Raw genomic sequence first — 56773 nt, 5'->3', positions numbered from 1 at the left:
GCCCGTGCGGCCGTGGCGGGGCAGCCGGAGTTCAGCGCGGACGGCGAGGACGCCCGCGGCGACACCGCCCGGACCCGCCGTACGGTACCGGCCACGCAGCGGCGCCGGGCGGTGCTGCCCGCCCAAGTCCCGGCCCGACTACGGACGTTGCCGCAGGCCGCGCGACTGACCGGGCTGCCGGCGGCGACGCTGCGCACCGACTCCGCGGCGAACGTGATGGGCGGCGCCGCGCTGCTGGCCGCGGCGCAGCGCGGGCTGGGGCTGCCGGCCAGCAGCGACCCGGCGAAGTGGTACGCGGCGGTGGCGCGCTACGGCGGCGAGGACAGCGCACGCGGCGGCGCCGCCTTCGCGAACGACGTGTACGCGGTGATGCGCCGGGGGCAGTCGCGGACCACCGACGCCGGGCAGCGGGTCACCCTGGCCGCCGCACCGGCGCTCACCCCCGACCCCTCCCAGGCGAAACGTATCGGCGCGTCCGCCGGCTCCGCGCGGCGGGCCGCCGGCCACGGCTCCGCCGGTGAGCTGGAGTGCCCCTGGTCCGTCGCGTGCGAGTCCTGGCCGGCTCCGTACGAGGTGTACGACAAGACCAACTACGGCAACCACGACCTGGCGAACCGCCCCAAGGACCAGCGGATCGACACCATCGTCATCCATGACACCGAGGGTTCCTGGGAGACCAGCCTTCGGCTGATCAAGGACCCCAAGTACGTCTCCTGGCACTACACCGTCCGCTCCTCGGACGGACTGATCGCGCAGCACGTGCCGACCAAGGACGTCGCCTGGCACGCGGGCAACTGGTTCGTGAACTCGCACTCGATCGGCATCGAGCACGAGGGCTTCCTCGCGGCGCCGGACGCCTGGTACACCGAGGCGATGTACCTGACGTCGGCCCGCCTGGTGACGTACCTGGCCCACAAGTACGGCATCCCGCTGGACCGGCAGCACATCCTGGGCCATGACAACGTCCCCGGCACCACGACGTCCACGATCCCCGGGATGCACACCGACCCGGGGCCGTACTGGGACTGGGCGCACTACTTCACCCTGCTGGGCCGGCCGTTCCTCCCCACCGCGGGCCCGCGCGGCGGCCTGGTGACCATCCGGCCTCTCTACCAGCTGAACCGGCCGGTCTACACGGGCTGCGAGAAGGACGGGCGGCAGTGCCCGGTCCACGGCTCCACGGCCGTCCGGCTGCACACCGCGCCGAGCGACGACGCCCCGCTGATCCGGGACATCGGACTGCATCCGGACGGCTCCGCCACGACGACCGGGGTCAACGACACGGGGGCGCGGGCAACGACGGGCCAGCGGTTCGCGGTGGCCGGCCGATCCGGCGACTGGACGGCGATCTGGTACCTCGGGCAGAAGGCGTGGTTCCGCAATCCGCTCGGCATGCCGACGGCCGTGGACGCCAAGGGCCCGGTCGCCACCCCGAAGGCCGGCCGGGCGGAGATCCCGGTCTACGGACGGGCGTACCCGGAGACCGCCGCCTACCCGTCGAAGGTGCCGGTGCAGGCGGTCTCCCCGCTGCCGTACAAGCTCCTCGCCGGTCAGGCGTACGCGGTCGGCGGGCGGGTGCGGAGCGACTACTTCTACTCGCCGACCTACGACCTCGCCCAGCATGCGGTCGTCCGCGGCCGGGACGTGTACTACGAGATCCAGCTCGGCCACCGGGTGGGGTATGTGCGGGCCGCCGATGTCGACGTCAGGTCCTCGGAGGCACCGGCGTCGGGGCCCTAGACGATCGGGGTGCGCACCTGAAGAGCGCGTCGCGCCCGGTGGTCGGCAGGGGCCGTCCACCGGGCGCGACGCCGCCCGCGGTATGTCCGCTCCGGGTCAGCCCTGCTGGAAGAGCTCCGCGGGCAGCGGCTTGAGCAGCGCGTAGAGGTCGTCGGTGATCGGGCGGTCCCAGCTGGCGATGGTGACCAGCACGCCGTCACTGCGGTCGAACTGCGCGCAGGAGATGCGGCTCTCGGAGCACTTGATGCGCTTGACGATGAGGAGGTTGTCCTCGTGCATCACGGGGGTGTCCTCGCTCTCGACGACCGTCACCGGCTCGTCGTTGCCGAGCGCCGCGAGCAGCTGGGCCACCTCGAAGGGCACCTGGCCCTCCTCCAGCTCGCGGGCCGGTGAGCCCTCCGGCAGATTGCCGATGATCATCGCGGGGCCGCGCCCGCCGAACAGGTCGTAGCGGAGGAAGACGCCCTGGCAGCTCCCGTCGGGCGCGGGCAGCAGCCCGGCCCCGAGATTGCCGGGCCAGTCCCCGGGGTCCATGGCGAGTACGTCGAAGTCTGGACCGGCGGGCGTGGCGCTACGGCGGCGGAGGAAGGACATGCCGCCATCGTACGTGGCCCGGCCCCGGTCGCCGCGCGGACGTCGGCCGTGACGCGTCAACGGGCGCGGCACCGTCAGCCGGTCGGATTCCCGGGCGCGCCGCCGTGTTGCTCGCGGTGCCGTTCGTGGTGCCGGGCGACCCGGGCGCGGTTGCCGCAGGAGGGCGTGCACCACTCCTGGCGGGGGTGGTCCTTGACGAAGTAGCGCACACAGCGCGGGGCCAGGCAGGCGCGCAGCCGTTCGCGGTCCGGGCCGTGGAGGAAGGCGATGGCGGCGCGGGCGAGCGCGGCGGTGAGCCGGTCGGCGGTCGGCGGGGTGCCGGCCGGGAGGTCGCGCAGTGCGGGCGGTGCTCCCGGCTCCCAGCTGAGCCGGGGGGCGGTCGGGACCCGGGCCGCGGCGGCGTTCAGCCGGCGGATCGCCTCGTCCTCGCGGAGCAGCCGGTGGGCGTCGGCGGAGCTGGGCGGTCCGGGGCGGACGGCGCGGGCGAACAGCGACCGGACGGCGGCCCGCAGCTCCCGGACGGCGGCGAGCAGCGACGCGTCCGGGGTGCCCAGGTCCTGGCAGCCGTCCAGGAGGGCGGCACGTTCCGCCACCCATGCCGCGAGTCCCGCGGTGTCGGTCAGATCGTCGGCGACGCCGCCGTGCCCGTCGTGGCGGATGGTGACCGCGAGATCCAGGGCGAGCCGTGTTGCATCCATGGAGCTAATGGTAGCTTCTCGATCAACCATTAATACCTGAGGGGGATACATGGCCGACCTGCGTCAACTGCTCCGCGATCTCCCGGTGTTCGGAGGCGATCCGCCTGCCTTCGACCCGGCGGACACGCCCGACGACCCCGTGGACCTGTTCACCGCCTGGCTCCTCGGCGCCATCCGGGCGCAGATCCCCGAACCCCACGCGATGACGGTCTCCACCGCCGGCGCCGACGGCAACCCGTCCGCCCGCACCCTGATCCTCAAGGACCTCGACACGGACGGCTGGCGGTTCGCCGCGCACGACGACAGCACCAAGGGCCGCGAGCTGACCGCCCGCCCGTATGCCGCGCTGACCTTCTACTGGCAGCCGCTTGCCCGCCAAGTGCGCGTACGGGGGCCGGTGGTGCGGGAGAGCGCGGAGCGGTCCGCCGCCGACTTCCGCGCCCGGGGCGCCGGGGCGCGCGCCGAGGCACTGATCGGCCGGCAGAGCACCCCGCTGACCGGCCCCGCCGAGCGGGACGCCGAGGTGTCCGCCTCCGCCGCCCGCCTCGCCCGGGACCCCGACCTGGTGCCGCCGCAGTGGACGCTGCACACCGTCCGGGCGGAGTCGGTGGAGTTCTGGCAGGGCGACAAGGAGCGCAACCACACCCGGCTCCTGTACCGCCGGACCGGCGCGACGTGGCAGAAGGGACTCCTGTGGCCATGACGACGCCCACCCCGACGACCGCCGAGGCGGTACGCGACGAGGTCGAGGCCGGACACGCGCGGCTCCGCGCCCTGCTCCCGGCCCTCACCGACACCGCCGCCCGCGAGCCCGCCGCACTGCCCGGCTGGTCCCGCGCCCATGTGCTCTCCCACATCGAGGGCATCGGCCGCGCCATGGCCCGCCAGGCCCGCTACGCGCTGCGCGGAGAGCTGATCGTCGCTTACGACGGCGGCTTCCCGGCCCGGACCGCCGCCATCGAGGAGGGCTCCCGGCGCGACGCGGCGGCACTCCGCCAGGCCGTGACCGACACCCTCGCCGAGGCGTCCGCGGCCTGGGCCGCGGTCGGCCCCGCGGACTGGTCACGGCCGGTCGGGTACCGCGACGGCGACCTGCGCGGCGCACTGCTGTGCTGGTGGCGGGAGTTGACGATCCATACGGCCGACGCGCTCCTCGGCGACAGTCCCGCGGACTGGCCCCCGGCCCTGTGCCACCACCTCCTGGACCACCTGGCCCCCCGCGCCCCGAAGGGCATCCGCCTCACCCTCGAAGCGACCGCCGACGCGGCGCCGCGCCCACCGTGCGGACCGGCGGACGCGCCCACGGTGACCGTGCGCGGCACCCTCACCGACCTCGCCGCCTGGCTGGCCGGCCGGGCCCCGCGCGGCCCGCTCCACTGCACCCGCGCGGGAACCGGCTCCCCCCTTCCCGCACTGCGCGACTGGCCCTGAGGCGCCGGTCCGGCGGGGCCTCAACCACCGCCGGAAGGAAGCGAGTTCCCCCCCCACAAGGGGCCCCGCGCGCCCCTCGCCTCCGTCGAACGTCCGGTCCACGTAGCGGTCTTGGGACCGGTCCCGGTGCCGGTCGACGGGGGCGGGGGCGGGGGCGGGGGCGGGGTGGGGCTCGTTCGCGTGCCCCACCCGTTTCCCCCTCGCCGCCCCTCCAGCCCTTCTCCATACACTTGACATAATACAGATGGCCGATAACCCTGGAGGCCCACGGAGGAAGGGAGTTGCATGTCCGAGCAGCCGACAGTACGTACCGCGGAAGGCGCGCTACGCGGGCGTCGCCGGCAGGGGCACGCGGTGTTCCGCGGCATCCCGTACGCCGCACCGCCGGTGGGAGCGCTGCGGTTCGCCGCACCCGTGCCGGTGCCGCGCTGGGACGGGACGCGGGAGGCGGCGGAGTTCGGGCCGGCGGCACCGCAGTCCGGGCCGGTTCGGGCGAGCACGGAAGAGGGCACGGACTGGCTGACGCTCAACGTCTGCACGCCGGACCCGGGAGCGGCGGGGCTGCCGGTGCTGGTGTGGATCCACGGGGGCGCCTATATCGCGGGGACGTCGAGCGACCCGATGTACGACCCCGCGGCGCTGGCCGCGGCGGGGCTCGTCGTGGTGAGCGTCAACTACCGGTTGGGCGCCGAGGGTTTCGCCTTCCTCGACGGCGCCCCGGCCAACCGCGGGTTCCTCGACCAGATCGCGGCGCTGCACTGGGTACGGCGGAACATCGCCGCGTTCGGCGGGGACCCCGACCAGGTCACTGTGGCCGGGCAGTCCGCCGGGGCGGGATCCGTCGCCGCCCTGCTGACGATGAAGCCGGTGCGCGGCCTGTTCCGACGCGCCATCGCCCACTCCGTGCCGGGCGGCCACTGCACGCCGGCACTGGCGGAGCAGGTCACCGCCGCGCTGGCGGGCCGGCTCGGCACGGCGCCCACCGCACGGGCCCTCTCCGGTGTCTCCCCCCGGCGTCTGGCCGCGGAACTGACCTCGCTCGGCACCGAACTCCCCCGGTATCTGGAGAGTTGGGGACCGATCTCCCGCACCGGTGTCGCCGTCCATCCCGTCGTCGACGGCGAGGTCCTCGCCGTATCGCCCTGGCAGCCGCCGGCCGGTGGCCGAGCCGGCGGAATCGAGCTCCTCGTGGGCCATACCCGCGACGAGTTCCGGCTGTTCAGCGTGATGAGCGGACGGGCGAAGGGGTTCACCGAGGAGGAGGCCGCAACCGCCCTGGCTCTCTTCGCCCCGGCGCCGGACGGTCCGGCCGCCTACCGCGCCGCCCACCCGCGGGCCACCCCCGGGGAACTGCTGGAAACGGTCTACGCGGACGCCCTCTTCCGCATGCCGTCACTGCACCTGGCCCAGACGAACGCCGCGGCCGGCGGCACCTCGTTCCTCTTCGAACTGCGGCTGCCGTCCCCGGCCGTCGGAGGCGCCCTGGGCGCCTGCCACGGCCTCGACGTCCCCCTGGCCTTCGGCACGCTGGACAGCCCCACCGGCAGGGATCTCGTCGGCGACCCGCCCACCCCCGGGGCACTCGCGGTATCGCGGGAACTGCACCAGGCGTGGGTGCGTTTCGCCACCACCGGGGACGCCGGGTGGTCCGCCTACACCCCGGACCGGCACCTCACCCGCGTCCTGGACGCCGAACCCACGACCGCGCCCTACCCCGAAGACGCCTCCCGCCGCATCTGGGACGGTTACGCGCTCGCACCCTTCGCTCCGGCGTAGCAGTGAGCGCGGCGGGGGGGGAGACGTGCCCGTCGAGGTGTCCGAAGCGCGACGCGGCGACGCCGCCGTCCCGCGCTCGCCCGCGCCCTAGGTCAGGTCGAACTCGCCCTCGCGGGCGCCGAGGACGAAGCCCCGCCATTCGGCGGGGGTGAAGATGAGGGCCGGTATCTCCGGACTGCGGCCGTTGCGCATGGCGATGTACCCCTCGATGAACGCGACCTGGACATCGCCGCCCACCCCTTGGCTGCTCGACTGCCATTCGGCGTGCGTCAGGTCGAGTTCGGGCCTGGGCCCGCCCGCGAGCCGCTGCTCGGTGATGCTGTCGGCCACGTAACCGCTCCTCCCGGTCGTCGTCCGGGCCAGCGTAACGACTGCGCCCGGGGACCGACAGGGGACGTCGGGCGGCGGTCCGCGGGCGCGGTCGGACGTCAGCGGGCGGGCGGTTCGGCGCCCACCAGCCACATGGCGAAGAACTGGGAACCGCCCCCGTAGGCGTGTCCCAACGCCCGGCGGGCGCCGTCCACTTGGTGCTCACCGGCCTGGCCGCGCACCTGGAGGGCGGCCTCCGCGAAGCGGATCATGCCGGAGGCGCCGATGGGGTTGGTGGACAGGACGCCGCCGGAGGGGTTGACGGGGAGGTCGCCGTCGAGTTCGGTGACGCCGGCCTCGGTGAGCTTCCAGCCCTCGCCCTCCTGGGCGAAGCCGAGGTTCTCCAGCCACATCGGCTCGTACCAGGAGAACGGGACGTACATCTCGACGGCGTCGATCTGGCGGCGCGGGTCGGTGATGCCGGCCTGGCGGTAGACGTCGGCGGCGCAGTCCTTGCCGGCCTGAGGGGAGACGAAGTCCTTGCCGGCGAAGAGGGTGGGTTCGCTGCGCATCGCCCCGCCGTGCACCCAGGCCGGCGGGCGCGGGGAGCCGGCGGCGCCGGTGTGGTCGGTGAGGATCATCGCGCAGGCGCCGTCGGAGGACGGGCAGGTCTCGGAGTAGCGGATCGGGTCCCAGAGCATCGGCGAGGACTGGACCTTCTCCAGCGTGAGGCCGTGCTCGTGGAGGTGGGCGTAGGGGTTCTTGAGGGCGTTGCGGCGGTCCTTGTACGCGACGAGGGAGCCGACGGTGTCGGGGGCGCCGGTGCGCCGCATGTACGCGCGGACGTGCGGGGCGAAGAATCCGCCGGCGCCGGCCAGCAGCGGCTGCTGGAAGGGGACGGGGAGGGACAGGCCCCACATGGCGTTGGACTCGGACTGCTTCTCGAAGGCGAGGGTGAGGACCGTGCGGTGCACCCGGGCGGCGACGAGGTTGGCCGCGACCAGGGCGGTGGAGCCGCCGACGGAGCCGGCGGTGTGCACCCGCAGCATCGGCTTGCCGACGGCGCCGAGCGCGTCGGCGAGGTAGAGCTCCGGCATCATCACCCCCTCGAAGAAGTCGGGGGCCTTGCCGATGACCACGGCGTCGATGTCCGCCCAGTGCAACGCCGCGTCGTCCAGGGCGCGTTGGGCGGCCTCGCGCACCAGGCCGGCGAGGGAGACGTCGCGGCGGGCGGCGACGTGCTTGGTCTGGCCGATGCCGACGACGGCCACGGGCTCCTTGCTCACTGCCCCTCCTCGGGTTGTCCGCCGGTGCCCGGCCGCGGGTCCCCTTCGAGGACGGCGACCAGGTTCTGCTGGAGGCACGGGCCCGAGGTGGCGTGTGCCAGGGCGCGGTCCGACTCGCCGCGCCGGATACGGGCGGCGGCCTCGCCGATCCGGATCAGGCCGGCGGCCATGACGGGGTTGGCGGCGAGCGCGCCGCCGGACGGGTTGATGCGGACGTGCGCGCCCCGCGGCCCGTCGAGCTTCAGTGCGCGGCGCAGGACGACCTCCTGAGAGGCGAACGGGGCGTGCAACTCGGCCGTGTCCACGGGGCGTTCGAAGGCGCCGGCGCGCTCCGCGGCGAGCCGGGTGGACGGGGAGTCGGTGAGGTCGCGGACGCCCAGGCTGTGGGCCTCGATGCGGTGGTCCAGGCCGCGGATCCAGGCGGGGCGGTCGGTGAGCCGGCGGGCGGTGTCCCCGGCGGCGAGGACGACGGCCGCGGCGCCGTCGACGACGGGCGGGCAGTCGCCGGTGCGCAGCGGCGCGACCACGTACTCGCCCGGTGGCCGCACCGGCCCGCCGCGGCGCCGGGCGGCCGTGCCGGCCGGCCGGCGCTCGTCGGTCAGTCCGGCGTCGATCAGCGCCCGGGCCTGGAGCGCGGCGAGCGCGACGGAGTCCGGCCACAGCGGGGCGACATAGTACGGGTCGAGCTGTCGGGTGAGGACCTCGCGGACGTCGCCGGACGAGGACTTGCCGTACGCGTAGACCAGTGCGGTGTCGGCCTCGCCGGTGAGGATCTTCACCCACGCCTCGTAGAGCGCCCAGGCGCCGTCCATCTCGACATGGGATTCGGAGATCGGCGGCCAGGCGCCGACGCCGTCCAGGGCCATGGTGAAGGAGAAGGCCCGGCCGGCGAGGTAGTCGGAGGATCCGGAGCAGGTGAAGTCGATGTCCCGGGCGCGGAGTCCGGTCTGCGCCAGGACGTCGTGGAGTACCGGCAGCAGCATCTCGACCTCGGAGGTCGCCGCGCTGTCGCGGACGTGCCCGCTCTGCGCGAAGGCGACGACGGCGACGTCCCGCGCCGCGCCCCGGACCGGTTCCCGCGCCGCTGCGCGCGCTGGCTCGGGCATCAGATCAGCTCCTTGTAGCTGTCGTAGTCGGCGTCGGGCTCACCGGTGGGCCGGTAGTGGTCGGGGTAGCGGGAGCCGTCGGTCCAGACCGGTTCGACGCGCAGCCCCATGCGGACCTGGTCGTACGGGATCCCGCCGATCCGGGCGTGCAGCGCCAGGTCGGCACCGTCCAGGGCGATATGGGCGTAGACGTAGGGGACCTCGATGTCGAGGTTGCGGGCCTTGATGTTGACGATGCAGTAGGTGGTGACGGTGCCGCGGGGGCCGACCTCGACCTGGGTGGTGGTCGCGACGCCGCAGGTGGGGCAGGCGCCGCGGGGCGGGACGTAGACCTTGCGGCAGGAGGGGCAGCGTTCGCCGATGGTCCGGTGGTCGGCGAGGGCCTGGAGGTAGCGGGACTGGGCGCGGCCGGGCGAGTAGGTGTAGTCGAGCCGGGCCGGGGTGGTGATCCCGGTCAGCGGGTCGTCGAACTCCCCGCTGTGCGCTTGGGGTTGATGGACCGTCCGGTCGCCCTCCGCCGGTTCGAAGCAGGCGATGTCGGTGATCGCGCCGGTGCGCTCCGCGGCCCAGCGGATGCGGACCCGCATACCGGTGCGTACCGCCTCGGGGCCGGGGGCGTCCAGGGCGTGCAGCAGGGCGGTGTCGGCGCCGTCGAGCCGGACCAGGACCCAGGCGAAGGGGGCGGCGAGGGGCTGGCCGCGGCGGGGGGACGGGTTCCACGCCCAGGTGGTGACCGTGCCGCCGGTGCCGACCTCGACCAGGTCGCGGATCTCGTCGGCGGTGACCGGGTCGTATTCGACCGGCGGTACGACCACCCGCCCGTCGGTCGCCCGGACCCCGAGCACGCAGCGCTCACGCAGCCCGGTCAGGAAGGCGCTCTGGACGGGGCCCAGCGAGCGGGTGAACGGGAACTCCACGACGAGCGGCGCCGTGAGGACCTCTGACATGCGGACTCCTCGGTCTCTGGGGGGTCAGGCGCGCCGGAAGACGGGTGGGCGCTTCTCCGCGAAGGCGCGGGAGCCCTCCTTGGCGTCGGCGGTGTCGAACACGGGCCAGCCGCGGGCGAGTTCGGCGGCGAGCCCGTCGGCCTCGGCCATCCCGGCGGTCTCGTACACGGACGCCTTGACCGCCTCGACGGCGAGCGGGCCGCAGGCGTTGATCCGCTCGGCGATCTCCAGCGCCTTCGGCAACGCGCCGCCATCGGGCACGACATGGCCGATCAGGCCGATGCGGGCGGCCTCGGGCGCCGGGTACGGTCGCCCGGTGAGCAGCATCTCCAGGGCGTGGGTGCGCGGGATCTGGCGGGCGAGGCGGACGGTGGAGCCGCCGATCGGGAACAGTCCGCGCCGGACCTCGAAGAGCCCGAACGTGGCGCTCTCGCCGGCGACGCGGATGTCGGTGCCCTGGAGGATCTCGGTACCGCCGGCGACGCAGTGGCCCTCGACGGCCGCGATGACCGGCTTGCGCGGGCGGTGGTGCCGGAGCATCGCCTTCCAGTGCAGATCGGGGTCGGCGCGCAGCCGTTCGCGGAACCGCTCACCGGACATTCCGCCGCCGGCCAGCGCCTTGAGGTCCATACCGGCGCAGAAGGCGCCGCCGGCGCCGGTCAGCACGATCGACCGGATCCCGTCGTCCTCGTCGGCGGCCAGCCAGCCGTCGTACAGGCCCACCAGCATCGGCAGCGAGAGCGCGTTCTTGGCCTCCGGCCGGTTGAGGGTGAGCACCAGTGTCGCGCCGACGCGCTCCACGGTGAGGTGTTCGGTGCCCTCGGCCCGCTGCGGTCGCGGTGTGGTCGAGGGTCGTTCGGTCCCGCCCATTGCGTCCTCCCGTCTCACGACGAGAACAGGTTGCAGTAGCGGCACGGCGAGTTCAAGGCTTTTCTGACGCACAGTCAGTTTTCTTCGCCGCGGCCCTTCCCTGCTCTTCCCCGCGGCGCTCTAATGACCGCCGGGCCGCCGTCCGCCGCCGTCCGCGCGATCTGGAGGAGACGTGGAGTACAACCTTGCCGACCTCTTCGAGTCGATCGTCGACACGGTCCCGGACCGCGAGGCGCTGGTGTACCTCGACCATCCCGGCACCGGCGCGGAGCGGCGGCTGACCTACGCGCAGCTCGACCGCGCCGCCAACCGCCTCGCCCACCACCTCGCCGACCGCGGCATCGGCCCCGGCGACCACGTCGGGCTGCACCTCTACAACGGCGTCGAGTACGTCCAGGCCGCCTACGCCTGCCTGAAGATCCGTGCCGTGCCGGTGAACGTCAACTACCGCTACGTCGAAGAGGAGTTGGTCTACCTCTACCGCGACGCCGACCTGGTGGCGCTGGTCTTCGACGCGGAGTTCACCGAACGGGTCGCCGCCGCCCTGCCGCAGACGACGAAGCTGCGGCACCTGGTCCGGGTCGGCACCCCGCCCCCCGGCGCCCCCGAGCCGCGGCCCGCCCCCGTCCCGCTCGCGGACGCCGAGGCGGCCGGTTCGCCGGAGCGCGGCTTCGGCCCCCGCTCCGCCGACGACCGGATCGTCATCTACACCGGCGGCACCACCGGCATGCCCAAGGGTGTGGTGTGGCGCCACGAGGACATCTTCTTCTCCGGGATGGGCGGCGGCGCACCGACCGGAGAGCCGGTCGGGCGCCCCGCGGAACTGGCCGAACGGGTCGCGGCCGGCGGTGACGGCCTCGTCTTCTTCCCGACGCCGCCGCTGATGCACGGCACCTCCACCCTCACCGCGTTCATCGCCTTCCACTTCGGCCAGAAGGTCGTCCTCCACCGCAAGTACGTGCCCGAAGAGGTTCTGCGCACCGTCGAGCGGGAGCGGGTCACCAGCGTCTCGCTGGTCGGTGACGCGATGCTGCGCCCCCTCGTCGACGCGCTCGGCGGCCCCCTCAAGGGGGCGGACTGCTCCTCCCTCCTCAGCGTCAGCAGCTCCGGCGCGATCCTCTCCGAGACGGTGCGCGCGCAGTTCGGCGCTCTGGTCCCGGACGCGATGCTGCTGAACAACTTCGGCTCCTCCGAGTCCGGCTTCAACGGCACCGCGACAAACGACTCGGGGCCGCGGAACGGTTTCCGGCTGAACGTCAACTCCCGTACGGCGGTGGTGGATCCGGTCAGCCACGAGCCGGTGGCGGTCGGCGAGCCGGGCCGCATCGCCCTGCGCGGCCACGTACCGCTCGGCTACCACAACGACCCCGCCAAGACCGCCGAGACGTTCTTCGAGGCGCACGGCGACCGATGGGTGCTGCTCGGCGACATGGCGACCGTCGACGCGCAGGGCGTCGTCACCGTCCTGGGCCGCGGCTCGCAGTGCATCAACTCCGGTGGCGAGAAGGTCTATCCGGAGGAGGTCGAGCAGGCCCTGAAGTCCCATCCGGATGTGTATGACGCACTGGTGGCGGGTGTTCCCGACGAGCGCTGGGGCCATCGCGTCGCCGCCGTCGTCCAGCTCCGCGACGGGGCGGACGTGCTGGACGCCGCGGGGATCCAGGCCCACTGCCGGGCCCGGCTCGCCGGCTACAAGATCCCGCGCGACGTCGTCTTCACCGACCGCATCCAGCGCTCGCCCAGCGGCAAGGCGGACTACCGCTGGGCGAAGGCCGTGGTGTCGGGCGAGCGGGGGGCGTGAGAGCCGGGGCCGCGACTCAGTCTCCGCAGACCGACCGCAGCGACCGGGCCAGCCCCACCGCGTGCAGGACGTCCAGGTGGCGCCGATGGCCGACCCGCACCGCGGCCACCGCGAGCCACGGCACACACCCGGGGGCCGAACGCGCCTGCGGGGACGCGGCGATGGCCCGCACCAGCTCGCCGTTGATGCGGTTGATCTCCTGGCGGACCCGGGCGAGATCCGGCCGGCCGGTCGGCGCCTGCGACGGATCCGCGGCCCACCGGCGATACAGCCCCCGCTGCACGACCTTGTTCGCCTCGATCTGGTCCCGGAAGATCCGCACCGTCGTCTCCGGGTCGGCGCCCAGCCGCCGGGCCTGCTGCGACACGGCGTCCAGCACCTGCCGCTCGCGCGCCGGGTCGTCGATCGGGCTGTCGGTGCCCCACTTCGCCGCGGCCACCGCATCGGCGGTGGCCAGCCGCTCCTCGGAGAGCGCGGCCAGGGGCCGCAGCCGGTCGTACGGGGCGGGTGCGGTGCGGGCGGCCGGGGCGCCGGCGGTCGCGGCCGGGGCACCGCCGCCGGGCGCGGCACAGGGCGCCGCGACGGCACCGCCGGCCCCGGCGAACAGCGCCGCCGCGGTGACACCGGCGAGCAACGTACGGCGCAGGGAGGAAGTCGGCTGCACGGTCGGCCTTTCTCGTCACTACGGGAGGCGTGCGGGCAGATGGAGCCTACGGCCCGTCGGGGGTGCGGACACCACCGGGCCGGCCGGCCAGCCCTCCTGACCCACCGTCAGCCCTCGCCGCGCACCCCGCCGGGAACGGCGCCACCGCCGCCGGGAACTCCCCGGCCGCTCCTCGTGGACGGGTCGGCCCGCGCCCTCGACGGCGGATCGCACGGGCGCCGCCGCCCCCGCGCCCGGTATGCCGGCCGGACGTCACCGACCTGCGCCTTCCGTACGCCGCCCAGCGCCGGGACACTGGCCTGGGGCTGCTTGCGGCAGGCCCCTTGACGTGGTCGCCGCGCGCTGATTACTTGGATCCGCATGCGGCTACCGAATGATCGGTAGGTACACGAGGCGGTGAGACTCCATGCCACAAGCGGCTGCGGGCAGCGGGACGTCCGGACAGGCCGGGGGGTTCGACGATGCCGAGCGGCTCTCTCCGGACGCCCTGCGCGCACGGCAACTCGCCCGGCTGCAGGCCACGTTGCGGCACGCGTACGAGCGCGTCCCCTTCTACCGGGAGTCCTTCGACCGGGCGGGCGTGCGGCCCGAGGACTGCCGCTCGCTGGATGATCTCGCGCGCTTCCCGTTCACGGTCAAGGACGATCTGCGGGCGCAGTATCCGTTCGGGATGTTCGCCGTCCCCAGGAGCGAGGTACGGCGCATCCACGCGTCGAGCGGCACCACCGGGCGCCCGACGGTCGTCGGCTACACCGAGCGCGATCTGTCGCACTGGGCGGACGTGGTGGCCCGGTCCATCCACGCGGCCGGCGGGCGCCCCGGCCACACCGTCCATATCGCCTACGGATACGGGCTGTTCACCGGCGGGCTGGGCGCACACTACGGCGCGGAGCGGCTCGGCTGCACGGTCGTGCCGGCGTCCGGCGGGATGACCAGCCGCCAGGTGCAGATCATCCAGGACTTCCGCCCGGAGATCATCATGGTGACGCCCACCTACATGCTGACCCTGCTGGACGAGTTCGAGCGGCAGGGCGTCGACCCCCGCAAGACCTCGCTCCAGGTGGGCATCTTCGGCGCCGAGCCGTGGACGGAGGAGATGCGCCGGGAGATCGAGGAGCGGTTCGCGATCGACGCCGTGGACATCTACGGCCTGTCGGAGGTCATGGGGCCCGGCGTCGCCCAGGAGTGCGTGGAGACCAAGGACGGCCTCCACATCTGGGAGGACCACTTCTACCCGGAGGTCGTCGACCCGATCACCGGCGAGGTGCTGCCGGACGGCGAGCACGGCGAGCTGGTCTTCACCTCCCTCACCAAAGAGGCCATGCCGGTCGTCCGCTACCGCACCCGGGACCTGACCCGGCTGCTGCCCGGCACCGCTCGCCCGGCCTTCCGCCGCATGGCGAGGATCACCGGGCGCAGCGACGACATGATCATCCTGCGCGGGGTCAACCTCTTCCCCGCGCAGGTCGAGGAGATCGTGCTGCGCACCCCCGGCGTCGCCCCGCACTTCCAGCTCCGGCTGACCCGCGAGGGCCGGATGGACCGGCTGACCGTACGGGCCGAGGCCCGGCCGGACGCGACTCCCGAGGACCGTACGGCGGCCGCCGACCGGATCGCCCGGGGCGTGAAGGACGGTATCGGGGTCTCGGTCGCGGTCGAGATCCTCGACCCGGAGACGCTGGAACGGTCGGTGGGGAAGTTCAAGCGCATCGTGGACGCCCGCCGGGACGGGTGACGTCAGGTCGTCGACGGATCCCCCTTGATCAGCGCGAAGGGGGCGCCCGCCGGATCCATCAGCATCGCCAGGCGGCCGACACCGGGGGTGTTCATCGGGGGGATGAGCGGCGTGGCGCCGTGCTGGACGGCGGTGTTGAAGGTGGCGTCGCAGTCGGCCACGCCGAAATAGGGGTGCCACTCGGACGTCGAACCGGCGTCCAGGTGGACCTGCTGGAGCTGCAGGATGCCACCGTGCGCGGTGTCGTCGCCCTGGCCGGCGCCGGGTGCGGAGGCGAGGGTGTAGACCATGTCGCCGCCCATCGGCGCGTCCGTGTAACTCCAGGAGAAGACGGCACCGTAGAAGTCCTTGGCCGCGGCGGCGTCGGTGGTGTACAGCTCCGTCCAGCAGAGGGCGTTCGGCTCCATGACCACGTCCAGGCCCTTGACGTCGCCCGGCTGCCAGACGGCGAAGTCGGCGCCCGTCGGGTCGGTGAGCATGGCCAGCCGGCCGGCGGTGAAGACGTCCGTCGGCGCGACCCGGACCCGGCCGCCGGCCTGCTCCACCGCCTTGCAGGTGGCGTCCGCGTCCGCGGTGTGGAAGTACGGCGTCCAGGCCGGGCTCGCGCCCTCCTCCGTCAGCGGGCCGACCGCGCCGACCGTCCTGCCGTCGAGCTGGAAGAAGCCGTAGCCGCCGCCTTCCGGGCCGGCCGACTGGAAGGTCCAGCCGAACACCGCGGAGTAGAAGGCCGCGGCGGCGTCGACGTCGGGTGCGCCGAGGTCGAGCCAGTTCGGCGAGCCCGGGACGAAGTGGGTCGTCAACATCAGAGGTGCTCCCATCGCGCGGTGGTCAGTGCCGGTTCCCAGCATGGCAGGGGGCACTGACAGCCGCCCTCCGCGCGCCGCTCAGGGAGTGCCGAACCGCTCCCGCAGCTCGCGCTTGAGCACCTTGCCGCTGGCGTTCCGCGGCAGCGCGTCCACGAACACCACCCGCTTGGGGATCTTGAACGGAGCCAGCCGGGCGCGGGCCGCGGCGATCAGCTCCGCCTCCCCCACCCCGGCGTCGCCGCCGTCCGCTCCGCCGCCGTCCGCGCCGCCGGTGCGCCGGACGACGACCGCGGTCACCGCCTCGATCCAGCGCTCGTCCGGCAGCCCGATGACCGCGACCTCGGCGACCTGCGGATGCTCGTAGAGCACGTCCTCCACCTGGCGCGAGGCGACCAGGACACCGCCGGAGTTGATCACGTCCTTGACCCTGTCGACCACGGTGAAGTAGCCCTCCGCGTCGCGGACGGCCAGGTCCCCGGAGTGGAACCAGCCGCCCCGGAACGCCTCGGCGGTCTCCGCCGGCTTGTCCCAGTACCCGCTGCACAGCTGCGGCGAGCGGTAGACGACCTCGCCCCGGGTGCCGTCCGGCACCTCCCGGCCGTGCTCGTCGACCACCCGTGCCTCCACGAACAGCACCGGGCGCCCGCAGGAGTCCATCCGGCCCTCGTGCTCGTCGGGGCCGAGGACGGTGGCCAGCGGCCCGATCTCGCTCTGCCCGAAGCAGTTGTAGAACGCCAGTCCGGGAAGCCGGGCGCGCAACCGCTCCAGGACGGGCACCGGCATGATCGACGCACCGTAGTACGCCTTGCGGAGCCCGCTCAGCTCCCGGACGGCGAAGCCGGGGTGGCCGGCGAGCGCGATCCAGACCGTCGGCGGGGCGAACAGGCTGTCCGCCAGGCCGGATTCCACCAGTTCGAAGATCCGGTCCGGGTCGGGCCCGTCGAGGATGGTGTTCTCCGCGCCGACCGCCAGATAGGGCAGCAGGAACACATGCATCTGCGCGGAGTGGTAGAGGGGCAGCGAGTGCACCGGCCGGTCGCTCTCCTTGAGGTCGAGGGCGACGATCGCGCTGGTGTACTCGTGCACCAGCGCGCTGTGGGTCATCATCGCCCCTTTGGGGAGGGCGGTGGTTCCCGAGGTGTAGAGCAACTGGACGAGGGCGTCGCCGGACCCGGCGGCGGTCGGGTCGCCGGGGTCCTCGTCGGGCTCCCCGTCCGGTGCGCCGCACGCCCCGGCGATCTGCTCCAGCAGCCCGTCGGGCGCGCCGTACAGCGGCAACGTGCGTACCGATGCGGGAAGTTGGTGCGCCAGCGCCGGGTCGGTGAGCACCAGCGTGCTGCCCGACTGGGTCAGGAGGTAGTCCAGGTCCTCGCCGGTGAGGCCGTGGTTGACCGGTACGTGTACCAGTCCGGCGCGGGAGCAGGCCAGGAAACCGATCAGATACGCGTCGGAGTTGCGCCCGTAGGAGGCCACCCGGTCGCCCGCCCGCGGCCCCGCCGCCAGCAGCACCCGGGCCGCGGCGCTGACCGCGGCGTCCAGTTCGCGATAGGTCCAGCTCCGCGGTCCGTAGCGCACCGCCGTGCGCTCCGGCACCCGCCGGGCGCTGCGCCGCAGGACTCCGTCGACCGTGTTGCTCCGCGCTTGCGTCATGCGGCGATCCTGGGGCGCGGCCGAGGGCGGGTCAAGGCGCCGGGCGGCGGCGGCGCGCGGTCCGTGCAGCCCGGTTCGGCATGAGGGGTACCGGATGACCGACCGCTTGGTACGCTCAACCTCCTTTGCTCTCACGTCCGTTGGGAGAAATCATGCGCAACCGCCTGAGAACCCTCGCACTCGCCGGGGTGGCCCTGCTGGCGACGGCGGCCCCACCGCCCCCGGGTGCGGCGGCGGCCGGCGGGTCCCGGTATCCGTCGGCCGGCGGACTCTCGGCCGTCATCCGCTTCACCGAGTACGGCATTCCGCACATCGTCGCCAAGGACTACCCGGACCTCGGGTTCGGGGAGGGCTGGGCGCAGGCCGCGGACCAGGTGTGCACCCTGGCCGACGGCTTCGTGACCGTACGCGGCGAGCGCTCGCGCTACTTCGGTGCGGCGGCTGCCCCCGACCAGTCGCTGTCGTCGGCGGGCAGCAACCTCTCCAGCGATCTGTACTTCGCGGGCGTCCGCGACGCCGGGACGGTGGAGAAGCTGCTGCGCAGACCGGCACCGGCCGGGCCGAGTGACCAGGTCAGGGAGCTGATGCGGGGCTGGGCCGCCGGTTACGACGCCTGGCTGCGGCAGCACCGGGTCCGCGACCCGGCGTGCGCGGGCCGCCCGTGGGTGCGGCCGGTGACCACCCTCGACGTGGCCCGGCGCAGTTACGCGCTGGCCGTGCTCGGCGGCCAGGGCAAGGCGGTGGACGGCATCACCGCCGCCCGGCCGCCCGCCGACTCCCCCGCCGCGCGCCCCGCACCCGCCGCGCACGGCACGACCGACGCGCCGGACACCACCGGACTTCGGGCCTTCTTCTCCCAGGACGGCTCCGACATGGGCTCCAACGCCGTGGCGTTCCGGGGCTCGACGACCGCGAACGGGCGCGGGCTGCTGCTCGGCAACCCGCACTACCCGTGGGCAGGTGGCCGGCGCTTCTGGGAGTCGCAGGTCACCATCCCCGGCGAACTCGACGCGTCCGGTGCCTCGCTGCTCGGCTCGGTGACCCTCTCCATCGGGCACAACTCCCGCATCGCCTGGAGCCATACGGTCGCCACCGGCGTGCCGATGAATCTGCATCAGCTCACCCTGGACCCGTCCGACCCGACCGTCTATCTCGTGGGCGGCGTCCCCGAACGGATGACCCGGCGCAGGGTCACCGTCCCGGTGCAGGGCGGCTCGGACGTCACCCGCACCCAGTGGTGGACCCGCTACGGGCCGGTGCTGACCTCGCTCGGGCCGCTGCGGCTCCCCTGGACCGCCGCGACGGCGTACGCGCTCAACGACCCCAACGCGGCCAACCTGCGGGCCCAGGACACCGCCCTCGGCTTCAGCAGGGCCACCGGGGTGGACGGCGTCGCCCGGTCGCTGCGCCGTACCCAGGGGCTCCCCTGGACGAACACCGTCGCCGCCGACGCCGCCGGGCACACCCTCTACAGCCAGTCGCAGGTCCTCCCGCGGATCACCGACGCCCTCGCGCGGCGCTGCTCCACGGCGCTCGGGCGCACCACCTACCCCGCCACCGGCCTTGCCGTGCTGGACGGTTCGCGGGCCGGCTGCGCCCTCGGCCGCGACCCCGACGCGGTGCAGCCGGGCGTCTTCGGGCCGTCCGCGATGCCCACGCTCAAGGACGCGCCCTGCGTGGAGAATTCGAACGACAGCGCCTGGCTGACCAACGCCGACCATCCGCTGACCGGCTATCCGCGGATCTTCGGTCCGACGGCGACCCCGCGCACCCTGCGCACCCGCGGCGCCATCGAGGACGTCTCTGCCATGGCGGCGCACGGCGGGCTGACCGTGGGCGACCTCCAGCGCCGGCAGTTCGCCGACCGCGCACCGGCCGGCGCGCTGGCCGCGGCCGACACCGCGCGGGCCTGTGCGGCACTGCCCCATGGCACGGCAACAAGCAGTACGGGCAAGGCCGTTGACGTCACCGCGGCCTGCCGGGTGATCCGCAGCTGGGACCGGACGATGCGGGCCGGCAGCAGGGGCGCCCTGCTCTTCGACCGCTTCTGGCGGCAGCTGACCGACGGCGTGCCGCCGCAGCGGCTGTGGCGGGTGCCGTTCTCGGCCGCCGACCCGGTGGCCACCCCGAACACCCTCGACACCTCGGAGCCCGGATTCGGCCGGGCGCTGGCCGACGCGGTGGGCGAACTGCGCGCGGCCGGCATCCCGTTGGACGCGCCGCTGGGCGACCACCAGTTCGTGGTCCGCGACGGCCGGCGCATCCCGCTCGGCGGGGGTACCGAGCGGCTCGGGGTGTGGAACAAGGTCGAGGGCGTCTGGGATGCCGCGCGGGGCGGCTACACCGAGGTGAGCACCGGTTCCAGTTTCCTCCAGGCGGTCGGCTTCGACGGCAGCGGCTGCCCGGTGGCCCGTACGCTCCTGACGTACGCGCAGTCGTCCGACCCGAACTCCCCGCACCACAGCGATCAGACGCGGCTGTTCTCGGCCGGGCGGATGGTGCGGGAGCGGTTCTGCGAGCGGGACATCCTGGCCTCGCCGCAGCTGCGCGTCGTACGGGTCGCCGAGCGCTGAGGAATCCGGGGAGGCGCCCCCGGAACGGCTACACGGCGCGCTCCCGGCCCGCCCAGTACGGGTCGCGGAGCCGCCGCTTGTAGAGCTTGCCGTTGGGGTCGCGGGGCATGGCCTCGGTGAAGTCGACCGAGCGCGGGCGCTTGTAGCCGGCGAGTCGGCGCGCGCAGTGGGCGAGGATCTCGGCGGCGAGCGCCGGCCCGGCCGGGTACCCCTCGGCGGGCTCGACGACCGCCTTGACCTCCTCGCCCCAGTCGTCGTGCGGGATACCGAAGGCGGCGGCGTCGGCGACGGCGGGGTGGGCGAGCAGGGCCGCTTCGATCTCGGCGGGGTAGATGTTGACCCCGCCGGAGATGATCATGTCGATCTTGCGGTCGCGGAGGAAGAGGTAGCCGTCCTCGTCGAGGAGGCCCAGGTCGCCGACGGTGAAGAAGTCGCCGATGCGGTTCTTCCGGGTCTTGCCCTCGTCCTTGTGGTACGAGAATCCGCCGGTGCTCATCTTCATGTAGACGGTGCCGAGTCGACCGGCCGGCAGCCGGTTGCCGGCGTCGTCGAAGACGGCGAGTTCGCTGATGGGCCAGGCGCGGCCTACCGTACCGGGCTTCTTCAGCCATTCCTCGGCGGTGGCGAAGGCGCCGCCGCCCTCACTGGCCGCGTAGTACTCCTCGACGCAGCCGCCCCACCACTCGATCATGGCGCGTTTGACGTGGTCGGGGCAGGGCGCGGCGCCGTGGACGGCATGCCGCATCGAGGACACGTCGTACGCCGACCGCACCTCCTCCGGCAGGGCGAGGAGCCGGTGGAACTGGGTCGGGACCATATGGGTGTGGGTGCAGCGGTGCCGGTCGACGGCGCGCAGCATCTCCTCGGGCGTCCACCTGTCCATCAGGACGACGCGGTGGCCGATGTGCAGGGAGGCGCCGGCGAATTGGAGTACCGCCGTGTGGTAGAGCGGCGAGCAGACCAGATGGACGTTGTCGTCGAACGGCAGGATGCCGAAGATGGCGAGGAAGCCGCCCAGGTAGGTCTCCTCGGGAGGCTTGCCGGGCAGCGGGCGGCGGATGCCGCGGGGGCGTCCTGTGGTGCCCGAGGTGTAGTTCATCACCCAGCCGAGGGTCCGTCCGGCGGGAGCGGACTCCGCCTGCCCGCCGAGGAGTTCGGAGTACGGGCGGAAGCCGTCGACGGTTCCGACGGCGTACCGCCGCCCGGCCGGCAGCCCGGCCTCGTCGGCGGCCTGCCGGGCGGCCTCCCCGAACCGCTCGTGGGCGATCAGCACCTTGGCGCCGGAGTCGGCGACGATCCAGGCGATCTCGGGGCCGACCAGGTGGTGGTTGACCGGCACGAGGTAGAAGCCGGCCTGGGAGGCGGCGAGATAGGCGGTGAAGAACTCGACGCCGTTGGGGAGGACGGCGGCGAACGCGTCGCCGCGTTCCAGCCCGGCCGCGCGCAGCCCGTGGACGAGCTGGTTGGCGGCGGCGTGCAGCCGGCCGGCGGTCCATTCCTCGCCGTCCGGGGCGACCAGGACGGTCCGGCCGGGGTCGGCGATGGCCTGGGCCCAGAAGCCGTTGGGGGTGTCGGGCATGGGCGGGTCCTCCTCGGGCAGGGGCGGATCGGCGGGACAACGGGTCAGGCGCGGCCGGCGATGCGGTTGATGCGGTCGATGGCCCGTTCGAAGCCGCGGGTGAGGTCGTCGAAGACGGCCTGGACGCTGCGTTCGCTGGTCATCCGGCCGACGATCTGGCCGACCGGTGTGCCGAGCAGCGGCTCGACCTCGTGCCGCTGGATACGGGAGTTGGCCTCGGCGACCAGCAGTCCTTGGAGCGGCATCGGGAGGGTGCCGGGGCCGTCCGGGCCGTCCCAGGCGTCGGTCCACGCGGTGCGCAGCTGGCGGGCGGGCTTGCCCGTCAGGGCGCGGGAGCGGACGGTGTCGCCGGGTCCGGCGGCGAGCAGTTTCGCGGTCAGCCGCCGGGAGTGCAGATCCGCCTCCTCGGTGGTGAGCCAGATCGAGCCGAGCCACACGCCCTGGGCGCCGAGGGCGAGTCCGGCGGCGATCTGCTCGCCGGTACCGATGCCGCCGGCGGCCAGCACCGGCAACGGGGCGACGGCGGCCACGACTTCGGGGGTGAGCACCATGGTGGCGATCTCGCCGGTGTGACCGCCGGCTTCGTAACCCTGGGCGACGACGACGTCGATGCCCGCGGCCTTGTGGTGCAGCGCGTGCCGGGGGCTGCCGGCCAGCGCGGCGACCCGTACGCCGTGGTCGTGGGCGCGCCGGATGACGTCCGCGGGAGGTGAGCCGAGGGCGTTGGCCAGCAGCTTGATCGGGTAGTCGAAGGCGACGTCGAGCTGGGTGCGGGCGACCTGTTCCATCCAGCCGGTGATCCGCCAGCCCGACGCCTCCCCCGGCGCGAGCGGCGGCACGTCGTACTTCGCCAGGATCCCGTCGACGAACCGCCGGTGCCCGGGGGGAATCATCGCCTCCACCTCCGCCTCGGTGACGCCCGCCACCTTCGTGGCGGGCATCACGACATCGAGGCCGTAGGGCAGTCCGTCGCTGTGCTCCTGCAACCAGTCCAGGTCGCGGGCCAGTTCACCGGGCGCGGTGTAGCGGACCGCGCCGAGCACCCCGAACCCGCCGGCCCTGGTGATCGCCGCGGCGACCGCGGGAAAGGGCGTGAACCCGAAGACGGCGTGCTCGACTCCCAGCGCGTTGCTCAGCTCCGTCTGCATGGGCGAAGGATGCCGCAGCGGGCCGTACGAGGGAAGAGATTTTCTGATGCTGCGTCAGAAACCGTCGACGAACACGGTGCCGGAGAGCGGAGCCGCTCTCACCCCTCCTCCAGCACCGCCATCGCCGCGTTGTGCCCCGGGATCCCACTCACTCCCCCGCCGCGGATCGCGCCCGCGCCGCAGAGCAGGACGTTGGCGTGCCCGGTCGCCACCCCCCAGCGGGCCGGGGCACCGGCCGCGCCGTCCGCCTCGTCGGTGTACGGGAAGGCCAGCTCGCGGTGGAAGATGTTGCCGCCGGGCAGGCCCAGTTCACGGTCCAGGTCGAGCGGGCTGCGAGCCTCGATGCAGGGCCGGCCCTCGGCGTCCAGGGCCAGGCAGTCGGCGAGCGGTTCGGCGAGGTGCGCGTCCAACTGGGCGAGGGTGGCGGCGAGGAGGCGGTCGCGGGTCGCCGGCTTGGCGGCGGTGTCGGCCGTGAAGAGCCGGGCGGGGGTGTGCAGGCCGAACAGGGTGAGGGTGTGGTAGCCCTGGCGGACCAGGTCCGCGCCCAGGATGGAGGGGTCGGTCAGGGAGTGGCAGTAGATCTCCGAGGGCGGCGCGGCGGGCAGCTCGCCGGCTGCGGCCTGCCGGTGGGCGGTCTCCAACTGGCCGTATCCCTCGGCGATGTGGAAGGTGCCGGAGAAGGCTTCGCGCGGGTCGACGCCGGCGTCCCGGAGCCGGGGCAGCCGGGTGAGCAGCATGTTCACCTTGAGCTGGGCGCCTTCGGCGGGCGGCGGCTCCGACTCGCCCAGCAGCCGGGCCAGTTCCCGGGGGGCCGCGTTGACCAGGACGCGGCGGGCCCCGATGGTGCCCTGGTCGCAGGTGACCTCCGCGGTGCGGCCGTCGGTGGCGATGGCGGTCACCGGGCAGCTGGTGACGATCTCGGCGCCGGCTCGGCGGGCGGCGTCGGCCAGCGCGTCGGTGAGGGCGCCCATCCCGCCGATCGGGACGTCCCAGTCGCCGGTGCCGCCGCCGATGACGTGGTAGAGGAAGCAGCGGTTCTGGCGGAGTGACGGGTCGTGGGCGGTGGTGAAAGTGCCGATGAGGGCGTCGGTGAGGACCACCCCGCGGATCAGGTCGTCGTCGAACGTCTCCTCGATCAACTCGCCCAGGGGGCGTTCGAAGAGGGCGTGCCAGGTGGCGTCGTCGTCGATGCGGGCCCGCAGCGCGGAACGGGTGGGCAGCGGTTCGGTGAGGGTGGGGAAGACCCGGCCGGCGAGCCGGTGGGTGGTGTCGTAGAAGCGCTGCCAGGCGTCGAACTCCCGGTCCGATCCGGTGAGTTCGGCGAACGACGCGCGGGTGCGGTCCGGCCCGCCGCCGACCAGCAGACCGGTGGGCCGGCCGCCGCGCACGGTGGGGGTGTACGACGAGACGGTGCGCTTGCGGACCGCGAAGCGCAGCCCGAGGTCCCGCACGATCTTCGGCGGCAGCAGGCTGACGAGGTAGGAGTAGCGGGACAGCCGGGCGTCGACCCCGGCGAAGGCCCGCGTCGACACGGCGGCCCCACCGGTGTGGTCCAGCCGTTCCAGCACCAGCACGCTGCGCCCGGCGCGCGCGAGATAGGCGGCGGCCACCAGTCCGTTGTGGCCGCCGCCGACGATGACCGCGTCATACGAAGTCCGTTCCGGCATGCCCCTTGGTAGCACGCGGTGATCTCGCTCGCCAGGCCCGCGCGGCTGAATGCCTCACTTCGGCCGGTGCGTCTTCTTGACCGGATCCGTACGGGCTCCTAGCGTCCGGCGGTGCGCCGCCCCGGAACCGCCCCGACGGCCGATCGACCAGGCCGTCCCACCCACCACGTGAGGTGACCCGTGTCCCATCCGTCGGTATCCCGCATCGGCCGCACCCTCGCCGGACTCACCGCCGTCGCCGCCTGCTCGGCGGGACTGATCTCGGCCACCGCCCCCGCCTCCGCCCGCGCACCCGGGCCCCAGCGCGACGGCCAGTACCCGAACCTGGCCCCGACGCCCCCTATGGGCTGGAACAACTGGTCGTACTACATGTGCAACGTCAACGAGCAGGTGGTCCTGGACAACGCGCGGGCCCTCGTGCGCAGCGGGCTGGCGCACAACGGCTACCGCACCGTCACCGTCGACGACTGCTGGATGGCCAAGCAGCGCGGCCCCAAGGGCGAACTGGTTCCGGACAAGGCGAAGTTCCCGCATGGTATGGCCTACCTCGGCCAGCAACTCCACAAGCTGGGCCTGAAGTTCGGGATCTACGAGGACGTCGGCACGCTGACCTGCGGTAAGTATCCGGGCAGCCTGGGGCACTTCCCCCAGGACGCCAAGCTGTTCGCGAGCTGGGGGGTCGACTACCTCAAGGCCGACGGCTGCAACGTGCCGGTCGCCAAGGGGCAGAGCAAGGAGCAGGTGTACCACGACCTGTACCGCCAGCAGAGCCGGGCGCTGCGGGCCACCGGACGGCCCATCACCTTCTCCATCTCCGCGCCCGCCTACTTCCAGTACAACGGGGACAAGGTCTGGCACCAGGTCATCGGCTGGTCGGCGCAGTTGGGGAACCTGTGGCGGGGCGGGGCGGACATCGCGGTGCAGCAGAGCACCCCGGCCAAGAAGTGGGCCTCCATCGCCTTCAACTTCCGCTACAACGCCAACCTGGCCGAACTCCAGCGGCCCGGACGCTGGAACGACCCCGACTTCCTGCTGGTCGGTGACGTGGGGCTGTCGCGTGCCGAGATGCAGAGCCAGATGTCGCTGTGGGCGATCATGGCCGCGCCGCTGATCTCCAGTACGGACCTCGGCAGGCTCTCCCCCCAGGCGCGGGCGATCCTGGGCAACCGCGGGATCATCGCCGTCGACCAGGACCCGCTGGGCATCCAGGGGCACATCGTGCAGCAGGACGGCGACGGCGTGGTGCTGTCCAAGCCGCTGAAGAACGGTGACCAGGCGGTCGCGCTGTTCAACTCGGGCAAGACGGCCCGCACGCTGTCCATCGCGGCCGGCGCCACGGGGCTGCCGGAGGCCGGCGCGTACCGGGTGCGGGATCTGGTGACCGGCCGCACCACGCTCACCCGCCGGGACCTGATCGCCCGGAACGTCCCGCCGCACGGCACGGTGCTCTACCGGGTCACCCCGCACTGACGACCCGTCAACCGCACGCTACCGCCGGTGTCGCGCGCGCTCCTGGCGCAGCGCCGCGACCCGGCGGTAGAGGGCCGCGGCCTCGTCCGTGCGCCCCAGTTGCTCCAGGCACTGCGCCTGGTCGCCGCGGCTGGCGAGCGCGTCGAGGTGGGCCGGACCGAGGATCCGTTCGCGGTCGTCGGCGACCTGGCGGTAGACCTCCAGCGCATCGCCCCAGCGCCCGAGCCGGCCGAGCGCCACGGCGGTCTCCCGGCGGCTGGTGAGGGTGTCGGGGTGGTCGGCGCCGAGCACCCGGGCGCGCGCCGCGGTCACCTGGCGGGCCTCGGCCAGCGCCTCCTCCCAGCGGTTCTGGCGGCCGTAGTTGACACCGAGTCCGTGCCGGGCGCGCAGCGTCTCCGGGTCGTCGGCGCCCTGGGCGCGGGTGCGGGCCGCCACCAGCTCCCGGTAGTGCGTCAGGGCCTCCGCGCTGCGCCCCAGCCGGCCCAGGCAGATGCCGACCTCGTAGCGGGCGGCGAGGGTGTCCGGGTGGTCCGGGCCCAGCGACTCGGCGCGCGCCGCGGCGACCTCCCGGTACGTCCGCAGCGCCTCCGGCCAGGCACCCAACTGCCCCGTGACGGATGCGAGTTGAAATCGGCTCGCCAGGGTGTCCGGGTGGTGGGCGCCGAGCACCCGGGCGCGGGCGGCCGCCACCTCGTGGGCGGTGCGCCGGCCGTCCTCCAGCCGGCCCAGCCGGCCGAGCCCGACCGCGAGGTGGTGGCGGCAGCCGAGCGTGTCGGGGTGGTCGGGGCCCAGGGTGCGCTCCCGGCCTGCCAGCACCTCGGTGAAGAGCTGGTGCGCCTCGAAGTGCCGGCCGATCCCGGCCAGTTGCCGGGCACTCTCCAGACGGTCGGTGAGCGCCGCGAGGGTGGCGTGGTGGCCTTCGGCCGGTGCCGGCTGGAAGAGCCCGACAGCCGGGGACGACTCCCCGCGCTGCGGGTCGCCGCCGACGGTCCAGGCGTCGGTGAGGACCGCGGCGGCCCGGTCGGACACCGGGCGGCGGCGCGGCCGGGCGCCGGCGGCCGGGGAGCCGACGGTGATCCCCTGCGTCCAGGAGGGCAGACACGGGGTGGGCACCGTGACGTCCCCAGACCCGCTGCCCGGGCCCCGGACGGTGCGCCGATGGCGGGCGTCGGCGAGCCGCTTGCCCAGCTCGTCGGCGTCCCCGGGACGGTCGTCCGGCGCCTTGGCGAGCAGGTCCAGGACGATCCGCTCATACGCCTCGGGCAGGTCGGGGCGCGCCCGGCGCGGCGGTTCGGGGGCGGTGTCGCGATGTCCGACGAGCACCGCCCAGGCGTCGCCCTCGGCGAACGGCGGGGCGCCGGTGGCGATCTCGTAGAGCACGCAGCCGAGGGAGTACAGGTCGCTGCGGTGGTCGACGGTGCCGGCGCCGATCTGCTCGGGTGACATGTAGTGCGGGCTGCCCATGGCGACGCCGGTGCCGGTGAGCCGGGCGGTGAAGCCGATGTCGTGGCCGAGGCGGGCGATGCCGAAGTCGCAGATCTTGACCGTGCCGTCGGTGGTGCGGACGATGTTCGCCGGCTTCAGATCGCGGTGGACAATGGCTTGTTCGTGGGTGTAGGCGAGCGCCGCGGTGACCTGTTCGGCGATCTCGATGACGTCCGCGACGGGCAGCGGCTGGCGCCGGTTGTCGTCCAGCAGCTGGCTGAGATTGCGGCCGTTCAGCAGCTCCATGACGATGAAGAGGATGCCGCCGTCCTCGCCGAAGTCGTGGACCACGGTGATGCCGCGGTGCTGGAGCGCGGCGGCGACCCGGGCTTCCCGGCGGAAGCGCTCGCGCAGCACCCGCAGGAACCCCGGCTCCTGCCGCTGGCCCATGGGCTTGAGGCACTTGACCGCGACCTGGCGGCCCAGCGACTCGTCACGGGCCCGCCACACCTCCCCCATGCCGCCGCGCCCGATGATGTCGAGCAACCGGTAACGCCCCTGGATCAGTCTGTTCTCCGCCATCCTGAATCGCCGCCCCCGCCCCCCGCGTTCAGCCGCGTGGATCCCCCTGTGTGCCCTGCCCGTCCAGTATGGCGGCGGAATCGCGGAGCTTGTAGGGCCTGTCCGATGGGTCAGGGTCGGATAGGCCGCGGCGTCTGGTGCGGTGCAGCTCGGCTTCCGGCGACCGTCCAAAGAGCCGAGGCGGAGCGAAGCGGAGCGCAAGGCGCCGGAGCGTCCTGATAGCGGAGCTATCGGGACGGTTCGGCAACGCGGCGTGGGGGCACCCCCAGCGTCAGCTGGGGGAGTGCCGTGCCAGGCGCCGCGGACCCGGCCATGACCCATCGGACAGCTCCCTACGGCCCTGGCCGGGTACCGGGGCCGAGCCGCGCCACCGCGCGCAGGATGTGCTTCGGCGGCAGCTGCCAGCGGAGGGCGGGCGGAACGGCGCGCAGCAGCCGGCCGGTGGCGCGCAGCCTGCGGGTGACGGCGGCGGGCGGCGGTGCCGGCCGGCCGTACAGCCGGTGGGCGTGGGCGGGCAGCGCCCCGTACGCCAGGTCCGCCACCGGGCGCCAGAGCAGCGCGCGGAGGGGGACGAGCGGGGCCGGGGTGGGCGGGCGGCGCAGGAAGCCGTCGATCAGCCGGGCTTCCGGGGTGAGCGCGAGCTCGGGCCGTACGCGTGCGAAGTAGGCGGCCAGCGCGGCCCGGTCGGCGGGGACCTGTGCCGGGTCGAGGCCGACGAGCCGGGCGCCGGCGCGCTGTTCGCGCAGATAGCGGTCGGCCTGGGTGTCGCCGACGGGGTAGCCGGAGCGGCGGAGCACCTGGAGGTAGGAGTCCACCTCCGCGCAGTGCACCCAGAGCAGCAGCGCGGGGTCGTCGACGCGGTAGCGCTCGCCGGTGGCCGGGTCGGTGGCGGTCAGCCTGCGGTGGATCCCGCGGACCGCGGCGCCGGCCCGCTCGGCGTCGCCGGTCGTCCCGTACGTGACCGTCCCGACGAAGTTCGCGGTCCGCATCAGCCGGCCCCAGGCGTCGCGCCGGCCCCGCCCGGTCATACGGAAGGCTGCCGAGTTCTGGGTGACGCCGCGCACCGCGCGCGGGTGGAGCGCCTGGAGGTACAGCGCGCGGACGCCCGCGATCCACATCATCGGGTCGCCGTGCAACTGCCAGGTCACCGAGCGCGGACCGAAGAGCCCTTCGTCACCCGCCATCACCGCACCTCCCGTTGCCGGCTCAGCGCCGTACGCGGGGCATCCCGAGGCCGATCCACGAGATGATCTCGCGCTGGATCTCGTTGTTGCCGCCACCGAAGGTGAAGATGACGGCGGAGCGGTAGCCGCGCTCCAGTTCGCCGTGCAGCACCGCGCCGGCCGAGCCCTCCTTGAGCGGACCGGCCGCACCCGCCACCTCCATCAGCCAGGCGTACGCGTCCCGCCGGGCCTCGGAGCCGTAGACCTTGACCGCCGAGGCGTCCTGCGGGGTCAGCGTGCCCTGCTGGAGCGCGTCGACCATCCGCCAGTTCAGCAGCTTCATGGCGTCCAGCCGGGTGTGCGTACGGGCCAGCCGGCCGCGGACCCAGGCCAGGTCGATGACCCGTCGGCCGTCGGCGAGCTTGGTCCCGGCCGCCCAGCGCTGGACGTCGTGCAGCGCGCGGATGGCCATGGTGCCGTGGGCGGCGAGGGTGACCCGCTCGTGGTTGAGCTGGTTGGTGATGATCCGCCAGCCCTGGTTCTCCCTGCCGACCCGGCGGGTGGCGGGGACGGTGATGTTCTCGTAGTAGCTCGCGGTGGTGTCGTGCGAGGCGAGGGTGTCGATCACGGTGCAGGAGTAGCCGGGCTCGCTGGTGGGGACCAGGAGCATGGTGATGCCCTTGTGCGGCGGGACGCCGTCCGCCACGGGCGCGGTGCGGACGGCCAGCCAGACCCAGTCGGCGGTGTCGCCGTTGGTCGTCCAGATCTTCTGGCCGTTGACGACGTAGCGGCCGGTCTCCTCGTCGCCTTCGCGCACCGCGCGGGTCTTGAGGGAGGCCAGGTCGGTGCCGGCGTCCGGTTCGCTGTAGCCGATCGCGAAGTCGATCTCGCCGGAGAGGATCCTGGGCAGGAAGTACGCCTTCTGCTCGTCGGTGCCGAACTGCATGATCGTCGGGCCGACGGTGTTCAGCGCCATCAGGGGCAGCGGCACCCCCGCCTGCGCCGCCTCGTCGAAGAAGACGAACTGCTCCATGGGCGTCATCCCGCGCCCGCCGAACTCCTTGGGCCAGCCGACCCCGAGCCAGCCGTCCGCGCCCAGCCGGCGCACCGTCTCGCGGTAGAAGCGCTTCCGGGCGGCCGGCTCGGCGTACCGGGCGTAGGCGTTGTCCGGCACCAGCTCGCCGAAGTAGGTCCGCAGCTCGGCGCGCAACTGCTGCTGCTCCGGGGTGTATTCGAGGTGCACGGCCCCTCCCGTTTGTCCTGACGGTCCGTCGGATTCCAGGTCGAGGGGCACAGTAGAACTTGTTCCAGCGATACGGAAGGGCGGCGGCCGGACGACCGGGGCGCACAACGGCCCGGCGCGGCACCTCCGCGGTGCCGCGCCGGGCCTCCTCGGTGTCGCGGCTCAGCCGGCGCGGCGCGCCCCGTCGCTGTCCCGGCCCGTGGTGCGCTGGACGTCCTTGCAGTACCGGACGTAGCCGTTGTTGGTCACGTACTTGCCCGACACCCAGCCGTGCCCGTGGACCCGGAACCAGACGTCGTTGCCGCGGATGCCCTGGGCGCGGACCTTGCACTCCAGGACGAGCCCCTCACGGTTGCGGAGGAAGCCCTTCGTGGGGGCGTCGGTGCTCGGAGCCATGCGCTCGGAGATGCCACGCGCGGCGGTGACGGTGCCGTACGGCCCACCGAGATCGCTCGGCGACTGCGGCTGCGGCTGGGACTGCGACTGCGGCTTGGGCTGCGGGGTCGCCTGCGCCGGAGCCGCCGCGAGCAGCGTCGCCCCCAGGGCGACAACCATGGTCAGTGCGCCCGCACCGGCTGCGAGCTTCTGGCCTCGGACCACAAAGACGTCGGTCGTGGACATAGGGGGTCTCCTGTTCTTGACGCGCGATCCTTTGACGCGCAATGCCACCGATTGGCGCGTTGGGGACATTACGCGCAAATCAGTTGTGCAGTGTGGTGAAACGACGACCGGGGAGCCAATCGTGTGACGCCGCCGACGCCCGGTGGACGAGGAAAATCACCCGTCCGTCGGCGCGCCGCCACGGGAGCGGTCAGCCCTCCGTGCCCACCTGGTGGATGCCGAAGACGGCACCCTGCGGATCGCGGACCATCGCGATCCGGGGCCCGTCCGGGACGTCCGTCGGAGCCAGCAGCAGCATGCCCCCGGACTCGGCGGCGCGCGCCGCCGTCGCGTCCACGCTCGCCACCGCGAAGTACGGGAGCCAGTGCGGCCGGACGTCCTCCCGGTCGCGCGCCTCCAAGGTGCTCATCCCGCCGAAGTCGGCACCGCCGACGCCCCACTGCGGATAGCTGCCATGGGCGCTGACGGTCCATCCGAAGACCCGCGGGTAGAACGACGTGGCGGACTCGGCGTCGCCGGTGGCGAGTTCGACCCAGCCGAGCGAGCCGGGCGCGTTGAGCAGCCCGGCGCCGGCGAACTCCCGGGCCTGCCAGAGCGAGAAGACCGCCCCCGCCGGATCGGCCAGTACGGCGAACCGGCCCAGGTCGAAGACGTCCATCGGGCCCATCAGCACCCTGCCGCCGGCCTCGGTGACGGCCGCGGCCAGCGCATCGGCGTCCCGGGTCGCGAACGAGACGGTCCAGGCGGTCGGCTGCCCCGGCGCGTACAGCGGGGTGACCGCGGCGACCGGGGCGTCGCCCACCGAGAAGGTCGTGTAGCCGCCGGCCTCGGGGCGCGGATCGGTCTCGGCGCGCCAGCCGAAGACCTGGCGGTAGTACACCTTGGCGGCGTCCACGTCCGAGGTGCCCAGTTCCACCCAGCAGGGCGCTCCGGGCGTGGGCTCAGTGATCTTCACGGTCGGTTCCGTCCCTCCGCGCACCGCGGGCCGGGCCGCGGTCCTTGCGGGTACACCGCCCGCCGCCTCCGTACGCTGCCGATCGTCCGACGGGCGGGACGGAGCCGCAACCCGGGTGCCGGGCCCGGTCAGCGGCGGTGCAGCGGGCGGATGAAGCGGTGGCGGGGAGCGCGGTGGGCGGGCTCCGGGGGTAGGGCGTCGTCCAGGGCGCGGGCGGCGCTCGCGGCGGCCGCGGCCGAGCGGGCGAACAGGGCCGCCTCGTACGCGCGCACCCCCTGGTCCGGGTCGGACTGCCAGGTGTGCGCCTCGGCGAGGTGCCGGGCCAGTTCGCAGCCGTCGAGCAGCGCGAGGTCGGCGCCCGGCGCGGCGAGCGGCGTCATCAGGTGCGCGGCGTCGCCCAGCAGGGTCAGGCCCGGGGTGTGCGGCCAGGTGTGCGGCACCGGCAGGGCGAGCAGGGGCCGGTGGGTGAAGCCGCTGTCGCTGTCGCGGAGCAGCGCCAGCAGCCGCGCGTCCCATCCGGCGAACCGGCCGAGCAGCGCGGCGCGGACGGCCGCGGTGTCCGCCAGGTCCAGCCCGGCCGCGCGCGCCCAGTCCTCGGAGCCGCGGAAGGCGGCCTGGACCCGGACGCGGTCGCGGCCGTCGCGCCGGGCGATCAGGCCCACGGTCCCGGAGAACGCCATCACCCGGCCGTGGCCGACCAGCCGGGCGATCTCCGGATGGCGGGCGTCGACGTCCTCGAAGCCCGTCTCGACGAAGGTCACGCCGGAGTAGTGCGGGGTGGCGTCGGAGAGCATCGGCCGCACCCGGGACCAGGCCCCGTCGGCCCCGACGACCAGGTCGAAGGTCTCCCCGCGGCCGTCGTCGAACTCGGCCTCGTGGCGGCCGGCGCCGCGCGGGTGCAGCGTACGGAGGTACCGCCCCCAGTGGACCGTTCCCGGGGCGAGGGAGTCCAGCAGCAGCCGGCGCAGCTCCGGCCGGCCGATCCCGGGCAGCGCCGGGGCCCCGGCGGTCCCGGCCGCGCCGGGCTCCGCCGGAGGCCGGGCGAGCACCGCGCCGGTGCGGTCCAGCAGCCGGGTCTCCTGCCCTTCGGGCCGGGCGAGCGCCCGGAACTCCCGCTCCAGCCCGGCCGCGCGCAGGGCCGCCTGCCCGGACTCCGGCCGCAGCGCCAGGGTGCCGTGCCACGGGCGGGCGGCCGCGCCGGCCTCCTGCTCGAAGACCTCCGCCGGTACGCCGTGGCGCTGGAGCACCCGGGCACAGACCAGCCCGCCGGGACCGGCGCCGATGATCGCGATGCGGAGTGTGGTGGCGGGCATGGCGCGGTGCTCCTCGGTGCGGATCGTCCTCCGTACCAGAGGAGCACAGCCGCCCGGAAAGTGCGATCGCGGCCGCCGGCCGGCCGCCGCCCGGTCGGTCCGGTCAGTCCGGGACGGCGCGCAGGTGACCAACGAGCCCTCCAGGAAGGGCTGTTGGCGCAGCGCGCCGTAGCGGGCGTCCCAGCCGCCGTCCTCCAGCTCGCGGCGCAGTTCGGCGGCGAACCGGGCCCGGGTCACCTCGTCGGTGAAGCTCCAGGCGGAGCACGCCTGCCGGGTCGCTCCACTGGTGGACGCTGAACGTCGTCATCGCCGCGTCGAAGGAGTCGTCGGGGAACGGGAGTTGCTCGGCGACCGCGTCAACCGCCGGGGAGAGGTGGGCGGGCCGCCGGGCGCGCATCGACGCGGAGGGTTCGACGGCCGTGACGTCGAGCGAGGTGGCCTCGTAGGAACCGGCCCCCGCGGCGACGTTCACGACTGTGCGGGCGGTCCCGAGGGCCGCGCGGATCCGGGCGGCGATCCGCGGATCGGGCTGCCGGTAGGCGGCGTAACCGCCCCCGACACTGCCGTGGTCGACGTCTCCGGCGCTGCCGTCGAAGGTGCGTGCGTCCATGCGGCGAACCTGGCAGTGCCGGACGCCGCCGTACGGGGATTGCGGCCCGCAGGGGCGGCGGGAGGGCGGGCGGCGCACCATGGATGGGCGAGCGGAGACGGGCGGGCAGGGGCCGGTCATGAGCAGGGGAACGACGGGTGACGGGCCGGGGCCGGTGCCCCGGGATCCGCATCCGGTACCGCACGATCCGGAGCCGCGCGGCCCCGGGCCGGAACGGGTGACCGCACCCGGGAGCGCGCGGGACGAGCCGGCGGCCGCCCCGGAGGAGCCGCCCGGAGCCGCACCGGGTGAGCCCCCGGCTCCCGAGCCGCCCGACTGAGCGGCCGGTGGCCGCGGGCCGCGTCCCCCGATGCCCCGCTCCGGGTTGCAGGTGCCGTGGCGCCGACGCAAGGTGGGAGGCGCTCCGGTTCGGGCGCCGCATCCGCGCGCCCGTCAGCCGCCCCGGGCACGCCGGGCCGATGTCGGGAGAAGAGACGGCATGCTGCTGCCGGACAAGTCTGTGCTCACCTCGCTGCTGCGGCGGTATCGCCTGTGGGAGCGGATGGTGCTCGCGGATCCGCACGATCCGGTGGCCCGGCGGCGGCTGGAGGACATCGCCTACACCCTGTGCGTGCTGATGGGCCGGCGCACCGTCCAGGAGGCGATCATCGAAGCGGAGCGGTACCTCGCGGCCGGCCGGACGGTCCCCCGGACGGTGAAGCGCGGGAAGGGGTAGCCGATCGCCGCCGACCGGCTCGGGCGGGCGCCGCGGGGCAAGGACGTCGAAGAGGGCGAAGAGGCCGAGGAGGTCGAGGAGATGCCAGGGGACGATGCGGGACCGGCGAGCGCCACGGTGTCCGCGGCGCCGGCGGTCGCGGACCCTCTCGGTGCGGCGGAGCTCGCGGCGCTGGACGCGCACTGGCGGGCCGCCAACTACCTCTCCGCCGGGCAGATCTACCTGATGGCCAACCCGCTGCTGGAGGAGCCGCTGCGCCCCGAGCACATCAAGCCGCGGCTGCTGGGGCACTGGGGCACCTCACCGGGGCTGAACCTGGTCCACACGCACCTCAACCGGGTGATCGCGGCCCGGGACCTGGACGCGCTCTGCGTGTGGGGGCCGGGGCACGGCGGGCCGGCCGTCCTGGCCAACTCCTGGCTGGACGGCACGTACTCCGAGACGTATCCGGACGTGAGCCGGGACCGGGCGGGGATGGAGCTGCTGTTCCGGCAGTTCTCGTTCCCGGGCGGGGTGCCCAGCCATGTCGCGCCGGAGACTCCCGGCTCCATCCATGAGGGCGGTGAGCTGGGCTACTCCCTCACCCATGCCTACGGCGCGGCGTTCGACCACCCGCGGCTGCTGGTCGCCTGCGTGATCGGCGACGGGGAGGCGGAGACCGGGCCGCTCGCCGCGTCCTGGCACTCCACGAAGTTCCTCGACCCGGTGCACGACGGCGCCGTGCTGCCGATCCTGCATCTCAACGGCTACAAGATCGCCAATCCCACGGTGCTCGCCCGCATCCCGGAGGCCGAACTGGACGCGCTGCTGCGCGGCTACGGCCACGATCCGGTCCATGTCACGGGCGACGACCCGGCCGCGGTACACCAGGCGATGGCCGCCGCCATGGACCGCTCGCTGGACCGGATCGCGGCGATCCAGCGCAGGGCGCGCGAGGAGGGCGCGACCGACCGTCCCCGCTGGCCCGTGATCGTGCTGCGGACGCCCAAGGGCTGGACCGGGCCGCACGAGGTCGACGGGCAGCCGGTGGAGGGCACCTGGCGCGCCCATCAGGTGCCGCTCGGCGGCGTACGGGACCACGCGGACCACCGGCACCAACTGGAGCGGTGGCTGCGCTCGTACCGGCCCGAGGAGCTGTTCGACGAGGCGGGCCGGCCGCGTCCTGCGGTGCTGGCCTGCGTGCCCGAGGGGCGGCACCGGCTGGGCGCCTCGCCGTACGCCAACGGCGGGCTGCTGCTGCGCGCGCTGCCGCTGCCGCCGCTGGAGCGGCACGCGGTGGACGTCGCCAAACCCGGGACCGCGCTGCACGAGCCGACCCGGGTGCTGGGCGGGCTGCTCGCCGATGTCATGGCGGCGACCGCCGAGCGCCGCGACTTCCGGCTCGTCGGCCCGGACGAGACCGCGTCCAACCGGCTCGACGCGGTCTACGCCGCCACCGGCAAGGCGTGGCAGGCGGCGACGCTGGACACCGACGAGCATCTGGCGCGCGACGGCCGGGTGATGGAGGTGCTGTCCGAGCACCTGTGCCAGGGCTGGCTGGAGGGCTATCTGCTCACCGGGCGGCACGGCCTCTTCTCCAGCTACGAGGCGTTCGCCCATATCGTCGACTCGATGGTCAACCAGCACATCAAGTGGCTGCGGACCGCGCGCCGGTTGCCCTGGCGGCGCCCCGTCGCCTCCCTCAACTACCTGCTGACCTCGCACGTCTGGCGGCAGGACCACAACGGCTTCTCGCACCAGGACCCCGGTTTCGTCGACCACGTCCTCGACAAGAGCCCCGAGGTCGTCCGGGTCTACCTCCCGCCGGACGCCAACACCCTGCTCTCGGTGGCCGATCACGTGCTGCGCAGCCGCGACTACGTCAATGTCATCGTCGCCGGCAAGCAGCCGAGCTTCGACTGGCTCACCCTCGACGAGGCCCGCGCCCACTGCGCCCGCGGCGCCGGGGCCTGGCACTGGGCGGGCACGGAGGACGGCAGCCGCGGCCCGGACGTGGTGCTGGCCTGCGCCGGCGACGTCCCCACCCAGGAGACGCTGGCCGCCGCCGATCTGCTGCGCCGCCATCTGCCCGAGCTGGCGGTGCGGGTGGTCAACGTCGTCGACATGGCCCGGCTGCTGCCGGCGGACGCCCACCCGCACGGGATGCCGGACGCCGAGTACGACGCGCTCTTCACCCGCGACAAGCCGGTCATCTTCGCGTACCACGGCTATCCCTGGCTGATCCACCGGCTCGGCTACCGCCGCGCCGGGCACCCGAATCTGCACGTCCGCGGCTACAAGGAGGAGGGCACCACGACCACGCCCTTCGACATGGTCGTCCGCAACGACCTCGACCGCTTCCGGCTGGTGATGGACGTGGTGGACCGGGTGCCGGGCCTGGGGGTCCGCGCGGTGGCGCTGCGGCAGGCGATGGCGGACATCCGGGCCCGCCACCACGACTGGATCCGCGAGCACGGGACCGATCTGCCCGAGGTCGCGGAGTGGACCTGGGCGGGCGGCGCACCAGGGTAGGGGTGTCGTGCGGTCAGGTGGGCGAGGCGGCCGTCAGACGGAGGTGTGCGCCCGTAGGTCGTCGGCCACCGCGGGGTCGAGCGCCGCCCGCACCAGCCCGGAGGCGAAGGCGGCGAGCCGGTCCGGGCCGACCAGCCGGGCCAGCCGCCCGGGGTCGCCCGGCAGCCCCAGTTCCGCCGCGCCCTGGAGGGCCTTGGCGTCGAGATACGGGGCGAACTCGGGCCATACGCACTGCACTTCGCGCACGAAGATGCCGGACCCCGCAGGCCCGATGCCCGGCAGCTCCTGGAGTGCGCCGCGCAGCGCCGCGGTGTCGCCGCCGGCCGCGTCCCGCATCCGCCGCAGATCGCCGCCGTATCTGCCGAGCAGCAGCACCGCGCCCTCCCCGAGGCGGGTGGCGGTGCTCTCGTCGTAGCGGCGGTAGCCGCCCTCGCCGAGTGCGTCGACCCGCTGCCGCCACGGCGCGTCGGCCATCCGGCGCGGGGTGCGCAGCCCGGCGGCGAACAGGGCGCGGGCGGCGGCCACCGCCACGGAGGCGCGGATCCGCGCGCTGAGCAGATCGGCGACGACGAGCGCCTGGTAGAGCGGCTGCGGGGCGTTGCGCAGCGGGACGCCGGCCTCGGCGGCGTAGGTCCGGCCGTGGCGGTCGAGCAGTGCGCGGACGATGTCCTGCTGGGACGGGCGCCGGCTCATGGCGTCACTCCTGGGGATGCGGGGCGGGCGGGTGGTGTGCGGACGTCCGGCGGCGCGCGGGGTGGCCGTGCGGGGCCGGGGGGGCGTCCCTGCGAGCGGGGTACCCGGTCGGTGCGGCGGTACGCTCCCGCGTCCGGGTGGCGGCGGGCCGCGGGGCACCCGCAGGCGGGCGCGGGCAGAGATGCGGGTGTCCGGGGGCTGTGGAACCGTTGAAGGGACGGCCTGGTTCCTCGGGGGTCGCCGGGCTCCGCACGTGAGGGAGCGACCCATGGCTACTCGGAACGCCATGATCACGGGCTGGACGGCGTTCGCCGCGGTCCTGATGATCTTCGGAGGCGCGATGGCCCTCCTTCAGGGCATCGCCGCCCTGCACAAGGACAAGGTCTTCGTCGCCACCCGGAACTACGTCTTCTCCTTCGACCTCACCGGCTGGGGCGTGGTCCACCTCGTCCTCGGCATCGTCATCCTCCTCGCGGGCTGTGCGCTGCTCGCGACGGGCGCGATGTGGGCGCGGGTGGTCGGCGTGGTGCTGGCCGGTCTCGGAGCGGTGGCCAACTTCCTGTGGATTCCGCACTACCCGTTCTGGGCGATGGTGCTGGTCGCCGTCGACGTCTTCATCATCTGGGCGCTGTGCGCGGGCGATCGCCACGCGCCGGCCTGAGGCCCTCGGGCCCGGCCCGAGGGCGCGGGCCGGGAGGTGGCGGCCGTCCGGCCCGCCTAGCATGGAACGGCAGCGATCCGCACCGCACCGGTATCGATGAAGGCGGCTCCCATGCGCCCCACGGCGAAGTTCTCCATCAGCTTCGGCCTGGTCACGATCCCGGTGGCCGCGTACAACGCCACCGACACCTCCGCCTCGGTCAGCTTCGTACGGATCCACACGGCGGACGGCGGACGGGTGCGCAACCAGGCGGTCTGCTCACGCGAAGGCGTCGAGATCTCCCCCGACGAGATCGGCCGGGGCTACCGGACGGACGACGACACCGTCGTGCCGCTCACCGACGACGATCTCGGCGCCCTTCCGCTGCCGACCGCGAAGACCCTGACCATCCTGGCCTTCGTCGCCGGCGGCGACATCGACCCGCTCCAGCTGGGCAAGGGCTACTACCTGGGCGTCGACAGCCCGGCCGCGGCCAAGCCCTACGTCCTGCTGCGGGACGCCATGGAGCGGCACCAGCGCGTCGGGCTCGGCAAGATCGCGCTGCACGGCCGCGAGACGCTGGCCGTGATCCGGCCGGTGGAGGACGTGCTGGTGATGCAGGTGCTGCTGTGGCCGCATCAGATCCGCCCGATGGACGGGGTGCTGCCCGAGCGGGAGGTGACGGTCGCCGCCAACGAGGTGCGGGCCGCCGAGACCCTGATGGACTCCTTCGGCGAACTGTCCGAGGAAGATGTGCACGATCACTACCGCGAGGCGCTGGAGGAGATCGTGGCGGCCAAGCTCGCCCATCGCGCACCGGAGTTCGCGGCCGGCGCGGAGCAGCCCGCGGGCCGGGTGACGGACCTGATGGCGGCCCTCCAGGACAGCGTCCGGGCGGCGAAGGAGGCCCGCGGGGAGGTGGCGGCCGGAGAGCGGGCGGCGACTCGGCGTGCGGGGAGCGGGCGCACGGGGACCGGGGGCGCCGCGAAGAAGTCCGCGGCGAAGACGGCCGCGACCGCGGTGCAGAAGTCCGCGGCGAAGAAGACCGCGACGGCGAAGAAGGGCACGGCGCAGCAGACCACCGCCGCGAAGAAGACCGCGGGGAAGACGGCGGCGAAGACCGCGGCGGGCCGGAAGGCCGCGGAGACGCCGGCCGCGGCGAAGCGGACCGCGGGCGCCGGGCGCGGACGACGGGCGGGCTAGGGGCTGTCCGGGCCTGTCCGACGGGTCGTGGCTCCGACGGGTCGTGGCCGGGGCCCTCGCCGTACGGGCGCTCCGGAGCACTCCGCACCCCGGCCCCGTGCCAGGTGTCAGCGGCAGCCCGCGCCGCCCACCGGCAGCGCGCCGCCCAGGAGGAAGCCGTCGACTTCCCGCAGTACGCAGGGGTTTCCGGAGGTGTACGCGGCGTGCCCCTCGCCGTGGTACGTCAGCACCGGGCTGGCGTTCCCCAGCGCGCGGGCCATGTTCGCGGCACCCTCGTAGGGCGTGGCCGGGTCGTCGGTGGTGGCGACGAGGAGCAGCGGCGGTGCGTGGGGCGCCGCGACCTGGCGGGAGGCGTCGTCGCCCGCGACGGGCCAGCCGTAGCAGTCCAGCAGGGTCGGCGCGATGTCCGGGCCGAACAGCGGGGACGCCTGGGTGAGTTCGCGCTGGGCGCGCGGGAAGTCGGCGGGGCCGTAGCGCTCGGAGGTGTCCCGGCAGCTGATCGCCCGCAGGGCCAGCTGCTCCTGGGAGGGCAGCCGGCCGCTCGCGTCGCGCCGGGCCCGCCCCGCGGCGCTGCCGCTGCCACTGCCACTGCCACTGCCGCTCAGGTTCAGGATCCCCGATCCGTCGCCGTTGCGCAGCTGCGCCAGTGCCTGGTGCAGCGCGGGCCAGGTCTCCCTGCTGTAGAGGGCCCCCCGGAGGGCGTAGACATAGGTCGTCTGGTCGACCGTGGTGCCCTGCGCCTGGAGCGGATGGTCGGTCAGGTTCCGGTACCACTTGGTGAGTTGGTCCTGCGCGGCCTTGGTGTCGGTGCCCAGCGGACAGGCGGAGCCGTGTACGCAGTCGGTGGCGAAGGCGTCGACCGCCCGCTGGAATCCGCGGGCCTGGGCCACCGCGGTCTGCCAGGTGTTCTTGGTCGGGTCCTCGACGCTGTCCAGGGCCATCCGCCCGACGTTGCGGGGGAATTCGTGGGCGTAGACCGCGCCGAGCCGGGTGCCGTACGAGAAGCCCAGGTAGTTGAGCCTGGCATCGCGGAGGGCGGACCGCAGCACGTCCATGTCGCGGGCGACGTCGGGGGTGCCGACCCAGGGCAGGAGCGGGCCGGAGTACCGGCCGCACGCCTCGTTGAGGCGCTGCTCGCTCGCCCCGAGGCTCTGCGCGCCCGCGCCGGTCACCGGCGTGAAGGTGGTGCCGCAGGAGATGGGTTCGGTGCGGCCGGTGCCGCGGGGGTCGAAGCTGACCAGGTCGTAGCGCTGCCCGAGGTGGGCGAAGGCGTCGGCGTTGTCGACGAGGTAGTTGACGCCTGAATCACCGGGGCCGCCGGGGTTGATGACCAGCGACCCCAGCCGCTTGCCGGGGCCGGTCGCGGCGAGCCGGATCAGCTGGACACGGAGCGTGGCCTGCCCGGGGTGGGCGTAGTCGCGGGGGACCTCCAGCCGGGCGCACTGGAGGCGGTCCGCGTAGCCGGGCCGCGGCGTGCCCTGTCCGGACGAGCCGGACCGCAGCACGTCGGGCGGGCACCGCTCCCAGGCCGGCCGCTGCTGGTAGAAGCGCGCCAGGCCGGGGTTCGGGACCGGGACCGGCGTCCCGGCACCGTCCGCCGCCGGGGCCACGGCCCCCGTCAGGGCGCCGGCCAGCGCGAACGCCGCCAGCGCGGCGACGGCTCCGCGTACACACCGCCCTGCCCCGGCTGCCCTGCGCGGCGCCGCGGTACGCCACGGTGCGCGGCCTCCCGGCATACACCGAGCGTAGGACCGCGGCACCGTACGGGCATCCGGACGGGCCGCGGCCCCGCGACTGCCCACCGGAAGGGACCGGTTGAGCCAGGGAGCGCGCCGTCCCTCCCCCGACCCACCCGGGCCCGCCGGCGGCGGCTCAGACCGTGAGGATCAGCTTGCCGCGTGCGTGCCCCGCCTCGCTGACCTGCTGCGCGGCGGCGGCCTCGGCGAGCGGGAAGGTGCCGGCGACCGCCACCGCCAGCTTGCCCTCGACGGCGAGCCGGGCGTGCCGGGCCAGCCCCGCGACCATCTCCGCCGACGGGGTACCGCCCGCGGAGAAAGGGATGCCGTGCTCGGCGGCGTTCGTGTCGGCGATGGTGACGATGCGGTCGGTGGTGCCGCCGCGCAGCGCGACCGAGAGCGGGAGCACGTCCTTGCCGGCCGCGTCGAAGACCGCGTCGACGCCCTGCGGGGCGGCCGCCCGGACCCGCTCCGCCAGGCCGTCCCCGTACGCCACGGGGACCGCGCCCAGGGTGCGCAGGAAATCGTGGTTGGCCGGGGAGGCGGTGCCGATCACCGTGGCACCGGCGGCCACCGCGAGCTGGACGGCGACCTGGCCGACCGCGCCCGCCGCGCCGTGCAGCAGCAGCGTCTCGCCGCCCTTCAGGCCGAGTTCGTCCAGGACGCGCTGGGCGGTCTCGCCGGCGACCGGCAGGGTGGCGGCGGCCTCGAAGCTCAGCCCGGCGGGCTTGGGCGCGATCTCCGCGGCGATGGCGTACTCGGCGTAGGCGCCCGTCCGGGTCCAGCCGAACACCTCGTCGCCCACGGCCCATCCGGTGGCACCCGGGCCCAGCGCGTCCACGACGCCGGCGAACTCCAGGCCCGGGACGGCGGGGAAGGTCGTCGGGAAGTACTGCTCGACCCAGCCGTAACGCCGTTTGTGGTCGACCGGGTTGACGCCCGCGGCCACCACCCTGACCCGGACCTCGCCCGCCGCCGGCTCCGGCGTGCCGGCGTCTTCGTGGGACAGCACCTCCGCACCGCCGAACTCGCGGTACACAATCGCTCGCATATCGATCTCCCCGTCGCCCCTCATGAGGCGTGGCGTTGTTGGTCGGACGGAATCAGCCTGACGTGCGGCGGGCGGTGCGGCGGCCGGTCATCGGAACAGTCGCACCTGGCCGAAAGACCAGGTGGGACGGCACGGTCCGGGACTACGCTGAGCCGCATGGAGTTGACCGGCCCGCTGCCCGCCCTGACCGCCGCCCACGAGGTGATCCGCGCACCCCTGGGCGAGATCCTGCCCCGGCTGTCCGGACTGCTGGCCGGGCCGATCCCGCACCACGCGGCGGCCGAACTCTCCACGCACTGCGCCCATTCACCGTTCAAGACGTACGGCGATCCGGAGATCACCCGCCGGCTCTCCACCGCCGACATGACCCCGCTGCTCGCCTCGGGCGTCCCCGGCCGGCCCTGGCTCGGCACCCTCCCGCTCGCCGGCGCCGAGCGCCCCGTCCTCGCCGTCACCAGCCACGCCACCCCGAGGGGCGCCGTACTGCTCCTCGTGCGGACGGTGCCGGACGGCGCCCCGGTGCCGCCTCTCGACGACACCGTCACCGCCGTCGTGCAGGCTCTCTGGGACCTCGTGACCAGCCACTTCGACCGGCTGGCGACGGCGGCGATGCCGGGTGCGCTGGCTCGTTCGCGGACCGCCGCCGGGACCCGTGCGCGGGTCATCGCCGAGCTGGGCGAGGCGCATTCGGCCGTCCTCACCGGGCTGCTGGGGGTGCTGCGCAGCCGCAGTCTGGACGACGCGGCGGCCCGTGCCACCGCGACGGACCTGGCCGCCTCGGCGCTGGTGGAGTTGCGCGCGGAGGCCGAACGCGACCGGGAGATCGCCGAGGAACCGGCCGGCCAGGCGTTCGCCCGGCTCGCCGACTCGCTGCGGCCACTGGTGCGTTACAGCCCGGTGCGGCTGGAGTTCGGCGCGCCCGACTCCGCCGGCAGCCTGGCCGCCGACGTCGCCCACGCCGCCCGCGCCGTCGTCCGCACCGTGCTGCTGGAGGCCCTGGCGCAGGACGCGGTGAGCCGGGTCCATGTCGGCTGGCAGCTCACCGACGGCGAACTGCGCGCGACCGTACGGGACGACGGCCCCGGCACCCTCACCGCGCACGCCCTCACCCCCGGCCGGGTCAGGGAACGGCTCGACGTCCTGGACGGCCGGCTGGACGTCGACGCGGTCCCCGGATGGGGATCCACGGTCACCGCGACCATCCCGCTGACCGCCTTCCAGGCCCCGGCGCCCGACCCGCTGACCAGCCTGGGCGAGCGGGAGTTGGAGGTGCTGGCGCATCTCGCACTGGGCCACCGCAACCGCGTGATCGCCGAAGAACTGCACATCAGCCAGTCCACCGTGAAGTTCCATGTCGCCAACATCCTGACCAAGCTGGGCGTCGGCTCGCGCGGGGAGGCGGCGGCGCTCTTCCACTCCGCGGCGTAGGGAATCCGCGGCGCAGGGAACGTCCGCCGGGTCGGGGCCACCTGGGCGGAAGGCCGCCGCAACCGTCCGGGTGTCGACCCGGTCGTCGAGCGCCGCCACGTCTCCGGCCTCGGACCGGACGGCAGGGCCCCGTCCGCATGGTGAGCACCTTCACCGCCCGCCCCGCGAACCCCCGCCGAACGACAACTGGGGTGTACTGCCCGCCAGTTGAAGCACCCGCGCCGACGCGCAGACACACCGCCGAGGGACGGTGTGACAAAAGGCGTGTCGTGTCACGATCATGCAGCGGTACCGTGACGTCCGCCGAGTCGACCTCCGGCACCAGCGGGCTACAACGACGTGGTTCGACGATGAAGAGAACCGTCCGCACAGCGCCGCTCGCCCCCACCACGGCCCGACCCGTGGGGCCCGCCGCCACCGTCACCGTTGGGAACCTCCATGCCCCCTGCCCGCTCGTCGCACCGCGGCCGGCTGACCGACGCACCCGTGCTGGCCGTCGCCGTCATCTGGGGCTCCAGCTATCTGGCGACCAAGAGCATCACCGGTCCGTCGACCGTCATCGCCACGCTGCTGCTGCGTTTCCTGACGGCCGCCGCCGTACTCGGGCCGCTCCGCCTCCGCGCCATCCGGCGCCTCACCGCGGCCGAGGTGCGCGGCGGAGTCCTCATCGGGCTCATCCTCGCCTGCGTCTTCCTGCTGGAGACCTACGGTGTCGTGCACACCTCGGCGACCAACGCCGGCCTCATCATCAGCCTGACCATGGTCATGACCCCGTTGGCCGAGGCGGCGCTGCGCCGTACCCCGCCCACCGCGTCGTTCGTCATGGCCGCCGCCGGCTCGGTCCTGGGGGTGCTGCTCCTCACCCAGGGCGGCGGATTCACCGCGCCCTCGGTCGGGGACCTGCTCATGCTGCTCGCGGCCCTCGCCCGCACCGCCAACGTGCTCACCACGCACCGGCTCCCCTCCCTCAAGAACGCCGATGACGGCGCTCTCACCTTCGTCCAGCTGTCCACCGCCGTCATCTGCTTCGCGGCGCTCTCCACCGGTGTGGGCACCTCGCCCCTGCGGGTGGCCGCCACTCTGGACGCGGGCCAGTGGCTGGCCCTCCTCTATCTGGCGCTGCTGTGCACCCTGTTCGCCTTCTTCGTCCAGCTGTGGGCCGTGCGCCGCGCCGGCCCGTCCCGGGTCAGCCTGCTGCTGGGGACGGAACCGCTCTGGGCCGCCGTGATCGGTGTCGTCCTCGGCGGTGACCAGCCGGGGGCGCCCGGCTACGCCGGCGCGGCGCTGATCCTCATCGGAACCGCCTGGGGAAGGCGGGCCGCCGAGGCTCCCCGGCAGCCGGCCGAGGCGGCCGACGCGGCAACACCCGTACGAGAAGGCGCCGTTGCTCAGTGACCGGCGTCCCTGCGGGGGCGTTCCAGGGTGAAGGCGTCCACGGGGGTGAGGTCTCCGTAGGGGCCGTCGAAGGTGTAGTACGTGACGTGGATGCGGGTGCGGCCGGTGCGCCGGTCGCCCGGGTCGACGTCGAACGCGGCGAAGCCGTGGGTGTGGACGCGGTCCTGGACGGCGCGCCAGGGGGCGTCCTCGGTGACGAAGACGGCCTTGCGGTGGCGGCCCTCCGTCTCCTTGGCCAGGTCGACCACGACGCGCCCCTTGGGCTCCTGGAACAGGTCGTCCTGGGTGGTGGCGAAGTTGCCGCCGCCTCCGATGATCATGTGGACTGTGCCCTCGGCGGTGTCGGCGACATCGGTCCTGGTGGACACCGGTACCGGAGTGCGGGCCTCGTTCGGCAGCGCGCCGCGGACCGGCAGCGAACGCTCGTAGTAGTGCTCGTGGCCGCACAGCACCAGATCGACCCCGTACGCGTCGAAGAGCGGGCCCCACGCCGTGCGTATCCCGAGGTCGCTGCCGCTGCCGCCACGGCTGCTGGAGATCATCGGGTGGTGCATGAAGACGACGATCCAGTCGATGCCCGCGTTGCCGCGTGCGGCCTTCAACTCCCGCTCCAGCCATCGGCGTTGCGCCCCGTCGGAGTAGCCACGCACATAGCTGTCGCCGGTGTCCTGGATCGCCACGTCGTCGTTGGCCAGGCTGATGAAGCGGACCGCGCCGACCGTGAAGGCGTACCACAGGCCCCGCGTCTCGGGGTCGGCACCCGTCGGACCGGGCAGGGTGAAGTAGGTCTGGTAGCCGGTCAGCCCCAGGGGGCCGTTGCCCTTCTCGTTCTCGCCGTTGCCGACGCACGGCATCCACGGGCGCAGCCGCGTCGACCGGCTGTTGCCGATGAACCAGTCCGCCCAGGTCGCGACGCGGTTCTGGCCGAAGACGCCGGCCGCGGAGGCGTAGCACAGGTCGCCGTTGACCAGGTTGAACAGCGGTCCGACCCGTTCCACCGCGGCCACGATGTCGGCGGAGGCGGGGCTGCCGGCCTGGCTGCTGGTGTAGAGCGGGAAGCGCCCCGAGGGGGACGGGGCGCCGCCCGCCGGCCAGGTGACGACCCGGCGCAGATTGGGCGCGCCCTGGTCGCCGAAGCTGGTGAAGGTGAACGCGGTGCGCCCGCGCGGCGCCGTGGTGAACGCACCGGTCTCCGGCGCGGCGCCGTCGTGCCCGGCCGAGTAGAGGTAGGTGGTGTCCGGCCGCAGTCCGGTGAGGCGGGCGTGGTGGACGTACACCTCCTCGCGGCTCAGTCCGTCGCGGTAGGTGCGGGTCTCGGCGTCGACCACGCTGCCGACGCCTCCGGCATGGGTGCCGAGGCGCACCTGCGGGCGGCGTACGGAGCGGGGGCTGATCCAGGAGACCGTCATCTCGCTGGCGGGGTCGGCCCCGAACTGGAGGTGCAGGCCGGTGACGCCGGGTACGCCGAGACGGCCCGGTGTGCGCGGCAGCAGGGGCAGCGGCGCGGACCGCGCCGGAGCGGCGGCCTCGGCGCTCCCCGCGGCGCCGAGTGCGGTGGCAGCGACGGCCGCCGTCGAACCGGTCAGGAGGGATCTGCGTGCGATCGGCATGTAACGCCCTTCTCGTGGAAGGCAGTTGGTCAACGGAAGTCAGGTGGTCAACTGCACCTTAGGCGTCACCGACCGGGCCGCCGCCAGCGGATATCTCCCCGGCCCGGCGGACGGCCCGCCGGAGCGATCGCGTCGCGGGCCCGCCCGATCGGCTGATCGCCGGTCGGGGAACTCGGCATCACGTCGGTGCGGTCCCGCCGCAGCCCGCGCCGGAGCGCCTCCTCGGCCGGCCGCGCGTTGTCAGCCCACTCGCTCCCCCGCCAGTTGCTCCTCGATCAGATCCACGGCCCGGCGGGTGCCTCCCTCGGTGCGTACCTCGGCCCACAGCCATGCCGAGCGCGCGGCGACCTGTGGATCGCCGATGAGTTCCATCAGGGCCGTACGCAGTGCCGCCGCCGTGACGTCCGCGGCGTCGATCCGGCGGGCGACACCCAGTTCGACGAGCCGGTCGGCGTTGAGGCACTGCTCGGCCCCGTGCGGTACCGCGATCATCGGCACACCGGCGTACAGGCCCTCACCGCTGCTGCCCATGCCGGTGTGCGTCAGCCATGCGTCCACCTGTCCGAGGATCGTCAACGGCGGGACCCACGGCCGCACTTCGAAGTTGGGAGGAATCCGTTCCCCCAGCTGGACCGGATCGCCGCCGCTGTCGATCTGCAGCACCACATGCCAGCCCGGAAGATCCGCGAAGGCCGCCATACACTGCCGGTAGACCTCCCACTGCCGGGGGTACGCCGAGCCGCCCAGCGACACCAGCAGCACCTTCTCCGCACCGGCCGGCCGCATCCAGCCGCCGTGCTCCTCGCCGGCGCCGAAGCACGGGCCGACGAACGTCACCGCCTCGGTGTCGACCCGGTCCGCATGTGGCTGCATGGCGCGCGGGATCAAGGCCAGCACCCGCCGGGGCCGAGCGGTGAACTCTTCGACGTTCGTGGTCACCGCACCGCACCGGGCCAGCCAGGCGGCGAACCGCGCCCGGTGGGCGGGACCTCCGGGCAGCCCGGAGAACGCCGCACCGATCTCTTCCTCGGCGCCCTCCCAGGCCACGTGCATCGGCGACAGCTGGACGAGGCCGCGGCGCTGCGTCTCGGCCAGCGCGCGGCCCGCGTACGCGCCGATGTCGTGGAGGTAGAGGTCGGCGGGGGCGTCGTCGTACGCGGCGTGCAACTGTGGCAGTACGGCCATCGCCTCATCGAGGAAGAGGGAGGCTGCGGCGATCGGATCCTGCGGCCAGTTGCTGTCGGCGACCGGCAGTGTGGAGGTCAGGCGGACCAGCTCGGCACCGGTGTGGGTGACGAGCTCGGCGACGTTGCCGGCGTTGGCGTACGTCACGCGATGGCCGCGGGCCACCAGCTCACGGATGATCTCCAGGCTGGGCAGCACATGGCCGACCACAGGGGTGCCGATCATGGCGATATGAGCAGGGCGGGGCATATCGGACTTCCTTGAATAGAGGTCTACGGCAGGGAAACGCCGAGGGACCCGACTTGGCAACGCGGTGGTGCGCAACAGAGCAACGCGGCGCGCAGTGCCCGGGACACTCCTGCGCGAGGGGGCGCGAAAGCACGCCACACCGGCGGCCGTCCCGCAACCGTCCTGGGCCTCCGTCCGCCGTACCGAGCGGTGTGCCGGCACTCCCGCCGTACGACGCGGCGGCCGGTGGTGGCTCGTCTCCCCCGACGGAACCATGCTCGCCTCGGACCACGCCCTCACCGGAGAACCGGATCGATCAGGGCGTCAGCGCGCGGGCCGGCAATGGCGCCGATCTGGACAGCCAACTCGCGAGCGTGCTGCAGGGTGAAGACGTCGATGTCGTGACCGACCAGAAGCCCGGCACCGAATACTCCGGCCTGATCTGCCTGACAGCGGCCGGAGGACTCTGTCTGCTCCGCAGTCGACGCGCAGAGCCCCGCTCCTCGGCCGCATCTTGAAATGATCTCGCGTGGTGGATCACCGTCGGGTGGCATATCGCCATGAACTGTCCGAAGCCGAAGGGGAATTCGCCTCTCCTCTCGCCTCGGGGAGGGGCGCCAGGCTTCCCATGGGGGTTGATGACTGCCCGTGGTCGGGGGCCCGGCGTGACCCCGGAGAGGCCGTCACCACCGTCGTTGCACGGTTGCCTTCCTACTCGTCACCAGGCTTGCCGGCGGAACGTCATCGGCCACGACCGCGCCGGCGGCGACCACGGCATCGCGACCGATGCTGACGCCGGGCAGGATGGTGGCACCGGCACCGATCCACACGTTCTCCGCGACGTCGATGGGTGCGCCGGTGAGGTACAGCCGCCGCTCTTCGGGATCGACCGGGTGGCCACTGGTGATGAACGTGACCTTCGGGCCGATCATCACGCGCTCGCCGAGCCGGATGCCGGCGTAGTCCAGGAACGTGCAGTTCTGGTTGATGAACACGCGCTCGGCGAGGTCGAGGTGGAGGCCGTGGTCCGTGTAGAAGGGCGGATAGATCGTGACCTTCGGTGGCAGTGGCTTGCCGAGGATCTGTTCGAACAGTTCCTCCTTGCCCGCTTCGTCATCGAAAGGCAGGACGTTCAGGCGGGAGGTGAGCTCGGTGACCCGCAGGACCCTCTCGGCCATGGCCTGGAACTCGGGGCTGTGGACGCGCATGAGACGGTCGCCGGACATGCCACGATCCTTTCTGGTGTACCGGTGACTGGCAGGACGCACCAGGTGATCAATTTCAAGGGCGCCCGCGGAGACGAGAACGAGGGCCTCCAAGATCGTTTTGTGACGAACAGCCTGGCCACCCTCGCGACGGCACTCTATGGGACGACCCACGACCGACGACCCGCTGGGCCTGGGAGCGCCGATCACTGAACGCCGTCGCCAACTGCCCGGCCTGTGCGCCCGGCTGAATCCGGCAGTGATTGACCGTGCGCCACAGCTGCCCGTTGTAGAGCGTGGACGGCTCACCCTTCCGGAAGCCGTCCGGTACGACACGGTGCTGCCCGATCCACTCCGATACGACCCGCGGCGCCGGGGGGTCGACGACGCACCCGTCCCTCGCCCTCCGCGACGACCTTCAACCGGGACCGTGCCGGGGCACGTGCCGCCGGCCGCGGCGAAGCGGACGCCTCGCCGGCGGCCGGTTCGATCCGCCAGCAGTTGGCCCGCATCCCGGGAACGGTCAGGCCGAGGGAGTCCGCCAACTGCCGCACCAGCGCGGACAGGTTCACCCGGGATTCGGGCTGCTCGGCCTCGGCGAACCGGCGCGGCTCCGGGGCGGTGAGCTGCCTGCGAATCCGACGATTCTCCGTGGTCAGCTGGTTGATCACACGGACGAGGGCTTCGGCGTCGGCCCGCCGCCGTGGTCGCCGAGTGCACTTCCGCGCATGATCCGTGACCTCGAACGCCATGGGGTCGATACTGAGGCCGAACGGCTCAGGGAGAGGGCGGCGCAGGACTCCGCGTGCCATGGACGACTCGTCAGAGAAGTCGGCGTCGAGTCGGCGTCAACCCCGCCGAGAGCCGCTCGACACCGCCATGGACCGCCAAGATCAAGAGCCCGGCATGAGTGCCGTGAACTGCGGAAACACTGCTCAGAGGCCAGGCTGCCAGTTCACCAGGAGGTACCCGTGAAGATGCTGATCAATGTCGCCGAGACCGTGGTGGCGGACGCCCTGCGCGGGATGGCCGTGGCCCACCCCGAGCTGGTGGTGGACGTGGAGCAGCGGGTGATCGTCCGTCGGGACGCGCCGGTGGCGGGGAAGGTGGCGCTGGTGTCCGGCGGCGGCAGTGGGCACGAGCCGCTGCACGGCGGGTTCGTCGGGCCGGGGATGCTGGACGGCGCCTGCCCCGGGGAGGTGTTCACCTCGCCGGTGCCGGAACAGATGGTGCGGGCCGCGGCGGCGGTGGACAGCGGGCACGGGGTGCTGTTCGTGGTGAAGAACTACACCGGGGACCTGCTGAATTTCCAGATGGCGGCCGAGCTGGCGGAGGACGAGGGGGTCCAGGTCGCCAGTGTGCTGGTCAACGACGACGTCGCGGTCACCGACTCGACCTTCACGGCGGGGCGGCGCGGCACCGGGGCGACCTTGTTCGTGGAGAAGATCGCGGGGGCGGCGGCGGAGGACGGGATGCCGCTGGAGCGGGTGGAGGCGGTGGCCCGCCGGGTGGTGGAGTCGTCACGGAGCTTCGGTGTGGCGCTGAGTGCCTGTACGACGCCGGCGAAGGGCAGCCCGACGTTCGACCTGCCGCCCGGTGAGCTGGAGTTGGGGGTGGGCATCCACGGCGAGCCGGGGCGGGAGCGGCGGCCGATGATGACCTCGGGCGAGATCGCGGACTATGCGCTGGACGTGATTCTGGAGGACCTGCAACCGCGGCTCCCGGTACTGGTGCTGGTGAACGGGATGGGGGGCACCCCGCTGCTGGAGCTCTACGGCTTCTCGGCGGAGGTGCGGCGGGTGCTCGACGAACGGGAGGTGCCGGTGGCCCGTACGTTGGTGGGGAACTATGTGACGTCCCTGGACATGGCCGGCTGCTCGGTGACGCTGTGCCAGGTGGACGGGGAGTTGCTGCGGTGGTGGGATGCCCCGGTGGCCACGGCGGGGCTGCGCTGGGGGCGCTGAGCGGCGGCGCGGCCGTGTGCGCGGGCGGGTTGCGGTGCGTCGCCGGCCTGGTGCCGACTGACGGGACGGGTGAGACCGGTGGGAAAAGGAGCAGTGGGTGTCCGAGGCAATCCTTGACGCGGCTTTTTTCGTGCGGTGGATGACGGCGGCGGCCGGTCTGGTCGACCGGGAGGCGAAGCGGCTCACCGAGCTGGACTCGGCGATCGGGGACGCCGATCACGGGAGCAACATGCAGCGGGGTTTCGCCGCCGTGGTGACCACGCTGACGGCACGGCCGCCGGAGACGCCGGGTGCCGTACTGACCGCCGCGGGGCGGCAGTTGATCTCGGCGGTGGGCGGGGCGTCCGGGCCGCTGTACGGGACGCTGCTGCGGCGGGCCGGGAAGAGTCTGGGCGAGGCGCCGCAGGTGACGGCGGCGGAGTTGCGGGCGGGGCTGGACGCCGGTGTGGCGGCCGTGGGTCAGCTCGGGGGCGCGCGGACCGGGGACAAGACGATGCTGGACGCGCTGGTGCCCGGCGTCCAGGCGCTGGAGACGTCCTTCGACGCGGCGGCCACCGCGTCCGAGGAGGGGGCGCTGGCCACCGTGCCGATACTGGCCAGGAAGGGGCGCGCCAGCTATCTCGGGGAACGCAGTATCGGCCATCAGGATCCGGGGGCGACGTCGTCGGCGCTGCTGTTCGCGGCCCTGGCGGAGGTGGCGCGATGAGCGGCGGTCCGTTGGTCGGGGTGGTGCTGGTGTCGCACAGCAAGGAGGTCGCCGAATCCGTGGCGGCCCTCGCGGTGGGACTGGCCGGCGGGGGCCCGACGGCGCCGGTGGCCGCGGCCGGCGGGACGCCGGACGGCGGGCTCGGGACGAGCACGGAACTGATCGCCGCGGCGGCGCGGGAGGTGGACCGGGGCGTGGGGGTGGCGCTGCTGGTGGACCTCGGCAGTGCGGTGCTGACCGTGAAGGCGCTGATCGCGGAGGGGGACGAACTGCCGGACGGTGCACGGCTGGTGGACGCCCCGTTCGTGGAGGGGGCGGTGGCGGCGGTGGTCGGCGCGTCGGCCGGGGCGGACCTGGCGGCGGTCGCCGCGGCGGCCGGCGAGGCATACGGCTACCGCAAGGAGTGAGCCGGGACCCCGCCGAGGGCGGGGGCTGTCCGGTGGGTCAGGGTCGGACCCGGCCCTGACCCACCGGACAGCCCCTAGGGTTTGCGGGCCACGGCGGCGTAGCAGGCGGCCTCGGCGTCGGTGACGTGGGTGGCGTCCTCGGGGTGGTCGGAGCGCCATTGGTGGGAGAGGGCGACGCCGGGGTCCAGCAGCTCCCAGCCGTCGAAGAAGCGGAGGAACTCGGCGCGGGTGCGGAACTGGAGGGTGGTGCCGGCGTCGCGGTAGATCCTGATGATCTTGTCCATCGTCCCGGGGCTGAAGTCCGGGGTGGCATGGGTCATCGCCAGGGTGCTGCCGCTGGGGAGGGCGGACTTGAGGGCCTCGACGACGGTGTGTGCGCGGTCGCGTCCGTCGTCGGTGACGAAGTGCATCAGGGCGTTGAGACTGAGTGCGACCGGTTGGGTCAGGTCGAGGGTTTCGCGAAGTTGTGGTGCGGTCAGGATGCTGTCGGGTTCCGTGACATCGGCCTGTACGTAGGCGGTCCGGCCCTCGGGGGTGCTCAGGAGCAGGGCGGCGGCGTGCGCGAGGACGATGGGGTCGTTGTCGGTGTAGACGATCCGGGCGTCGGCGGCGATGCCCTGGGCGATGTCGTGCAGGTTCGGCGGGGTGGGGATGCCGGTGCCGATGTCCAGGAACTGGCGCAGGCCCGCGCGCGCGAGGTGGCGGGTGGTGCGGTGCATGAACTCGCGGTTGATCCGGGCGGCCACCAGAGCCGCGGGGAAGACGCCCAGGACGCTGCTGGCGGCGAGCCGGTCGGCGAGGAAGTTGGTCTTGCCGCCGAGCATGTAGTCGTAGATCCGGGACGAGTGCGCCCGGTCCAGTTGCAGGTCCACGACCGGCTCGTGTTCGCTCATGGTGTGCCGCCTCCCCGGCGCCGGGAGCCTCGCGTGCCCGGCTGGCAGAGCCCTGCCCCGGGCCGGGCCGGATCATGCGACGGGGAGCGATCATGCGACGACCCGATCCGGTCGGGCCGGGATCACGGTCAATGACAGTCAGTCACCTGGGGTGCGTGCCTGACCAAACTTCGTCATGGGTAGTCATACGAATACGGAGCGCAGGATTATTTGCGTCCGGGTGCCACAAAACGGCTCGGTTTCCTGTTCATTGGAAGGTGAGGGCAAACCACCTTCCTGCTGCGGTCGCCGTTCCCGGCGCCACCGCGGCGGTGCACGGCGAACGGAACGAGGACAGCGCGTGAGCAGAGACCGGGACCCACATCCGCCGGCGTGGAGCCCGGCCCGCGCTGCCACAGTGGAGATAGCCATCGGCCCGCAGGAATCCGACGGATCGTTATCGATCACCTTCGAGGCGTTCCTGGCGACCCACGCCCGGAAATGGTTCACCTACGCCTATCTGCACACCGGCAGCGAAGCCGCGGCCCGCGAGGTGACCCGCGCCGCGTACGGGCGGCTCGGCCGGGTGTGGCCGCACGCGCTGCGGCAGGCGTCGGTGGAGGCGTACGCCTGGGCGGTGCTCAAGGAGCGGGTGGTGGAGTGGCTCTACGACCACCAGCAGCCCACCGCACTGACCGAGACCGCCGCCTTCGCGGTCGTCACCCATGCGCTGCTGCGCGAGTGCCAGCAGCAGTTCGCCATGCTGGAAAGCCAGTTGGGGCTCTACGCGGCGATCTCCCGGCTGCCGGAGCGGCAGTGCGACGTGATCGTGCTGCGGCATGTCATCGGGTACAGCGACGCGCAGATCGCCGCGCTGCTCGGGGTGGACGAGGTCACCGTGCGCTCGTACGCGAGCCGGGGCAAGCGCAAGCTCGCCGGCGCGCTCGGAATCGACCAGGAATAGATCGGGGAAACGGAAATGGGGGAACGGACCATGCGGTACAGCGATCCGCTCGAACGCCGGGAGACCGTCGAGACACTGCTCAGCGCCGCCGCCGCGGTGGCCGGCATCGACGGGCTGGCCGGCTTCAGCGATCTCGACGAGGCGGGCACACTCGACGGCCTCGGCCGCCGGAGCACCTGCGCGGGGGTGCGGGACCGGCGGGCGGGCGCGGCGCCCGCGGCGGTGCCGCCGATCGTCCGGCCGGATCTCGGGGCGCCCAGCGGCTACCCGAGCGCCCGGGACGAGGCCACGCACGAGCTCCAGCTGGCCTGTGCGCTGGTCGTCAACGCCGCAGCGGCCGCGGCCAGTCTGGAGCGGCTGGTGAACGACCACCACATCGACCCCGAGGGCGCGCTGGTCTTCGCCTGTCTGCTGCACATCACGGGGCGCACCGACGCGGCGCACTTCTGGTGGCACTTCGGCGCCGGCGCCGGCAGCCGCACCGCCGCCTACTGCCTGTATCTCGCCCACCGCCGCGACGGCGAGTTCCGCGACGCCGCCTACTGGCGCGAGCAGGCGGCGCACGCGCCCGACGAGGAGCGCCGGGCGGTGGCCGCGTTCGACGAGAAGCAGCTGCTCCCGGACGACGCCCGGCACAACCTCCTCGTGCAGTGGCACAGCGGGCTGGCGCCCACCCTGCCGGACGCACTGGAGAGCGTGATCAGCCAGCTGGTGGTGGAGGGCGACGACGAGGACTTCGGGGAGATCCCGCGTCCCTCACCGACCCTGGTCCGCGACCTGGGGCGCGCCCTGCGCTAGGTGTGGTGTCCGGACAGGGTGGTGACGTCGCGCCGTCCGGCCGGTCGCCGTCCGGCTAAAGGAAGTTGACGCCCTGGGCCAGTGGCAGGTCCGCCGAGTAGTTGACGGTGTTGGTGGCCCGGCGCATGTAGGCGCGCCAGGCGTCGGAGCCGGACTCCCGGCCGCCGCCGGTCTCCTTCTCGCCGCCGAACGCACCGCCGATCTCCGCGCCCGAGGTGCCGATGTTGACGTTGGCGATGCCGCAGTCGGAGCCGTCGGCGGCCAGGAAGCGTTCGGCCTCCCGCTGGTCGCGGGTGAAGATGCTGGAGGACAGGCCCTGCGGGACGCCGTTGTGCAGGGCGATGGCCTCGTCGAGCGTGCGGTAGGTCAGGACGTAGAGGATCGGCGCGAAGGTCTCGGTGCGAACGATCTCGGTCTGGTCGGGCATCCGGACGAGGGCGGGGCGGACGTAGGCGGCGTCCGGGGCCTCGGCGGTCAGGCAGCGGTCGCCGCCGGCGAGGAGTTTGCCGCCGTCGCGCTGGGCGGCGGCGAGCGCCTCGGCCATCGCCGTCCCGGCGGCGGGGTTGACGAGCGGGCCGACGAGGGTCGCCGCGTCGAACGGGTCACCGAGCGGGAGTTGGCCGTAGGCGCGCACGATCCGCTCGATCAACGGTTCGGCGACCTCCTCGTGGACGATCAGCCGGCGCAGCGTCGTACAGCGCTGCCCGGCGGTCCCGGCGGCGGCGAACACGATGCCGCGTACGGCGAGGTCGAGGTCGGCGGAGGGGGTGACGACGGCGGCGTTGTTGCCGCCGAGCTCCAGCAGGCACCGGCCGAAGCGCGCGGCCACCCGCGGGGCGACCTGCCGGCCCATCCGCACCGAGCCGGTCGCGCTGACCAGCGCCACCCGGGGGTCGTCGGCCAGCAGTTCGCCCCACTCCCGGCCGCCGAGCAGCAGGTGGTGGACACCGGCCGGTGCGCCGGTGTCGGCCGCGGCCCGGGCCAGCAGCGCGGAGCACGCGAGTGCGGTCAGTGGGGTCAGCTCGGAGGGCTTCCAGACCACCGGGTCGCCGCAGACCAGGGCGAGGGCGGTGTTCCAGGACCACACGGCGACCGGGAAATTGAAGGCGGAGATCACCCCGGCGACGCCGAGCGGGTGCCAGGTCTCGGAGAGCCGGTGGCCGGGGCGTTCGCCGGCGATGGTCCGGCCGTAGAGCTGCCGGGAGAGACCCACCGCGAAGTCGCAGATGTCGATCATCTCGCGTACCTCGCCGAGCGCTTCGGAGCGGATCTTCCCGGCTTCGATGGTGACCAGGTCGGCGAGGTCCTCCTGGTGGGCGGTGAGCAGTTCGCCGAGCCGCTTGACGAGGGCGCCGCGCACGGGGGCGGGGACGGTGCGCCAGGTGAGGAAGGTGCGGTGGGCCTCGGCGAGCGCCGCCTCGGCCTGGTCGGGGGTGGTGGCCGGGAGCTGGGCGAGGGTGGCGCCGGTGAGCGGGGTGCGGGCGGCGAGGGTGTCGCCGGTGGCGGCTTCGGCGGCGTAGGTGTCGAGGTCGGCTGCGCCGCAGCGGCGCAGCGCGGACGAGGCGCGGGCGCGCAGCGCGGCGGTGTCGGGCAGGCGCGGTGCGGAGGGGTCGGCGGTGGCCGGGCTCATCAGGCAACTCCTTGCTGGATATGGGACTTGATAGGTAGTCAGTTAGATGTCGGCTGGGTCGTCGAGGGCG

At 73.6% G+C, this 56773-nt stretch carries 49 protein-coding genes (2 of these 49 only partly in view); 19 read left to right on the top strand and 30 right to left on the bottom strand.

Annotation, left to right across the window (positions count from 1 at the left end):
- A protein-coding gene (locus GR130_RS14025; RefSeq protein ID WP_159505034.1) for a peptidoglycan recognition protein family protein crosses the window boundary here: on the top strand, positions 1-1740 show its 3' portion. Its footprint begins 294 nt before the window's first position; the window shows 1740 of its 2034 coding nt (coding positions 295-2034); its start codon lies off the left edge, out of view; its stop codon occupies positions 1738-1740.
- Between the two features lie 96 nt (positions 1741-1836).
- Here the strand turns inward: GR130_RS14025 and GR130_RS14020 are convergent, their stop codons facing one another.
- Positions 1837-2334, bottom strand: coding sequence for a hypothetical protein (locus GR130_RS14020; RefSeq protein WP_043263348.1), 498 nt, complete (start codon positions 2332-2334; stop codon positions 1837-1839).
- Positions 2335-2408: 74 nt separating this feature from the next.
- Entirely contained in the window at positions 2409-3032 is a 624-nt protein-coding gene (locus GR130_RS14015; RefSeq protein ID WP_159505033.1) for a CGNR zinc finger domain-containing protein, read from the bottom strand.
- A gap of 49 nt (positions 3033-3081) precedes the next feature.
- Between GR130_RS14015 and GR130_RS14010 the strand changes: the two genes are divergently transcribed.
- The 3 genes from GR130_RS14010 to GR130_RS14000 all read left to right on the top strand — a co-directional run bounded on the left by GR130_RS14010 (position 3082) and on the right by GR130_RS14000 (position 6239).
- Complete coding sequence (locus tag GR130_RS14010; protein ID WP_159505032.1) at positions 3082-3735, top strand: pyridoxine/pyridoxamine 5'-phosphate oxidase; 654 nt, start codon at positions 3082-3084, stop codon at positions 3733-3735.
- Positions 3732-4463, top strand: coding sequence for a maleylpyruvate isomerase family mycothiol-dependent enzyme (locus tag GR130_RS14005; RefSeq protein ID WP_159505031.1), 732 nt, complete (start codon positions 3732-3734; stop codon positions 4461-4463). Before GR130_RS14010 ends, GR130_RS14005 begins: the two co-directional genes overlap by 4 nt.
- 285 nt (positions 4464-4748) lie before the next feature.
- Positions 4749-6239, top strand: a complete 1491-nt coding sequence (locus GR130_RS14000; RefSeq protein WP_159505030.1) for a carboxylesterase/lipase family protein — start codon at positions 4749-4751, stop codon at positions 6237-6239.
- Positions 6240-6326: 87 nt separating this feature from the next.
- Here GR130_RS14000 and GR130_RS13995 read toward each other — a convergent pair whose 3' ends face one another.
- The 5 genes from GR130_RS13995 to GR130_RS13975 form a co-directional block, all read right to left on the bottom strand.
- Entirely contained in the window at positions 6327-6569 is a 243-nt protein-coding gene (locus tag GR130_RS13995) for a DUF397 domain-containing protein (protein WP_159505029.1), read from the bottom strand.
- A 98-nt stretch (positions 6570-6667) separates the two neighbouring features.
- Entirely contained in the window at positions 6668-7834 is a 1167-nt protein-coding gene (locus GR130_RS13990) for a thiolase domain-containing protein (protein ID WP_159505028.1), read from the bottom strand.
- Entirely contained in the window at positions 7831-8940 is a 1110-nt protein-coding gene (locus tag GR130_RS13985; RefSeq protein WP_159505027.1) for a thiolase domain-containing protein, read from the bottom strand. The genes GR130_RS13990 and GR130_RS13985 overlap by 4 nt, the downstream gene beginning before the upstream one ends.
- On the bottom strand, positions 8940-9887 hold the full coding sequence (locus GR130_RS13980) for a Zn-ribbon domain-containing OB-fold protein (RefSeq protein ID WP_159505026.1): 948 nt from the start codon (positions 9885-9887) through the stop codon (positions 8940-8942). Before GR130_RS13980 ends, GR130_RS13985 begins: the two co-directional genes overlap by 1 nt.
- A 24-nt stretch (positions 9888-9911) precedes the next feature.
- Positions 9912-10757: a crotonase/enoyl-CoA hydratase family protein gene (locus GR130_RS13975; RefSeq protein ID WP_159505025.1), complete on the bottom strand. Its 846-nt coding sequence runs from the start codon at positions 10755-10757 to the stop codon at positions 9912-9914.
- Positions 10758-10929: 172 nt separating this feature from the next.
- Between GR130_RS13975 and GR130_RS13970 the strand changes: the two genes are divergently transcribed.
- On the top strand, positions 10930-12558 hold the full coding sequence (locus GR130_RS13970) for an acyl-CoA synthetase (protein WP_159505024.1): 1629 nt from the start codon (positions 10930-10932) through the stop codon (positions 12556-12558).
- Between the two features lie 16 nt (positions 12559-12574).
- Here GR130_RS13970 and GR130_RS13965 read toward each other — a convergent pair whose 3' ends face one another.
- Positions 12575-13222: a chorismate mutase gene (locus tag GR130_RS13965; protein WP_159505023.1), complete on the bottom strand. Its 648-nt coding sequence runs from the start codon at positions 13220-13222 to the stop codon at positions 12575-12577.
- Between the two features lie 406 nt (positions 13223-13628).
- On the opposite strand from GR130_RS13965, the gene paaK reads away from it, so the two are divergent.
- A complete protein-coding gene (gene paaK / locus GR130_RS13960) occupies positions 13629-14957 on the top strand; it encodes a phenylacetate--CoA ligase PaaK (protein ID WP_159505022.1) in 1329 nt (442 codons plus the stop codon).
- Positions 14958-14959: 2 nt separating this feature from the next.
- Here paaK and GR130_RS13955 read toward each other — a convergent pair whose 3' ends face one another.
- A complete protein-coding gene (locus GR130_RS13955) occupies positions 14960-15760 on the bottom strand; it encodes a VOC family protein (RefSeq protein WP_159505021.1) in 801 nt (266 codons plus the stop codon).
- Between the two features lie 81 nt (positions 15761-15841).
- Positions 15842-17413 carry a fatty acyl-CoA synthetase gene (locus tag GR130_RS13950; RefSeq protein ID WP_159505020.1) on the bottom strand — a complete coding sequence of 524 codons (1572 nt, stop codon included), beginning with the start codon at positions 17411-17413 and terminating at the stop codon, positions 15842-15844.
- 152 nt (positions 17414-17565) lie between these two features.
- On the opposite strand from GR130_RS13950, the gene GR130_RS13945 reads away from it, so the two are divergent.
- A complete protein-coding gene (locus GR130_RS13945; protein WP_159505019.1) occupies positions 17566-19986 on the top strand; it encodes a penicillin acylase family protein in 2421 nt (806 codons plus the stop codon).
- A gap of 28 nt (positions 19987-20014) precedes the next feature.
- Here GR130_RS13945 and GR130_RS13940 read toward each other — a convergent pair whose 3' ends face one another.
- The 3 genes from GR130_RS13940 to GR130_RS13930 form a co-directional block, all read right to left on the bottom strand.
- Positions 20015-21565 carry an acyl-CoA synthetase gene (locus GR130_RS13940; RefSeq protein WP_159505018.1) on the bottom strand — a complete coding sequence of 517 codons (1551 nt, stop codon included), beginning with the start codon at positions 21563-21565 and terminating at the stop codon, positions 20015-20017.
- A 44-nt stretch (positions 21566-21609) separates the two neighbouring features.
- A complete protein-coding gene (locus GR130_RS13935) occupies positions 21610-22713 on the bottom strand; it encodes an NAD(P)H-dependent flavin oxidoreductase (protein ID WP_159505017.1) in 1104 nt (367 codons plus the stop codon).
- 98 nt (positions 22714-22811) lie between these two features.
- Complete coding sequence (locus GR130_RS13930; protein ID WP_159505016.1) at positions 22812-24380, bottom strand: phytoene desaturase family protein; 1569 nt, start codon at positions 24378-24380, stop codon at positions 22812-22814.
- A gap of 180 nt (positions 24381-24560) precedes the next feature.
- Between GR130_RS13930 and GR130_RS13925 the strand changes: the two genes are divergently transcribed.
- A complete protein-coding gene (locus GR130_RS13925; protein ID WP_159505015.1) occupies positions 24561-25850 on the top strand; it encodes a glycoside hydrolase family 27 protein in 1290 nt (429 codons plus the stop codon).
- Between the two features lie 18 nt (positions 25851-25868).
- Here GR130_RS13925 and GR130_RS13920 read toward each other — a convergent pair whose 3' ends face one another.
- From GR130_RS13920 to GR130_RS13890, 7 genes are all read right to left on the bottom strand, one after another.
- Positions 25869-27857 (bottom strand): serine/threonine-protein kinase, encoded by a 1989-nt coding sequence (locus tag GR130_RS13920; RefSeq protein WP_159505014.1) that lies wholly within the window; start codon positions 27855-27857, stop codon positions 25869-25871.
- Positions 27858-28189: 332 nt separating this feature from the next.
- A complete protein-coding gene (locus GR130_RS13915; protein WP_159505013.1) occupies positions 28190-29041 on the bottom strand; it encodes an oxygenase MpaB family protein in 852 nt (283 codons plus the stop codon).
- Between the two features lie 22 nt (positions 29042-29063).
- A complete protein-coding gene (locus GR130_RS13910) occupies positions 29064-30263 on the bottom strand; it encodes an acyl-CoA dehydrogenase family protein (protein ID WP_159505012.1) in 1200 nt (399 codons plus the stop codon).
- 162 nt (positions 30264-30425) lie between these two features.
- Positions 30426-30884: an SH3 domain-containing protein gene (locus GR130_RS13905; protein WP_159505011.1), complete on the bottom strand. Its 459-nt coding sequence runs from the start codon at positions 30882-30884 to the stop codon at positions 30426-30428.
- Between the two features lie 190 nt (positions 30885-31074).
- On the bottom strand, positions 31075-31839 hold the full coding sequence (locus GR130_RS13900) for a VOC family protein (RefSeq protein WP_159505010.1): 765 nt from the start codon (positions 31837-31839) through the stop codon (positions 31075-31077).
- Between the two features lie 128 nt (positions 31840-31967).
- The gene (locus GR130_RS13895; RefSeq protein WP_159509961.1) at positions 31968-33152 is read right to left on the bottom strand and encodes an FAD-dependent oxidoreductase; all 1185 of its coding nucleotides are present in this window, start codon (positions 33150-33152) and stop codon (positions 31968-31970) included.
- A gap of 103 nt (positions 33153-33255) precedes the next feature.
- On the bottom strand, positions 33256-33762 hold the full coding sequence (locus GR130_RS13890) for a class I SAM-dependent methyltransferase (protein ID WP_236573011.1): 507 nt from the start codon (positions 33760-33762) through the stop codon (positions 33256-33258).
- A 478-nt stretch (positions 33763-34240) separates the two neighbouring features.
- On the opposite strand from GR130_RS13890, the gene GR130_RS13885 reads away from it, so the two are divergent.
- Together GR130_RS13885 and GR130_RS13880 are read left to right on the top strand one after the other, a co-directional pair.
- Positions 34241-34477 (top strand): DUF5133 domain-containing protein, encoded by a 237-nt coding sequence (locus GR130_RS13885; RefSeq protein WP_159505009.1) that lies wholly within the window; start codon positions 34241-34243, stop codon positions 34475-34477.
- A gap of 81 nt (positions 34478-34558) precedes the next feature.
- Entirely contained in the window at positions 34559-36988 is a 2430-nt protein-coding gene (locus GR130_RS13880; RefSeq protein ID WP_236573010.1) for a phosphoketolase family protein, read from the top strand.
- A 33-nt stretch (positions 36989-37021) separates the two neighbouring features.
- On the opposite strand, the gene GR130_RS13875 is transcribed toward GR130_RS13880, so the two are convergent.
- Entirely contained in the window at positions 37022-37681 is a 660-nt protein-coding gene (locus GR130_RS13875; protein ID WP_159505008.1) for an endonuclease, read from the bottom strand.
- A gap of 268 nt (positions 37682-37949) precedes the next feature.
- Between GR130_RS13875 and GR130_RS13870 the strand changes: the two genes are divergently transcribed.
- Positions 37950-38342, top strand: coding sequence for a DUF7144 family membrane protein (locus GR130_RS13870; RefSeq protein WP_159505007.1), 393 nt, complete (start codon positions 37950-37952; stop codon positions 38340-38342).
- Between the two features lie 111 nt (positions 38343-38453).
- Positions 38454-39524 carry a non-homologous end joining protein Ku gene (gene ku, locus GR130_RS13865; protein WP_159505006.1) on the top strand — a complete coding sequence of 357 codons (1071 nt, stop codon included), beginning with the start codon at positions 38454-38456 and terminating at the stop codon, positions 39522-39524.
- A 107-nt stretch (positions 39525-39631) separates the two neighbouring features.
- Here ku and GR130_RS13860 read toward each other — a convergent pair whose 3' ends face one another.
- Positions 39632-41260 (bottom strand): alpha/beta hydrolase, encoded by a 1629-nt coding sequence (locus tag GR130_RS13860; RefSeq protein ID WP_159505005.1) that lies wholly within the window; start codon positions 41258-41260, stop codon positions 39632-39634.
- A gap of 136 nt (positions 41261-41396) precedes the next feature.
- On the bottom strand, positions 41397-42311 hold the full coding sequence (locus tag GR130_RS13855; protein ID WP_159505004.1) for an NADP-dependent oxidoreductase: 915 nt from the start codon (positions 42309-42311) through the stop codon (positions 41397-41399).
- Positions 42312-42467: 156 nt separating this feature from the next.
- Here GR130_RS13855 and GR130_RS41560 point away from each other — a divergent pair, with 156 nt between their 5' ends.
- Together GR130_RS41560 and GR130_RS13845 are read left to right on the top strand one after the other, a co-directional pair.
- Positions 42468-43739: a helix-turn-helix transcriptional regulator gene (locus GR130_RS41560; protein WP_159505003.1), complete on the top strand. Its 1272-nt coding sequence runs from the start codon at positions 42468-42470 to the stop codon at positions 43737-43739.
- 438 nt (positions 43740-44177) lie between these two features.
- Complete coding sequence (locus GR130_RS13845; RefSeq protein ID WP_159505002.1) at positions 44178-45134, top strand: DMT family transporter; 957 nt, start codon at positions 44178-44180, stop codon at positions 45132-45134.
- Here the strand turns inward: GR130_RS13845 and GR130_RS13840 are convergent.
- The 4 genes from GR130_RS13840 to GR130_RS13825 form a co-directional block, all read right to left on the bottom strand.
- Positions 45128-46744 carry a purple acid phosphatase family protein gene (locus GR130_RS13840; RefSeq protein ID WP_159505001.1) on the bottom strand — a complete coding sequence of 539 codons (1617 nt, stop codon included), beginning with the start codon at positions 46742-46744 and terminating at the stop codon, positions 45128-45130. The genes GR130_RS13845 and GR130_RS13840 overlap by 7 nt on opposite strands.
- A 240-nt stretch (positions 46745-46984) precedes the next feature.
- Positions 46985-48178 (bottom strand): macrolide family glycosyltransferase, encoded by a 1194-nt coding sequence (locus tag GR130_RS13835; protein WP_201304880.1) that lies wholly within the window; start codon positions 48176-48178, stop codon positions 46985-46987.
- 662 nt (positions 48179-48840) lie between these two features.
- The gene (locus GR130_RS13830) at positions 48841-49383 is read right to left on the bottom strand and encodes a DapH/DapD/GlmU-related protein (protein WP_201304879.1); all 543 of its coding nucleotides are present in this window, start codon (positions 49381-49383) and stop codon (positions 48841-48843) included.
- A gap of 284 nt (positions 49384-49667) precedes the next feature.
- The gene (locus GR130_RS13825; protein ID WP_159505000.1) at positions 49668-50174 is read right to left on the bottom strand and encodes a hypothetical protein; all 507 of its coding nucleotides are present in this window, start codon (positions 50172-50174) and stop codon (positions 49668-49670) included.
- A gap of 159 nt (positions 50175-50333) precedes the next feature.
- Between GR130_RS13825 and dhaK the strand changes: the two genes are divergently transcribed.
- The 3 genes from dhaK (at position 50334) to GR130_RS13810 (ending at position 52439) form a co-directional block, all read left to right on the top strand.
- Positions 50334-51326: a dihydroxyacetone kinase subunit DhaK gene (dhaK, locus tag GR130_RS13820; protein ID WP_159504999.1), complete on the top strand. Its 993-nt coding sequence runs from the start codon at positions 50334-50336 to the stop codon at positions 51324-51326.
- 139 nt (positions 51327-51465) lie between these two features.
- Positions 51466-52032 carry a dihydroxyacetone kinase subunit DhaL gene (gene dhaL / locus GR130_RS13815; protein WP_201304878.1) on the top strand — a complete coding sequence of 189 codons (567 nt, stop codon included), beginning with the start codon at positions 51466-51468 and terminating at the stop codon, positions 52030-52032.
- Positions 52029-52439 (top strand): PTS-dependent dihydroxyacetone kinase phosphotransferase subunit DhaM, encoded by a 411-nt coding sequence (locus GR130_RS13810; RefSeq protein ID WP_159504998.1) that lies wholly within the window; start codon positions 52029-52031, stop codon positions 52437-52439. Before dhaL ends, GR130_RS13810 begins: the two co-directional genes overlap by 4 nt.
- Positions 52440-52513: 74 nt before the next feature.
- Here GR130_RS13810 and GR130_RS13805 read toward each other — a convergent pair whose 3' ends face one another.
- The gene (locus tag GR130_RS13805) at positions 52514-53332 is read right to left on the bottom strand and encodes an SAM-dependent methyltransferase (protein WP_159504997.1); all 819 of its coding nucleotides are present in this window, start codon (positions 53330-53332) and stop codon (positions 52514-52516) included.
- A 340-nt stretch (positions 53333-53672) separates the two neighbouring features.
- Here GR130_RS13805 and GR130_RS13800 point away from each other — a divergent pair, with 340 nt between their 5' ends.
- Both GR130_RS13800 and GR130_RS13795 read left to right on the top strand, forming a co-directional pair.
- Positions 53673-54275: an RNA polymerase sigma factor gene (locus GR130_RS13800; RefSeq protein WP_159504996.1), complete on the top strand. Its 603-nt coding sequence runs from the start codon at positions 53673-53675 to the stop codon at positions 54273-54275.
- A 15-nt stretch (positions 54276-54290) separates the two neighbouring features.
- Positions 54291-55073 (top strand): hypothetical protein, encoded by a 783-nt coding sequence (locus GR130_RS13795; protein ID WP_236573009.1) that lies wholly within the window; start codon positions 54291-54293, stop codon positions 55071-55073.
- Between the two features lie 55 nt (positions 55074-55128).
- On the opposite strand, the gene amaB is transcribed toward GR130_RS13795, so the two are convergent.
- On the bottom strand, positions 55129-56703 hold the full coding sequence (amaB, locus tag GR130_RS13790; RefSeq protein WP_159504995.1) for an L-piperidine-6-carboxylate dehydrogenase: 1575 nt from the start codon (positions 56701-56703) through the stop codon (positions 55129-55131).
- Positions 56704-56745: 42 nt separating this feature from the next.
- Positions 56746-56773 carry the 3' end of a 2-oxoadipate dioxygenase/decarboxylase gene (gene hglS, locus GR130_RS13785; RefSeq protein ID WP_159509955.1) on the bottom strand. Its footprint extends 1385 nt past the window's final position, so 28 of the gene's 1413 nt are visible here — the last part of the coding sequence; its start codon lies beyond the right edge, outside the window; it ends in the stop codon at positions 56746-56748.

It is taken from the genome of Streptomyces sp. GS7, assembly GCF_009834125.1.
Classification (GTDB): domain Bacteria; phylum Actinomycetota; class Actinomycetes; order Streptomycetales; family Streptomycetaceae; genus Streptomyces.
This window is presented reverse-complemented; position numbering and strand designations above follow the sequence as displayed.

Coding starts and splice junctions, on each gene's coding strand:
- GR130_RS14020 (WP_043263348.1), bottom strand. CDS start 2,334: ATGTCCTTCCTCCGCCGCCGTAGCGCCACGCCCGCCGGTCCAGACTTC.
- GR130_RS14015 (WP_159505033.1), bottom strand. CDS start 3,032: ATGGATGCAACACGGCTCGCCCTGGATCTCGCGGTCACCATCCGCCAC.
- GR130_RS14010 (WP_159505032.1), top strand. CDS start 3,082: ATGGCCGACCTGCGTCAACTGCTCCGCGATCTCCCGGTGTTCGGAGGC.
- GR130_RS14005 (WP_159505031.1), top strand. CDS start 3,732: ATGACGACGCCCACCCCGACGACCGCCGAGGCGGTACGCGACGAGGTC.
- GR130_RS14000 (WP_159505030.1), top strand. CDS start 4,749: ATGTCCGAGCAGCCGACAGTACGTACCGCGGAAGGCGCGCTACGCGGG.
- GR130_RS13985 (WP_159505027.1), bottom strand. CDS start 8,940: ATGCCCGAGCCAGCGCGCGCAGCGGCGCGGGAACCGGTCCGGGGCGCG.
- GR130_RS13980 (WP_159505026.1), bottom strand. CDS start 9,887: ATGTCAGAGGTCCTCACGGCGCCGCTCGTCGTGGAGTTCCCGTTCACC.
- GR130_RS13975 (WP_159505025.1), bottom strand. CDS start 10,757: ATGGGCGGGACCGAACGACCCTCGACCACACCGCGACCGCAGCGGGCC.
- paaK (WP_159505022.1), top strand. CDS start 13,629: ATGCCACAAGCGGCTGCGGGCAGCGGGACGTCCGGACAGGCCGGGGGG.
- GR130_RS13955 (WP_159505021.1), bottom strand. CDS start 15,760: ATGTTGACGACCCACTTCGTCCCGGGCTCGCCGAACTGGCTCGACCTC.
- GR130_RS13950 (WP_159505020.1), bottom strand. CDS start 17,413: ATGACGCAAGCGCGGAGCAACACGGTCGACGGAGTCCTGCGGCGCAGC.
- GR130_RS13945 (WP_159505019.1), top strand. CDS start 17,566: ATGCGCAACCGCCTGAGAACCCTCGCACTCGCCGGGGTGGCCCTGCTG.
- GR130_RS13940 (WP_159505018.1), bottom strand. CDS start 21,565: ATGCCCGACACCCCCAACGGCTTCTGGGCCCAGGCCATCGCCGACCCC.
- GR130_RS13935 (WP_159505017.1), bottom strand. CDS start 22,713: ATGCAGACGGAGCTGAGCAACGCGCTGGGAGTCGAGCACGCCGTCTTC.
- GR130_RS13930 (WP_159505016.1), bottom strand. CDS start 24,380: ATGCCGGAACGGACTTCGTATGACGCGGTCATCGTCGGCGGCGGCCAC.
- GR130_RS13920 (WP_159505014.1), bottom strand. CDS start 27,857: ATGGCGGAGAACAGACTGATCCAGGGGCGTTACCGGTTGCTCGACATC.
- GR130_RS13915 (WP_159505013.1), bottom strand. CDS start 29,041: ATGGCGGGTGACGAAGGGCTCTTCGGTCCGCGCTCGGTGACCTGGCAG.
- GR130_RS13905 (WP_159505011.1), bottom strand. CDS start 30,884: ATGTCCACGACCGACGTCTTTGTGGTCCGAGGCCAGAAGCTCGCAGCC.
- GR130_RS13895 (WP_159509961.1), bottom strand. CDS start 33,152: ATGCCCGCCACCACACTCCGCATCGCGATCATCGGCGCCGGTCCCGGC.
- GR130_RS13890 (WP_236573011.1), bottom strand. CDS start 33,762: ATGGACGCACGCACCTTCGACGGCAGCGCCGGAGACGTCGACCACGGC.
- GR130_RS13885 (WP_159505009.1), top strand. CDS start 34,241: ATGCTGCTGCCGGACAAGTCTGTGCTCACCTCGCTGCTGCGGCGGTAT.
- GR130_RS13880 (WP_236573010.1), top strand. CDS start 34,559: ATGCCAGGGGACGATGCGGGACCGGCGAGCGCCACGGTGTCCGCGGCG.
- GR130_RS13875 (WP_159505008.1), bottom strand. CDS start 37,681: ATGAGCCGGCGCCCGTCCCAGCAGGACATCGTCCGCGCACTGCTCGAC.
- GR130_RS13870 (WP_159505007.1), top strand. CDS start 37,950: ATGGCTACTCGGAACGCCATGATCACGGGCTGGACGGCGTTCGCCGCG.
- ku (WP_159505006.1), top strand. CDS start 38,454: ATGCGCCCCACGGCGAAGTTCTCCATCAGCTTCGGCCTGGTCACGATC.
- GR130_RS13860 (WP_159505005.1), bottom strand. CDS start 41,260: ATGCCGGGAGGCCGCGCACCGTGGCGTACCGCGGCGCCGCGCAGGGCA.
- GR130_RS13855 (WP_159505004.1), bottom strand. CDS start 42,311: ATGCGAGCGATTGTGTACCGCGAGTTCGGCGGTGCGGAGGTGCTGTCC.
- GR130_RS41560 (WP_159505003.1), top strand. CDS start 42,468: ATGGAGTTGACCGGCCCGCTGCCCGCCCTGACCGCCGCCCACGAGGTG.
- GR130_RS13845 (WP_159505002.1), top strand. CDS start 44,178: ATGCCCCCTGCCCGCTCGTCGCACCGCGGCCGGCTGACCGACGCACCC.
- GR130_RS13840 (WP_159505001.1), bottom strand. CDS start 46,744: ATGCCGATCGCACGCAGATCCCTCCTGACCGGTTCGACGGCGGCCGTC.
- GR130_RS13835 (WP_201304880.1), bottom strand. CDS start 48,178: ATGCCCCGCCCTGCTCATATCGCCATGATCGGCACCCCTGTGGTCGGC.
- GR130_RS13830 (WP_201304879.1), bottom strand. CDS start 49,383: ATGTCCGGCGACCGTCTCATGCGCGTCCACAGCCCCGAGTTCCAGGCC.
- GR130_RS13825 (WP_159505000.1), bottom strand. CDS start 50,174: ATGGCACGCGGAGTCCTGCGCCGCCCTCTCCCTGAGCCGTTCGGCCTC.
- dhaL (WP_201304878.1), top strand. CDS start 51,466: ATGACGGCGGCGGCCGGTCTGGTCGACCGGGAGGCGAAGCGGCTCACC.
- GR130_RS13810 (WP_159504998.1), top strand. CDS start 52,029: ATGAGCGGCGGTCCGTTGGTCGGGGTGGTGCTGGTGTCGCACAGCAAG.
- GR130_RS13805 (WP_159504997.1), bottom strand. CDS start 53,332: ATGAGCGAACACGAGCCGGTCGTGGACCTGCAACTGGACCGGGCGCAC.
- GR130_RS13795 (WP_236573009.1), top strand. CDS start 54,291: ATGGGGGAACGGACCATGCGGTACAGCGATCCGCTCGAACGCCGGGAG.
- amaB (WP_159504995.1), bottom strand. CDS start 56,703: ATGAGCCCGGCCACCGCCGACCCCTCCGCACCGCGCCTGCCCGACACC.